The sequence below is a fragment of the Chitinophaga sp. CF418 genome (assembly GCF_900142925.1).
Taxonomy (GTDB): Bacteria; Bacteroidota; Bacteroidia; order Chitinophagales; family Chitinophagaceae; genus Chitinophaga.
Map to the genome: position 1 here is coordinate 57,672 of NZ_FRCN01000010.1, position 57,671 is coordinate 115,342.

A 57,671-nucleotide genomic window follows, 5' to 3' on the forward strand; every position below is an offset into this window, starting at 1 on the left:
CATACCGGTATGCGAACAATGGGTTCATGCTGTATCCTACAAAATAGTCAGCTGCAGCAGCCTTGGCGTCAGCTGTATTGGAGAGGTAAGACAATGCAGTAGTGTAGGAGACGAGTTTATTTTTGTTATAGCTAAAGGTCAGGGAGGTGCTCCATTCCCATCTGCCCGCCCTGACGTTGACAGATTGTACACTTAGTTCAATACCCCTGTTGCGGAGATTACCAATATTGCCGGTGGTAGTTCTGAAGCCTGAAAAAGGATTCAGGGATATCAGGCCGGTAAGATCGGTGGTGCTTCTCCAGTAGACGTCCATGGTGGCAGTAAGCCTGGATTTCAGTACTGTCAGATCAATGCCGATGTTCGTATTTTTGGTACTTTCCCAACTCAATTTCCGGTTGGCCGGGGAATTGATCGATACCCCCGCTCCTGCACTAGACAGATTTCCACTTTCACGGACGAGAATATCATAGAAAGACGCACCACCTGCCGGAGGGGCATTTCCGGTGATACCGTAGGTAGCCCTGATCCCTGCCTTATCTATCCAGGTGAGGTTTTTCATGAACGGCTCTTTGCCAATGTCCCATCTGAAACCAATGCTCCAGGTAGGGCGGTTCTGGGTAGATTTGTCGGAACCGATCGCATTGCTCTGGTCCCGGCGTAAGCTTCCATCAACGCTATATTTATCGTTAAACGTATAATTCAGCAGCATAAACAGGGAACTGAACCTGCTACGCTGTTCCACTTCGAAATAAGGAATCTCACTCAACACACTTCTGCCGGAGGCCACAGTATTAAATAAACCTCTGAAAAGCGTCTGATAATCCACCAGCTCACCGGAGAGCAATTCAGGGTTATAGCCAAAGATCTTAGTAGTATTGGTAGAAGCCAATTCTTCCCTTGCCTCCTGTCCTAGCTGGATGTTGATCCTGTCTGCACCATGTCTCAGCGTACCTGTATAAACGAGCTGGTTACGGGATGTCCAGGCCCGCAGATCGTTATTCTGCAACACATAGGTACCACCTGTAACAGGAAGATAGTATATGGGCGTGGAGCTGGCAGTTGGCGCCACGGTGAAATTCAGTGCCTGCCTACGCACATTGTATACATTAAAGTCCTGATAGCCTTTGCTCATACCCGGAGCTACCTGGTAACCGTATGTTCCCAGGAAGGAGATGCCTTTCCATATCTTCAGGCTTACGTCACCAGTGAGGTTAAATGTGCGGGTGGTCCTGTCATCATAACCAGCCAGGCGTTCTGCAAGAGGATTATAGTCAAGATTGATACGGCTTCTTGTCTGATAATCGGTCCGGATAACATCCGACCAGCCCTGGAGATAGTTCAGGTTCAGTACATTGCCTTGCGCATCTTTGAAGAGCTGGTATGGCAGGAATTGATCCCGAACAGCTGCGTTATTGTATGATCTGCTGACATTTTCTGCGAACGCGCCTTTCATGCTGACCTTCAGATTCCTGTTGATATTGAAATCCTGATTGAGTGTAACGCGGTAGGTCCGGTTTTTATCATCCGGGCGATTTGTCAATATGTTAGCGTAAGACAATGAGCCATAAAAGGAATAGTTAGGAGTACCGGCAGATATAGAGACCGTATGGTTACTGGTCGCAGCATTCCGGTACCATAGATCTTTTATCTGTCCAATATTGTTAATGCCGGACAGACTGTCCAGTTTGCGGTTGGCTTCGTCTGCAGATATGACGCCTCTGTACTGGTCGTACATGATCTGTTCGTGTGGGGCTATGACCCCATAACTGAGTGTCTGGTAGGGAAACTGCACCGGATCAAAGAGTTCACGTGCCTGCTGGATATAGTCCCGGGATGAGAGCCATTTGCCATAGGAGAAATCGGGCTTACCAGTTACATTTATGAAGCCGCTGTACCTAACGGTGACCGGAGCATTCCGGGTTCCTGTCTTTGTATTGATTACGATCACCCCGTTAGCAGCCCGTGCTCCCCATATAGATGCAGCTACTGCATCTTTCAGTACGGTAATATCCGCAATATCATCAGGGTTGAGTGCACTGACATCTTCTACCGGCAATCCGTTCAATACATATAGTGGGTTGGTAGACAGGCCGACGCTTCCCTTTCCTCTTATAGTAGCCATCTGGGTAGTCCCTCTTGCGCCGAAATTACCTGAAGACATAAGACCATTTGGACCGGGCGTAACACTGAGGCCGGCAACCAGTCCTTCGAGCCTGTTCATGACATCCAGGGTACCTGTACGTTTAGTGAATACCTGCATATCCGGTTTGGCAAATGAACCTGCCGCGCGTTCCTTATTTAACTGCTGGTAACCATTTGACACGATAGTAGCTCCCGTCAGGGTCGTATTGGCCAGCTTCATTCCTATCTTAAGTTCAAAATTGGCGGAGGTTTTCATGATTGCCGTAATTTTGATATCGCGGATTTCATACCCTACAAAACTGACGCGGAGTATTTCTCCAACCATCACCGGCAAAGTGAAAGTACCATGGGCACCGCTCCGGGTTGACCGCTGCGTGTCCGGTACGCGTATAGTTGCGCCATCGAGGGGCAATCCCCTGGCATCTATTATCTGACCATTAAGCAGGAACATTGCCTGCTCTTGCTTATCGGGTTCTGATTCAGCAGGAATACCGGTAGCTGTAGTACCGGATAAGATGATGCTTTTATTAACGATGCGGTAAGTGATCTGCTGATCTTTGAGCAACAGGTCTATGAAAGCGGTCAGCGGCATATCGTGCGCATCGACAGTGACAGGTCTGGCACTGGTAATGAGGTTTGCCTGTGCAAACACAGCATAACCCGTTTGTTTTTTAATAGCAGCAAATGCCTCCTTTATGGACATGTTCCTGCCGGAAAAAGAAACAGTTTGCGACATGACGCTGGCATGTAGCTGTAGAAAAAAGACTGTCAAAAGAAAAAAAGTTAGTTTCATTACTAACAACATTTGGTTAAATGTTCCGGCTCTTGCCCTGTTTATAACAGGCATAAGAATGCGCATCCGGAACCGGTTTGCACTTTTTTGCATAAATTGCAAATGGTTTGGTTGTTAAGAAATTGGTTGATTGACCATTTGGACATACTGAACTTCACCGTTACGGCTCGTACCCGTAGCGGTTTTTTTTGTCCCCCTGTATTTAAAGCGGCATAGTCTTTACTTTTTCACAGACAATTTATTCCCTTCTATTTTCAGTTGCAGCCCTGTATAACTCAATGCTTTTATCATATCGTTCAATGTCATGTTCCTTGGTAGTTCACCGTAGAACGCCAGGTTGGCTAAGCTGTTGTCGTATGTTGCTTCTATATCATACCATCGTTCCAGCTGCTTCAGCACTTCTTCCAGTCTGAGGCCATCGAAATTAAAGTATCCGTTCTTCCAGGATATCACCTTATCAGTATCTACTGCGGTGTTCAGCTGAATGCCTGGTTTTTCTGATGAAACAGCGGCCTGTTGTCCGGGTTTCAATGGCTGGCTGCCGGCTCCCTGGCTACTCACTTTTATGGCACCTGTCAGCAAAGTGGTCACAGTATTTTTTTCGTCCTTATATGCCTTTACGTTAAAGCTGGTGCCGAGTACCTGAATGGCCACCTTGTTATCTGCATCCACTACGAACGGGTGTTTATCATCTTTTGTCACTTCAAAATAGACTTCACCAGTAATAGCTACGCTTCTCTTGTCTCCGAAGACGGTGGGAAAGCTGATTGAACTGGCAGCATTGAGCCATGCTTCGGAGCCATCAGGCAATATGAGATGAAACTGCCGTCCGCGCGGAGTAGAAATGGTATTCTGCACGGGCTTTAAAGCAGCGCTCCTATCATATACCAGGCTTCCCTGGCCATTCTTTGTAGCCTTAACGCCGTTCTGGTCGGCGACAAGGCCATTTTTCAGGCTGTCCAGTACAATCTGGCTTCCGTCGGCCAGGGTGAGGATGGCGCCTTCGTGGCCCGGTTGTATCACCATGTCTTTTACTGTGGCAGCCACCGGCTGCTGCCGGCCGGCCAGGTATTGTTGCAGTATCCATCCGCTGCCGGCCAGCAGGCACAGTATGGCCGCAGCCCACCACCAGCGGTAGAAACCAATCCTGCCGGATTTCGGCTGTATCCCGGTACCAGGTACGACGGCCAGCACATTTTGTGTGATGCCTGCCCAGTAGGCGGTATCCCTCGGAGGCAACTGCACCTCTCCACGTGTGATACGGTCAAGTATCTCACTAACCCTGAGGGTAAGCTGCCCTTCCTGGTCCTGTAGCAACATTGCCCGCAATTCTTCAATTTCGGCGGCAGTCGCGGTATTCTGTGCCGCCCTGCTCACCAGGTATTCCAGTCTTTCTGAGACTTCCATCAGATAATATTTGAATAAGCAGAACTGCCTTCTATAGTACATACTACCCGAACAGAGAGTTTAGTACTATCGACAGGAAAAATTTTTTCAGGAAAAGGAAATCAGGAGAATAGCCACAGGTATCACTACATCTTGTTGCTTCAAATGTTCACGAATCTGTTTCAGGGCTTTTGTAAGTGTATTTTTTACAGTTTGCGGGGATACACCGAGTATCGAAGCGATCTCGTCTATCTTCAACTGCTGGTTCCGGCTAAGCTGGAAGATACGTTTTGTCTGAGGGGCGAGGTGTTCGATGGCTTCATCGATCAACCTTTTCGTTTCATTAAATAAAGTCTGTTCTTCCACCTGATTTCCAGCGGACAGTGACTCCGGTGGCAGGTCATCCATTACGACCTCATTTTTCTGCACCTGATTGTTACGCAGCCAGGTATAGCTGCGATAGTAGGCAATCTTGAGTATCCAGGTACGCGGGTCATCCAAACCGGCGAGTTTATCACGTCCAAGCCAGATCTGAAGGAAGACATCCTGCATGATATCCCGCAGGGGGCCCTGGTTACGGATGGCACGAAATACAGCCTGTTCAAGCTGAGGACCATATAATTCGACTAATTTTCCAAAGGCGGACTCGTCACCTTCAGCAACCCGATTAAATATATTCTTTTCTGTATATGATATTGAATGCAGCAATTAACGCTCCGATCTGTTTATTTAAGTAGTGGTGGGTCGAAAATACGAATTATAAATAATGATTTCACTATTTCTGCTAAGGTTAAACCGTAGGCAAAGGTTTGACTAGGCACGAAAAACTGATAATAATTACCTTAGAAAAGGAACTATCTATATTGGTAATCCTTTATCCTTTCTCCATGCCTGTTCTGCAACCTGATTGAATACGGGCATCCCGGCTTTCGCTGCTTCGCGAATAAGATGTAAGTCAACAAAGGGGCCACCTCTGTCGAGTACACCGTGATGAAAAAGTTCTGGTTGGTCGCCATCCAGGAAATCGGGCTTTGTTGGCCAGCCGTTACCGCACATGATCAGGGCATCGATTTGTTTTGACGCTTTTGCCGGCGTATGCGGATCGAGCAATACACCGCGTGCCGTGAGGGTTCCGGTCACATCGAGACTCGCTCCCCCATCGCCCCAGGTGCCTATAACAAAACCCTCCAGTGTGGTATCGTCTTCAATTGCCAGGCGCGCACTGCCTGAGAAGAAAAGATTACCGGCCTTCAATTTCCCCAAAACCACCAGTGTGCTCACGCGCTCTTCAGGCGTTTTACAAATAAGGGTTCCTTTTATTTTCACATCTCCATCGATGATGATCGCCCAGGGATCTTCGTCGAGGATGAAATCACCGTCAATCTGCAATGGCCCTGTTATATGTCTGAGTGAAACCTGCTCATCATTCAGTGATGCAGTTTCTGCAAACCAGTCCCACCAGTATTGTTCACCGTATTGCTTTTTTAATTCATCCATAGATGTTCGTGTACCAAAAGTCTGTTCCTTTTCCATTATTCAAATATTGAGTTTATTCTTTTCCATTGTATACCATCAAATGGGAACCAGTCTCTTACTCCTACCGAGAGCAGGATGCCAGTACCCAGCGCCAGTTTGCTACAGGTATTTTGAAAAACGCATCCCTGCTTACGGCCATTTTTTAATTGGTATTTTTAATGACAGATTCGCTCCTCATTATTTTTCTTAGCGCTTTGTCCAAATCAAGTTCATCTTTTGTTATAACCGCATCTATGAAATCCTCATCTTTCAGATTCGGTTGTAAGGGACCGCGCGGTGCAGCGGCATGTGTGGTATACATGAATCCAGCAGTTACCTTACCCTGAATGTAAAAGCTGTGATGGTATTCAATGATAAGGGTTGCTTTTAGATCTCCGCCTACATGCAGACTATAATCATATGTAGAATCGGCAATGATGGCATTTTGCACAATAAGGTTGCCAGCAATACAGATCTGCGAAAATGTAAACAGGTTTTGTACGGTAACATTACCCAGGGCCAGCATCAACGATATATTCACTTCCAGCGCATCTTCAAGTATGCCGGTAACAGTCAGGTTTCCATTGACTATTACAATATCGTCTTTTATTGCCAGATAGGACAAAGTAACATCGCCTTCGTACAAAATGATCTTTGACGATTCATCTTCTACAAACTCGGCGAATGCATCCAAATGGGTTTGCATGGCCTCTCTCATCTCCGGATCAGGGAGCGCATTAATGAACTGACTGGCTTCTTCCAGTGTAATGTTTCTAAAATCGTTCATATCCGGTAGTTTAAATAAATCCGGGCAGGGTAACCCATTTCGTTTCATCACTCGTCAAAGATACCTGGCTAGTGCCAAAAGACCAAAGCATGCCATCCCCCACATGCAAGTGCCCAAAACTGCTGACGCCATTCATTTTTCCAGCGGACCACCCCATTTGGCGACAGCCGGTTGAATATATGTTTTATCACCGATGGACCTGGATGCCTACATTGCGAAATTAAGTTGAGCTTGTTACATCCAGGCAAAAAATGAAGAGGTCTTTGGGGTGATACAAATAATGGATGTTGTATTCATGTAGAATCCCAATGGAAAAGCAGATCCTGAAAATTGAGCTCTTCAAGGTCTTTTCGCTTAATAAAGAATTGTGCGCTTCCCAGGTCTCCCCAACTCAGGCGTTCATAATCCTGAAACTGCACTAATAAAAGACTATCCTTCCATTCAGGTAATGTCCCCCTGGGATCCTGGCCATTCTGGGAAAAGTGATAGCCACCTATTTTATTTCTTCCATATCCATATCCCATTACTTCTTTCTCCTGCCGGGAAAAACGATAGTCCGTAATGGCTGAGTAATCCTTCCAAAAGCGCTCATCTTTGGATGTATCAGCATACGGCAGTAGCTGGTCGAAACGAAAATCTGAATAAGTCATATATTCCACATCCTTTTGAAAGGAAATGGAATGCTCCTGTACCCTGTATGCATCTAGTGAGTTATTAAAATTGGAGAACAAGAGCTCATCTTTCCGGATCACTTTGGGATGATAAATAGCCAGTAAATGTCTTTCCAGGTAATGCCAGTGACGATCATCTACAAAAAGTTGTAATATTCCGGTACGCGGGAAGGATGGCAAGGGTGGCATCTCCTCAAAGTTGATCTGTATTAGCAACATCAGTTCTCTTCCTGTTTTTGGGTGCTTTGGCCAGGGTGTATAATTCACCGTATCAGGGTAAGGAACATAAAAATAATCCGGTGGATAATCATTGGGGAAATAAGGTTCCCCTCCTATTTTACTTTGATACAGGGTCGTCTTTTCTTCCTTGAATGACATCAGTACAGCAGGGATAGCTGTTGATTCAATTATCTTCTGATATGGTTGAAGTGATTCTGGGAACATGCTGAAATTGTTTGGTTTAGGAATATCAAATAGCTTTGTATTGTTTCATTTTTATCCCCAAAAATATATCCAACCAGCCAAACATTTGAACACGAGGAGATTACAAATGATCTACATACCTGTTAAATACTATATACCAATACTTTACATGTATATAAAGCCGCTATACTACCGGCCACCTACATATAATGGGCGCTTCATAACAGATTAAATTATCAATCGCTATAAACCAGCCGGACCACGACTATTATAATCATTTAGTTTAGCCGGTTTTGTATTATTAGGTAAGACTACTGCCTGTGAGATGTTTGTCACCTTAAATCAGTTATATTTACGACATTAATTAGCCTCATACATTGTATCTATGAAATATGCATTTATTGCAGCATTGCTGTTTACCCATATCTGCACTTCTGCGCAAACGCCTGCGGAAGGCGAGGCAGCCGGTAATGAGAAAGTGAAGGTCATACGGTTGGATGCTAAGCGTTACCGTGCCAAAGGGGAACTGTTACTCCGTTTATCGGGCATCAAGGTGATCCCATTATGTGCCGATACCAGTCAGCTGGGATTTGTTCAGGTAGGCATAACGAACAGGAAGATACGTGCAGTACCTGACAAGCCTTATACCCCCTATCTCCAGGATTTTGTAAACACGATATTGGGCGGGGTGTATGTACCATCCGGCAGGCAGATGTTGTGGGTAATAAAAGACCTGCGCATTAATGAAACCACGGAAACGATGAGCGAACATGCTTTTGTGCGGTTAAAAGCGGACGCATATGTACCCGCAGACAACAGCGAACAACCCACCTACCGCCTGCTGAAGGCTTTTGACACTGTGCTGATAAAGGGCGGTATGGATGTTACCGGTAAACACGACAAGAACATCGCACAGGCTATACAACTGTTCTATCTTGCCTGTGAAGACGCGGCAGGCGCTTATTCTTCCGGAACGTCCATGACGGAGGCTGCTATTATAGACAATATCCTGCAGCCATTTAAGGCGCCTATTTACCAGGATACGGCTTATAAGAAAGGCATATATTTTACTTACCAGGAGTTCCTCGCAAATGCACCTGCTATCTCTGATTTTGAGATAGAGGCCAAAACACGGAAGAAAATATTGGTGTATACTACCGGGTCTGATAATATTCGTAAAGAAGTGCGCCACATGTGGGGAGTATCCTATAAGGGGGAGCTGTATAAGTATGATGCTGGGGAACTGATACCAATAGAACGGAAAGGTAATGCGTTTGTGCTGTCCAAATACATGGATGATATTAACAGGAGGAATAAGTCCATTTTCTGGGGGTCGGTTGCATTCGGAATAGTAGGCGGTGGAATTGCGTATACGTCTACCGGTGTACATACAGCGACGGCAATACCGGAAATTATGGGTTTTGGGCCGGAGGCAACGGCGGTGGATGTGGAGAGCGGGGATTTGGTGTTTTAATGGAAGAGATAAAAATTGAGGGGCAATCCTTTGAAAATGACATATCTTTCAACATGCACCAAGAATTTGAACCTCCTGAGGAGCTACGGGATGCCATAAAATGCTTTTGGTACGACAGTAGAGACTTCGGAGAACTACAGTCGAGTTTTGAGGTATTACCTGATGGTTACGCCGAAATTATTTTTCACTTCGGAAGCGGCTGTAGTATTTCTTACAATGAAGGCCTGCAGCCATTGCCATCACCGTTTATGGTCGGGCTACTCAATCAGCCTGTTATCTTTTACACGAAAAACCGTTTAGAGATCATTGGTATCAGGTGTTTCCCCTGGACTGTGTTCGATTTACTCGGACTGCCATCAGGTAAAGACCGCGTGCACATATTTGAGCATCCTATAGCCCAGCTTCATTCCACCTTGAATAAGTGGATTGAGGCTGGTAAGATAGATGAAGCGCTGGCCGGGGTAAAACAGTATTTCCTGCATGCACGGTCGCAGATTGCTGTAGACAGTATGCTATTCAAAGCGGGAGTTGCTATGACAAAGGCGAATGGCAGCATGCCGGTAAGCCTGGTGGCGGCGGCGGCTCATGCAACGGTTCGCACACTGGAAAGGAACTTCAAGCAATCTTCCGGCTATACTGTCAAAGACGTATCAGGCCTGATGCGCTTTGAGAAGGTACGAAATCAATTATGGCTTCATCCGGATTCCAACATTGCCGGCTTGGCCCATGAACTGGGCTATACGGACCAATCCCACCTAAGCAGGGAATTCAAACGCTACAGCGGCACTACCCCAGCGGCATTCGCGCGAAAAGCAAAGAAAGCACAACAGGCTGTAAGCAACGATTTTGTCGCATTTATACAAGACTAAGGCAGAAGCATTCCGGAATTTTGTGCTTCAATTAGTCTATATGAATGCTACACTTGAAAGCAAGAAATCCGCAGAAAATCATTCTATTTATGATGTAATCATTTCCGGAGCAGGGCCTGTAGGCCTATTCCTCGCCTGTGAACTGGCCCTGGCCCAATGTTCAGTCCTAATACTGGAAAAGGCAGAAAATCCTCACTCGCCATTGAAGCAACTTCCTTTTGGGATACGGGGCCTCTCGGCGCCTACTATTGAAGCCCTTTACCGCCGTGGGTTACTCAGTGAACTTGAAGTACCGAAGCGTCTTAAAAATCCCCACACTACTACCGTAAAAGGACCTCACCGGCAGGTAGGCCACTTCGCCGGTATTCCCTTTCATGACAGCGATATTGATACCTCACAGTGGAAGTATCGCCTGTCAGGTTCGACCGATACCAGTTTGATAGCTGAAATGGAGGAGCTTGAAACAGTACTGACCCGACGTGCAACAGCCCTGGGCGTAACAATCAAGCGCGGGCTTTCCATTACAGACTTCCATCAAACCACCGACGGAGTGACCGTGCTGTCAGGTGACCAATCTTTTAAAAGTCAATGGCTCGTGGGGTGCGATGGAAGCCGTAGCGTTGTCCGCAAGTTGGGCGGTTTTGAATTTGCTGGTACGGAGCCGGAATTTACCGGCTACTCTACTAAGCTTGACATTGCTGATCCGGAGAAACTTAGTCCAGGCCGCAACCTGACACCAACAGGTATGTACCTCCAATCCCAGCCAGGTTATGTGATAATCCAGGATTTTGATGGCGGGGCGTTTCATAGTGCAGAAAAGCCGATCACGCTTGAACACGTGCAGGAGGTTTTACGCCGCATCTCGAACACCGACGTTACTATCAGCGCCCTGCATATCGCAACCACATGGGCTGACCGTGCACGGCAAGCCACCACCTATCGTAAGGGACGGATACTTTTAGCTGGCGATGCTGCGCATATTCATTCGCCGCTGGGAGGCCAGGGGCTTAATCTTGGACTGGGCGATGCCATGAACCTGGGTTGGAAGCTCGCTGCCACTATCCAAGGCAAAGCGCCGGAAGGCTTGTTGGACAGTTATCATACTGAACGACATCCCATTGGTGCACAGGTGCTGGATTGGTCAAGGGCTCAGGTTACAATCATGAAGCCAGATCCACATGCCCGCGCGCTGAATGCAATTGTCCGCGACCTTATGAATACCCAGGATGGCGCTACCTATATTGCAGGAAGGGTGTGGGGCATTTTCACACATTATGATCTCGGTGGCGACCACCATCTGGTAGGCTATAGCGTTCCTAACTTTGAGTTCGAAGACGGTGCAAGCATTGGCGAGTTAATGCAGGATGGCCAGGGAATACTACTTGATTTTGATATGAATTCCTCACTTAAAACACTGGCGAGTGAATATGGCGACCGAATCAAGTATGTTTCAGGCAGCGAAAAAGACCGATTAGGTATAAGCGCCGCACTGATACGCCCCGATGGGATCATCGCCTGGGCTTCCGACAAGGCCCCGGATTACAGCGAACTTCAAAAGGCTGCTGATCGCTGGTTTGTTTGACCATACACAGGCGGCTTCCCCACTCAATTATGAGTAGAGGAAGCCGTTATTGTGCGATTTGATTCAGGATGCATGCCGTGAAAGATGCATTAGCTATTTAGCCGCAATGACACTGATCTCGATATCGCGCCTCTTATTGACCTATTCCACTTGTTGTATAATTTATCGGAAACCAGCCATATCCTTTCTCCCGCTTACGTATGTGACCTATACCAGGAAAGGATACATGGTCTGCAGCTATCCAGTATTTTCCTTTTGCTGCATCCTCATATGCCTTCTTCCGCGCCTGCGCTGCCGCTGCCGGATCAACGTCATACACAATCGTCACATCAGGGTCTGCAAACTGTACAGCGGCTGAATGCATGATGTCGCCCCAGAACAGTATTTTCTCCCTTTTGCTGTTTACCTGGTAAAAGCTGTGCCCAGGCGTATGGCCGGCGCTGGCAACAGGAAGAATACCCGGGAACAGTTCTTTTCCATATTCATAAGTTTTCACCTTTCCTGCTTTAACATATGGCAGCATCTTGAGTCGTGCCTGATCGAAATACGGTTTCAACCTGGCTGGGGCCTTTGCGTAGCTCTCATCACTCAGCCAATAATCTGCCTCCTTCTTGCTAACATAAATATCTGCATTCGGAAACACCATTTTATCGCCATCCATTAAGCCACCGGTATGGTCGGTATGAATATGGGTTACCAGTACTGCATCAATCTGTTCAGGTTTATACCCTGCACGGATCATATTCCTGGGAAGGTGGCCAAGTGTAGGACCGTATAACGCTGAGGTACCCGCATCCACCAGTATAAGCTTACCATTAGTCTTGATCAGATAAGCATTCACAGAAGCCTCTGCAATTGGCGTTTGAAAGTTTAGTTCGGTTAGCTTTTTTATTTCTCCCGGTTGGGTATTGGTCAACAATTTATTCAGATCCTGAGGGATGCTTCCGTCAGAGAATGCAATTATCCCGACGTCACCCAGCATCATATGATAGCTGCCCGGTTGAGGTAATACCTTTGCTGTATCCTGTGCAAAAGTAACCGGCACATAGTACAGTGCCACTCCCATCATAATACAAAACGAAAGAATTAACTTCGGAAGAAAACGATTAAAAAGAAAGTTTGTGTTTGTCATTTTTGAATATTTTTGGATATATTTTGATTAGATCATTGTCTTCCTGACAGGCCTCACTTAGGAAGACTTCTTAAAGCGGATACAAAGCTATGCCGATGGTGCATTTTAGACAAGTACGTACTTCATTATAGCATAGGGTTAAAATTAGCCCTATACCCTATCCCAGTATTATTGGTTAATTTTGTAATCTCAACAGTGTTTGCAATGTTCGAAAGAAAAATTCCTAAGGATTTAGATTGCGGGATGGGAATGATTATGGAAATCATCGGGGGGAAATGGAAGCCCTGCCTGATCCATAATATCTGGCAAGGTCACAGGCGACCGAGCGAATTGCAGCGGTTAAATCCTAAAGCGAGCCGAAGAGTACTTTACCAACAACTCCAGGAACTGGAGGAACATGGTATTATTGAACGTATCGTATATCCGGTTCTCCCTCCGAAAGTGGAATATTTTTTAACTGAGTTAGGCAACTCACTATTGCCGGTAATCAGCGTTATGGATGAATGGGGAACACAGTATCTTGAGAATCCGAGCAAGAAACCTCTTTTAAAAATAGGAGCGTGAACCCGACAGATGTGCAATTTATTCTGAATAGTATTCCGCGTCTTATATTGTTTGCATTAATATAGAACGAAATATCGTGCGCATGGCACGTAATACGTTAAATGCAAAGAGCCTGTCCGCCAAAGGTAGACAGGCTCTTTGCATCCGGGTGCCTGACAAGAGAGACAGGCGTTTAAGCAATTTTCAGGAGCTCACTTTTGAGTTCCTATTGTTGTTATCATCTCGGATCTGATTTACTTACCAGTTGATATTCCTTTGGAGGCTCTTTATGCTGCAGATGGCGGACAAAATAATCCCACCGGCGGCGCATCATATAGGGACTGTCTGCCGCAAAACCATGCCTGGCCTGAGGGAATATGATCAGATCATAATCCTTGTTCGCTTTTGTTAAAGCATCTACCACTAACAAAGTATTATAAGGTGGTACATTATCATCCATCATACCATGAGCCAACAGCAGTTTTCCCTTCAGGTTGCCGGCGTAAAGCGCATTCGCTTGTTTGGCATAGTCAGATTCGGAAGTAAGGCCGTTGTAACGCTCGCCCCAGTCATCTTCATAACTACGATTCTCGTGATTGCCTGATTCTGCAATACCTACTTTGAAGAAGTCGGGATAACGGAACATAGCGGCAGCAGTTGCAAAGCCACCTCCGGAGTGTCCCCAGATACCAATACGGCTGGTGTCGATATACGCATAATGTGCCGCCAGCTGACGGATACCGGTGATCTGGTCGGGCAATGTGTTTTCTGCCATGTTACCGTAGTTCATATCATGGTAACTTTTGCTCCGCAAGGGATTACTGGTACCTTCAAGTACCATGACTACGAATCCCAGCTCAGCAAGTGCCTGGTGATCTAACCGGGCTGACAGGAATGACCAGTCACGCACACCGCCTCCCTGTGGGCCTGGATATATATAATCTATGATAGGGTATTTCTTTTTGCTATCCAGGTTTGTGGGGGTAAACAGCAAGCCATAGATATCTGTTTTGCCATCATGTGCCTTTACTGAAAAAGGCATTGGCGCTTTCCATCCGGTAGCTTTGAGGCGCGTTATATCGGTTTTCTCCAGGCTGACAAGCAGCTTACCCAGGCGGTTGCGCAAAACCGTCGTAGCAGGGATATCTGGCTGTGAATAGCTGTCGATAAAATATTGACCATCTGGTGAGAAAGTCAGCTTATGATTACCTGGCTCCGGGGTAAGATCAGCGAAACCACTACCGTCGAAATTTATTCTACAGAAATGACTAAAATAGGGATTACGTGTGTCCAGGCCACAGGCATTGAAAAAGATTACCCTACTCTGTTCATCGACCTGCTCTACACTGGTAACCAACCATTGTCCTTTAGTAATTTGGTTCTTTAAAGACCCGGTGGCGGCGTCATACAGGTACAGATGTCCCCAGTCATCACGTTCACTATACCAGATAATTTCATTTGACTTTTTCATATAACGCCAGTTAATGGCATCCTGTCCGGATTCAAATTGCGTGGCTACGTTTTCTCCGAAGACTTCGCGAACTGTACCGGTAGTGGCATTAGCGATACGCAATTTTTCCTGTTTGTGATTGCGGGAAGTGGATACGAATGCCAGTTCTGTATTATCGTCGCTCCAATCGACATCGTCGAAGGTGCCGCTGGAAGATATATCATCACTTAGTGTACCGCGGTGCGGATCGGCAGGCACCTGTAAGGGGATAACCTTTGCCTGGTTAACGTCAATGATCACCCGGTGGATCATAGCAATGGCAGAATCACCAGCTAATGGATACTTCCAGGTTTTCAACGTCGGCTTACCAATATTGGTAGTAACAAGGTACATGTCGCTTACGTGGCGCTGATCCTGTTTGAAGGTTGCTATTTTACGGGAATCGTGCGACCAGCGTAATACAGGTTTGTCGCTGGCGCGCCAGCCGGCATTATCCGTAGCATAACCGAAATCTTTAACACCATCGGTAGTAAGTGCGCGTTCAGGTCCATTGGGTAGTTCGCGTACCCATAAGTTATTGTCTTTTATAAAAGCGGCAAGCCGGCTATCAGGAGAGATCACTTCACTCCGGCTATTGCCAGCCTCCGATGACTGTTGCCCGGTTTTCCGACTTTGGTAAGACTGTAAATCACAGATCCACCCCTCCCCTCCTATATTAAACGCAATGCTTTTGTTGTCGTTCATAAACCGGAAAAAGTGAAATGGCAAAGCATAGGGCTTATAGTTTGCGCCCGTCGCTTTGGACAAGGACGTCGCCAGTTTTTCCTGATCAAAGGCGACGGTGCGTGTGCCTTTTACCGGATTGACCAGCATAAATTCGCTACCACGGGCTGTAAGCACCCGGTACCAGAAGCGACCGTCTTCCAGCCATTCGGGAGAGAACGTGCCGTTATCCACTAGTGGAGCGGTATTATAAATAAGCCGGCTTTCTGCGAAGCGGTAGTCGTTAACGGGAACAGCCTGCTGAGCGCTAAGCTTGCAGACTGCAATAACACAGGAGACAGTTAAAAGTATTTTGTTCATAGTCAAATCCAGATGCATGAGCATGTTAAATTCTGGCTTAAAGGTAAAGATTGTGCGTCTGTACATTCAGGCCGTTATTACAGAAAATCTCAATTTAACGAACAAAGTGTATATCTCAGGAAGATTTTTTCTAACGGTAAAGTGGTTGCCACCACCTGCACCGGTTAGCCGTGCCGCATAGTCGTAGTGCCAGGGAATAAACAACATGCTTGGGGCAAATAATTATCCTAATTTTGCCTGTAGTGAAAATATACAGCTGGTGACGGTCATACCCACTTTCTTCGATGGATTTAAGCACAAACCGGAGACCACCTATGGCAATATCAATGTTGATATTTGTGCGTTCATGATACCTAATTTCCAAAGAAAGAACTTCTGTGACGCCATTCTCGAGTCGCCCTGGAATGAGTGATCAGCAGAAGGCAAAGCAGTGCTGAATTGTGGTCGAAATAACAGACCGATTACTGATTGACTATACACCCGGATAGAAATATGCAGTTCAATTTATTGTAGCAAGACTGTCCCTAAGTTTACTTGTCCATGCTATTATCTGTTGCTTCTCTCCATCTGTAAGCCGGGCATCTTTATGCAATAAGGTATAAGATGATAAGGGCATAGTACCTTCATTAATACTGTTTTCAATTGCCCGAAGTTTACTTATCCGCCTTTTGGATGAGTAAGACCCGAAATCACTAAAATTAAGCTCCTCTCTCCCCTCGCTGATATGATGTGCCAACCACCAGCCACCGGGTTGTATATGGGAATACCAGGGATACCGGGTATTATTGCTATGACAGTCGTAACAGGCAGATTCGAAAATCGTCTGTACATTGGCAGGAACCAGGTACACTTTTGTAATATCTGTCTGTAATACCTGCCCGCTTTCATTGCGGGCAGGTTGTATAAACTGAATAGCAACGAAAGCAATTAATAGCACCAACAACCATTTCTTTGTCCGCTGCATGTTCTTCTATTTTAGTTCTTCTTTAACCGTACCACAGGTAGGCATTTCCTTACCCAAATAGGGATTGGAGATCTCCTTTGTTTCACTGATCCAATCTGCCCCCTTACCATTGTTATACATGGGGCAATGATCGTAATAGAGCTGTCGCCCGGCGCCAAACGTCTTCACAAGTTCATATATGTCTTTACTCAGCATATCAAAATGTTCACGCTGATGTTTGATATTACCGGCATTCTTTCCAATATGCTCCGCATGTTCCCTCGCATCACTCTCCACATCTTCATAAGTCTTTTTCTGTTCCGCCGTCAATGATGATTTGTCAAATTTCTGAAATGCCGTAACCATGGCATCACCGGCGGCAGCTGTCCCTTTGTCATTGTCACTTGCCAATGTGTTCTTCATTTCCAGGTAGCTGCTAACAATCTCTTTAACAGGAGATGCTGATTGCTGGTTATCTGTTGCCGCGGCTGCGTTGCTGGTAGTGACTTCTGTGGATTGTACAGTGTCACCGCCCGTTTTTGATTGGTTATTATTGCTATCACAGGCTGCAAAAAAAACTATACTGGCGGCTGCCATAAAAATAATGTGTTTCATCTTCTGATTTTTACTCTACAGTTATTAATTTGTAAAAGGCGTGAGCACCCCAACAGGGGAAGGGTATGCCACCGCAAATGTTTAAAAAACAAGTATTCTCCAGAGCAATAACACCCTGAATGCACCGTAAAAAAACATTAAATCAAATCTGAAAACTCTGTATAGCTATGCGTATGTCGGGTATCGGAGGATGATAACTTCGGACAAAATACCTGCTATTTACTTTTGCCCGGGAGGAGGCCCAAAGATCAACATTGTAGAAAGTGGAAACGAATACAATAAAGAATGCAGGGTTAATGCTAAAATCCAGGGCCGGAGACCTGGATTTATCAGTCTGGATAACTTTGATCACATTATCATTGCAACAGTTATCCTTTTCTTTCTTTTGAGGATGGTGATGATGATGATGATTTACATCAGCCTGGTGGTGTGATCCTTTTGTTTGCGCGCCCCCCGTTTCGTTATGTTCATGATGATGTGTGGGATTGAAGCCCATATCCAGCCCTACAGCACATGCAAAACCGACAACCGTATTCAGTAAAAATACGGTTAGCAATAGTGCCGCTTTGAAGCGTTGTATGGATGTATTCCTTTTCATCAGAGTAGCTTGGCGCCTCTACCAGTTTACCTTAATTGAAAATAAAAGGTAGCGACGGCATCCGAGCAAAAATAATGGTAATTCTGAACTAATTGTTATACAATTTTTTGCTTATTTTATATTATTGTGAGTTTAATTACACCTTCTTATCCATTCTCATCAACGAAAGATATATCCTCAAATACACCTGCAAGGCCATATTTACCTATTTTAGCCAAAAAGATTCAACCTGTTTAACCATCACCATGAATATCCAACTGCTGCTAACTCATATGAGGCAATTCATTGAACCTACACCGGAAGAAATCACCTTCCTGGAGTCTGGTTTAATTGCAAGACCTTTTAAACAGGGAGAGGCCATCGTTAAAAGTGGTGATCCAGCCCGCTATCCGGCATTTGTAAATATTTAAAAGCCAGTTTAAGCTATCAAGAGATCCATACAGATATGTTTCGCTGCCACGTTAACAAGTACATCTCAGTCCTATGATCAATTTCATCATTCCAGGTGACAATGGTCATTTTCCTTTTACGCTTGGCAAAGGAACTTTATATATGCTTTGGACAATCATTGCAATACTACCATTGCTGGCTTTGGGCTGGTTCTTATTGTCGCAAATAGAACTTCAGATTGACAGCAGGATTCCCCAGGTATCGATGCGATGGGCAGGCGTCGGGCAGGCATTAGTTATATATCAGGAAGAAACATGGTGGTTGAGCGTACGGGTATTACTCTTCAAAAAGAAATGGCCTCTTGCAGCGATAATCAACCGGGATGCGAAAAAAAAGAAGCCAGTAAAAAAAATTAAAGATCGCAGACATGCAAAGAAACGGATAGGCATAAGGAGAATACTGACACTGATCAAAACCTTCAGGGTGGTTCATTGGGAAGCTGCGATCGACAGTAACGATGCAATATGTAATGCATGGATGTATGCTCTAAACTTCTTGCCGTATACACAGCAACACTTGCTCATCAACTTTCAGGACATAAATTATTTCACGATAACAATCAGGAATAAGGCATGGCGATTACTATATGCGTGGATAAAGTAAGCGAATCTTTCACTTTGTAAAACCTAATTTTATGGCAGTCAATCTTGAAGAGGCAGTAAAGCAGCTCATAGATTTTCTCAAAACAGAAACAAAGACTGAGACGGTTGTTGGACAACAGTTCCAATTAGGCGAATTTAGTTGTGTACCGGTTATACGGCTTGGAATGGGGCTCGGTTATGGTGGCGGAGAAGGTCACGGAGATATGTCCGGAAAGGGCAAAGGAGAAGGAACAGGAACCGGTGGCGGCGCAACCGGAGGCATGGGCATATCACCTATCGGATTCCTGGTTACACGCGGGGATCAAATATCTTTTATTTCCACGCATACAAGCAAGGGATTAGGCGCAGCCTTTGAAAAAGTACCAGATTTACTTGAAAAAATGCTGGAGAAGAAAAATGATAAAGCTCCTGTATCACAATAATGATAGAAAGCAGCTGAGTACTATTACATTATTCCCCCACAAAGGTAAAACCGGGTAAGCAGAGGAAACACTGTCTTATCCGTTTTTTTCATGCATTGCGGGGACAAGAACAGCCAAACCGGTACCGCCACGGCTTTGCTGTATAAGTGCGGTTTGTTCAAGCGTAGTAAATTTACTGAATTATATGCTTATTCCAATAGCTTTCCCCCGCCTTACTCCCCCACCTGGCCAGTGTACAATACTTGCCGGCGATGTTGGGGGAACCAAAACCGATCTGGCCATCTTTCGACGCGATGATGCCACCCTGACTTCCGTAAAACAAGCGCAGTTTAAAACAAGAGAATTTCCAGGTCTTATTCAAATGATTGCTTATTTCCTGGAAGGCGAAAATATGCCCGATGTGATTTCATTAGGCGTTGCCGGACCTGTTCAGGATGGGAAAGTTTGCATCACGAATATTCCTATGGCTGTAGACAGCTTTGACATATCTAAGCATTTTAGTCATGTTCCGGTTCTGCTTGTGAATGATCTCGAAGCAACAGCGTATGGTTTGTTTGCACTGACTCCCCGGGATACTTTTGTTATACATGAAGGGAAGAAAGCTATACGAGGAAATGTTGCTGTAATTGCACCAGGTACCGGCCTTGGCGAGGCGGGCCTTTATTCAGATGGAAATGCATCGCATCCGTTTGCAACAGAGGGCGGGCATTGTGATTTCGCACCACGTAATGAGCTGGATACCGACCTTTACATGTATCTGCATAAAAAGTTTGGTCATGTGAGCTGGGAAAGAGTAGTCAGCGGCCCCGGCATCTGTAATATATACGACTTTCTGGTCAACGAAAAACAGCGGAAACCCTCTTTGCTGATCACAGAAAAGATGCAGGGCCATGACCGCGCAGCTATGATCACAAAGAATACGGACACTTGTCCGGTTTGTAAAGAGACTATTGAATTATTCATGAGATATCTGGCGGAAGAGTCGGCCAATCTTGTTCTAAAATTTAAAGCAACAGGTGGTGTGTTCATCGCAGGGGGTATTTTACCCCAAATTCTTCAGCTTGTGCAAAAGGATATTTTCATGACATGTTTTTGTGACAGCGGACGACTGAAGACATTATTGCAGGATGTTCCGGTAAAGATTATTTTAAACAGAGAAGCCGCTCTGCTTGGGGCAGCATGGTATGGGTTCTACTCCAGGTAGTTGCTTTATGGAATATAGTGATGAATATTTTGATGGCTATATCTGTTGCTGCTTTCTGTACTGTGCCGGGCTGATGCCATTATACTTTTTAAACAATCTGTTCAGGTGACTTTTATCTGTAAATCCCAGGCTGTCTGCAATTTCATTGAGCCGCATACTACTATGCAATAACCGGCTTTCTACCATACGTAGTTTATAGTGCATAATGTATTCCTGTAACGTTTCGTTGGTATGCTTCTTAAAATAACGCCCGAGGTAATTTTCGGATATACCAAATTGCTGACTGATGACTTTAGCCCTTATCTTTTCGGGTGCTGCGATATTCGCCTGAACATATTGCAGGATTTCCAGTGCTTTTTCCTCTGTGTTTTCATTTACCATCTCTGGCAAACGGGTCGTAATGTTGCGAACAATCAGCATGAGAATAGTATCGATAAACTGCAGCAATAGCTCCTGATGATAAAAATCCCGTTCATGGTGCTCTCTGATGATTGCTTCCATGATCGACTTGGCCACTATCTGATCACCCTTATTTTTTAAGAGACTCCCTGATTCCTGGTTCGCATTCTTTAATATGTAGGCTATACTTTGCCGGGAACGTTCCTGAAGCTTGGATGAACCAATATAGGATTCGTTAAAACGAACAAACAGCAATATTGTCTGTTTTTGTATGTCAAAGTGATGCGTATCGCCAGGTGTAATAAGAAATAAATGACCGGGCAAGTAATTAAGGCTGGATTCATTCACAATGTGCCCGCCCTTTCCTGAAACAATATATATCAACTCAAAAAAACTATGGGAATGGATTGGTCTCGGACATTCATCCATCGGTTCCGAAAGCGCTATCTCGAAGGGTTCGTATAAATGTGCTTTTATCATGGTACGAAATTACACCTTTATGGAAAATTAGTACACCAAATAACTCCCCATAATTGTACAATTTTGCTACATCAATTTTCGCCCAGGCTGTCCCATCAAGACTTCCGGCATCATAAAACTAAATTTTCAGCAATGAGTACAGTACAAACTAACAATAGCATGAAAGCAATGGTACTTGAAAACTTTGGAGATGCTTTCAAACTGAAGGAATTACCTGTTCCCACTCTGGCGAAAGGGCAAGTACTTGTCAAAATCATTGCCAGTGGTATCAATCCGCTGGATACAAAAATCAAACGTGGTGAGGGAAAACATGCCAAACAGCAGGTACCTGCCATACTGGGACTGGACCTTGCCGGTATTGTGGTAAGTACCGGTGAAGGAGTGACCTCCTTTCAACCAGGAGATGAAGTATATGGTATGGCTGGAGGCATTGGCGGCCGTCAGGGCACATTAGCGGAATATGCTGCGGTGGACGCCGATCTGCTGGCCCTCAAACCGGCTAATCTCAGTATGCAGGAAGCCGCTGCTTTGCCACTGGTGTTTATTACCGCCTGGGAAGGGCTTGTAGACCGGGCGAATGTAAAGACTGGCCAGCGTGTACTGATTCACGGCGGCGCAGGTGGCATTGGGCATGTTGCTATACAGCTGGCACGTTCATTTGGCGCGTCAGTATTTGCAACCGGCAGCAGCAGATCATTGCCGCTAATAGAAAGCCTGGGCGCAACGCCTATTGATTATAACAGTCTTTCAGTAAAAGATTATGTTGAGAAATATACTGGTGGAGAAGGGTTTGACATCGTTTTTGACACCGTTGGCGGAGAAACACTGGACAAATCATTCGAAGCTGTACGTAATTATACCGGCCATGTTGTAAGTGCATTGGGCTGGGGAAGTCATAGCCTCGCCCCGCTCTCTTTCAAAGGAGCTACGTATTCCGGCATATTCACACTCCTGCCTATGCTGACAGGAAAAGGAATGAAACATCATGGAGATATCTTACGGGAGGCAGCGGCACTTGCAGAAAAGGGGCAATTGAAACCCCTGCTGGACAAGAGGATACTTTCACTGGAAGAAGCAGAGATTGGCTTTAAGGCAATTGAAAGCGGTGCGGTTACGGGCAAATTGGTAGTGAATATTTGACCCGTTCATTCTTACGGGAAATACTCAATTTGCAGTACTACATTTATACGATTCAGATAACTAGCTTGAAATCAAATTCTATTACCCTATTCATGTCTGGTTTCATCGCGAATTTCAGCTCAACCGGCAAACCGGCTTTGATGTTTTACGTAGCTAAGAAACCCTACTTTTCGTGAACAATGCCCAGCATATCTAACTGCTGTGAAATAATCTCGTCGACTTTACTTCTGTCCAGTGTGATCTCTGTATCAGCATTTAGTCGGCTCTCAATATAACCGAAAAACACGTCGTTGGCAGCAAGACTTTCTTCAATCTGTCCTCTTGAAAGCCCATCTAACACCAATGTCGTTGCTATGTTAGCAACCATTTGCTGGATCACAGCGATCAGCCTCATTGTTCTTACCGGAGCAGGCAGTAACTTGACCTTCTTTGAAGTCTCCGTCGTGGCGATATGTTCTGCTTCTTCACTCTTTTCTTCCAGCTTCTCAACCTTACGCTTCTCCCCCTTTTTCTTGTCATTTCTTGACAAAGACGACCTGGTAGCATCCCGAATCACTCTATTATGCTCAATTTGCTGCCTGAGTAGTTCAATACTATCAGGCAATCCGCCATATATACCTTCGGCATCTTCCTTCCGTCTGGCTCTCTCTTCAGTTACAAACGAATTCACATCTGAAGTCAATTCCGGATATTCCTGCGTAGGAGAACCTGGAGCAACGGGATGCCTGTGAAAATTATCCGAGAGCGAGGAAAAAGCACCTACCTGGGCCCCGAAAAAAGACCTCGTAAAGCCGGTCTCCTCCTTATCATTCCTCTCTGCCGCAAAATCAAAAACGGATACGCTTAAATCACCTCCCGCAGACAACAACTCCGGACTGGTAAACTTGCCACCGGATGTCGAAGGCCCGATAATATTATTTATCCCCCAAAGCACTTTATTTCCCCCTCCTCTAATTTCCCGGTTTGTTGTAGACGTGGCAGTGATCTCCGCTCCTATTTCAAAATAATTTAAAATACGCTGGATCAATTTCTCAATGACATCTTCGCGATCTTCGACTTTTTCATCGAAAGAGAGCATGTCGCTGTGAGCCGTGAGAAATACCTTTAACATCCCACTATATCGTTCCAGAATAGTATTCCAGTAATACTTTTCCTTAGTTTCTCTCTCCTTCCTCTCCCCGGTATCTTTAAGCCTTAAATCTTCACTTTCCGCTGCAGTTTCAATTTTGTTTAATGGCAACTTACTTCCTTTGAAGGCAGGCGCATATAAACCACCCTTATCCGGAGCGTCTTTGTACTTATTGGACACTTCCGTTTCGTCCCTTGCCGCCAGTTCTGCATCTTTGCTCGTGTCAATCTCCTTACCTTCCTTCCCTCCCCTTCCGCCACGTCCTCTGCCACGGCCCCCTCTGCCCCTGCCACGGCCCCTTTCAGTGCTTCCGGATGATCCTGCTTCGTCACCAGCATGACGCTCCTTTGCCTCCTTCTCCCGCCTTGCCCGCTCTATCCTGGTCTTCGCCGCCTTTATTTTCGAATTTTCCGCTCTTATTGCGTCTCTACCCTTGACTTCTTCTAAATCATCGTCCGATGCCAAAAAAGCATTCCTGGAGTTAGCTTGCCCTGTCATAATGTTGTCAAGCATGATAAGCCCAAGCGGAAATGTTCCCACACTTCTTACGGATTCCGGCACTGTCATTAACGTTGCCAGATATCCGAAATTCTGACGCTGACCTGTATCCACAATCAATTTGGGAACCACTCCATTCTTATAGAACTCCAGAATGTTTTGGGCTATTTCCGAATCCTCCCAGCCTGTGGCCTCTCGTATCTCTGCAAATTTTGTGATAGCCAGCGTATAGGACACCCCCTTATCTGACGCAGTTTTCTCATCATCTTCCTCTTCTACTTCCTCCCCTTTTTCAGGATGCTTATAAACCATCACATCTGTATTTCCGGTACCGGCGTGCGTTTTACCATACTGATTGTAAATGGCGGAGGCAAAGCCCTGATTGTCTGAAGATTTTATATTTATCGCACCTAGGTCCCTTGCTTTCTTATAGTCCATTGCAATCTGCCAGAAATCATTCAACGGCTTATTGCTCAGCGTGCGAATCGCTCCTAAAGACTGCTCATCGTCCCAGTTCGTCCGCGTTGCGTTGGATGTTCCCTCAATACGCGGTGCTGATGGATAATCCTGTTTTGAAAATGCCAGGAACTTTTTATAAAGTGCGCTTATGATATCAAGTTCCGGTATTGAATGATTATTGGTGCCATCCGCCGCTTCGCTTGTACCGGTCATAATTTCCGCCCGCTGAATAACACCCCTGTTGTTATCGGGTACGCAGTCACGCATCATGCGCCGTTGAAATGGATGAACCGCAGGATGACTTCTCAAAGTCGAAAAACTACTGATGGCTGCAACAGCTCTTCTGGTATTGTCTTTAACAGGTGTTTTATCGCTATATGTCATGTCACAGTAATTGTATTGGGATATTCTGCCAGATAAATATACTCATTCTCAGGAAGGATCCTTCTAACTTTCCCAATGAACTGATTTACACAACCCTTCCTTCGGGAACGATTGCGTAACTTTTTCCACCAAAATGACAATTAATTCCTCCGAACGGTCTCTTATCTTAAAATCACCTCCCTCCTTCCGGTAAATGCGTGAATATAAACAAGCTATTATCGTTGAAGTATTTCTTCGCTATTTCACGGATGCGCGCAGGTGTCACCTCATTCAGCTGATCATTATAATGCAGTAAACCGCTGATATCTTCATTGTCCCTGCTGGCATATACCAGTCTGTCCAGCCAGAAACCGTTATCTTTCAGACTGAGCTCCATCGTACGTTGCTGCTCTGCAATAAATTTGCCTATATTCTCTTCTGAAGGGCCGTTTTCCCTGATCTTCCTCACCTCATCTCTTACAGAAGCTATCAGTTTCTCCGTTTGACCGGGCGCGGTAACAAAACTAATATTCAGTGAGAACCGGCTTTGCGGATACTTATAGGTAGCCGGAGATACCTTTACGGTATAAATACCCTCCTCCTCTTCCCGCAGTCGTTGTACCAACCTTATCTGCAGACATTCAGACAATGCTTCCAGCAGCAGGTTGTCCTGTTGGGAATAAGCATATTTCCCGGCATAGGCCATTACTACAGTCGCCTTATCTGCCTTGCCAAGTCTTATTGTTTCGGCGACTCCTTTTTCAGGTGGATAAAGCCCCAGATCGGGCGCAGTCTCCTTCCTTCCACTTGCCGGCAGACTGGCTATATATTTCATCAACAGTGGTTCAATTTCTTCTACAGTAAAGCTACCCACGAATGTAAACACAAAGTCACCTGCATCTGCAAACCTCTCCTTATAAATACTGAGCGCCCTGTCTGCATTGATCTTATCAATCCGTGGCAGGGTGATAGCTGTTTTCCTGATATTATCTTTGTAAAGGATCTTATTAACAGTATCAGCGAAAACAGCCTCAGGACTATTCCTGTTGTTCAGTACATTGGTACGGGCCTGGGCAATACTTGCTGTAAAGAAATCTTTATCTATACGCGGGCTGGTAAAGTAAGCATGGACCAGTTCAAGGGCAGCAGGAAGATCATCCTTTCCACTGACACCACTGATACCTTCGTACCTGTCTGAAATATAAGGGATGACCTGTACATTCTTTCCCGATAGATAATTACGTAGCTGTGTAGGATTATAATTCCCCAATCCGCCAGAGCGAATAAAAGCGGCAGCATTACTGGCTGATTCAAAGTCGACATCAGGATAAAGCGAGGTTCCTCCTGGGCTATAAGCATACATCCTGATCTGGTTGTTGCTGAATGTTGTAGGTTTCAGCACAACGGTGACGCCATTGCTTAAACCAAGTGTCGTTGTACCCAAGACCTGATCATTAGTCTTCTTAATGATGCTACCGGCTGGAGGAATTGCTGCCAGCAGGCTATTCTGATTCGTTTCTTCCACATATGCACTAAGTTCACTGTTCCTCACTGCTGTTATCCAGGATAACAAAGTAGCTTCAGCTGGAACTTGCTCCTTCCATGAAGCCGGAGCAATAAGGAATATGTCGCGGTTCACATCTTTCATGTATTGCTGCACAATACCATTTACATCCTTCAATTGAATGCCCGGCACTATTTCCTGTGCAGTCTTATAGTAATAGTCTGTTCCGGGCGCCGGGTCTTTCCCCAGGAAATAATCCAGGTACTCGTCTGCGTAAGCCAGGGATTTCTGTTTATCTTTCTCCAGGTAACGCGCCTTCATTCCTTTCAGATAAGCATCTTTTACCCTGTTAAGCTCTCTCTCAGTAAAGCCAAAGCGTTTCACCCTTTCAATCTCTGAATATGCGGCATGCACACCATTTTCAATTTTACCCGGTTTGAGGACTATATTGATGCTAAAAGCGTCCAGCTTATCGTACAGGTTTTCAAAGCCATTATCCGCCTTCACAAACTGTGGATCAGCTTTTCTTGCAACCTCTGTAAGCCTGGTATTGATCATGCGTTCATAAAACATGCGCACCAGCTCTGAACGGTAATCCTGTACGGTGCGTACTGTCCGAACAGGTATCTTGTGCAGGACGCGCAGGTATGCCCCGGTCATTTCCGGGTCAGTGACTATCAGGAAATGGTTCTCACCGGTCAGCCGTATTGTATACTGCTCTCTTTTACGGCTTTTGGCAGGCTTCTTAAGATCAGCAAAGAGTTGTTTGATCTCACGCTCCGTTTTATCCACATCAATATCCCCTACGATGATAATTCCCTGCAAGTCCGGTCGATACCAATCTTCATAGAAGGAACGGATCTCTTTGTAGCTGAAATGGTTTAATACCTCATCAGTTCCGATAGGCATACGTTCAGCGTAACGGGAATGATTGAATATCAACGGCAGTGTCTGATCCTGAATGCGGGCGTCAAGTCCGCTCCTCAGACGTTTTTCTTCCAGGATAACACCTCTTTCCTTATCAATTTCACTGTGCTCCAGCAGGGCTCCTTTGGCCCAGTCACGCATGATCTGAAACCCCTTCTTTAGTAAGAGACTGTCGTCGGAAGGGATGGGAAGCTTGTATACTGTTTCATCGAAAGCTGTATAGGCATTCAGATCTGCGCCGAATCGTACGCCTGATTTCTGCAGATAGTTCACCAGTTCATTCTTCGGAAAATGGGTGGTACCGTTGAAATTCATGTGTTCCAGGAAGTGTGCGAGCCCGCGCTGGCTGTCCGTCTCTAGGATTGATCCTGCTTTATTGGCAAGATACATGATGACCCGTCCGGAGGGTTCTGTATTTCTCCTGATAAAGTATTGAATACCGTTAGACAATTTGCCTGTTTTAACTGCCGGGTCCAACGGGATAGCCAATGCAGGCATATTAGACCCGACTCCTTTTTTCTGACTGAAGCCAGGCAATGATAACAATAAGAATGTTACAGGCAGACTAAATCTCAAAATCTTCATATCAACACTGATGCATTTAAAAAATGAAGGCAGCATCAATGGATAACTGCCTTCGGATATATAATGGTTGGTTATTATCTTCTTTTTCTTCTGACGAGCATGATCGCTACACCTATCACTATCACAGCCGGCAATATTACAATCAGGAACCATTTCATGCTGGCTACACCACCTGCATTGACGAGTATACCGTCATCTATAGATGGTTCTTTATACACGTCAACAGGGAAGTTGTTGAAAGAAAACCATCTGAACAGCTCCATCAGGAAAGTGAAATTGCCTGTCTGGATATTGCTTCTGAGCAGTTCCGCATTGCTCATAAAATCAGCATCTCCGGCTACCAGAATACGCTGCTCCCTGTTGTTGATCTTCCTTGTCAGTGCTGCCACTACAGGGAAGCGGCCTTTTTCATCTTTCAGATTGTTATCGAATTTCACAACGCGCAAGCTGTCATCCACCGGTGCTTTTCTCACTATAGTACTAACAGTATCAGTGACAATGAGCGGCACTATATTGAAGGTCTGTGATGCATCCGTATGACTCCATGAAACAGTTGCTGCTCCTGGGAATACCATTCCCGACATGAGACGTGGTGAAGACCTGGTATCAAGGATCTTCATCCCTTCTGCAGTAAGCGGAGCTTTGAACAGTGAGGGCGCGAAGTCTTCACTCTGCTGCAATACGATACCTGTATCAAATTGCACTCCCAGGATGTCGAGCACTGGTTTCAGTATATCCTTTCTTTTAGGCTCACCGGCTATGAGCAGATTTCCACCGGCATCGATATAAGATTTTATCCTGGACAGTTCAAGATCTGTATAAGGTGTACCGGGATCTGCGATCACCAGTACGGCAGCACCGGCAGGTATATCGAACTCTTGCAGCGATAACTCCTCTACATCAAAACCCTGATTGATCAATGAACTCCTGAAGGTGATCTCAGTAGTAGGCAATTTCACATCATTATCTCCCATTCTGCGGACGCTTCTTTCATTATGGCCAGTCAGAAAGACCGCTTTGGCAGGAGTTACAGACAGGCGTTTAAACGCAGCAGCAAACTCTTTTTCGCCTGGCTGACGCATGATATCGTTATACATCCTCAGATAGGATGTTTTATTGCCATACTGTAGTATGCGCACCATCCTGTTCTGTTCTGCACGCAGATCAATTTTCTTCCTGATCTCCCGGGGAGAGAGAAAATCTTTAAAATCCATATCCATGGAAGCGGCCATTTTACGGGCTACTTCTTTTGCAGACAAGCCTTTGTTACGGGTGAAGAGATCAATGTTATTGGTCGTATCGTAGTAGTAAACGTATTGAACCTCTATATCATGCTTAAAGCGGAAATAAGGTGCATACCTTGCCAGATCCGAGTTCCGGGCCGCAGGCAATCCACTATAGTAGTTTTCATCCAGGATGTTGACATAGGTTGTCACCTTTACCGGCCCCTTCAATCCTGCCAGTATATGTTGTGTATTTTCTGCCAGCGTACGCCTTTTGTTGGCAGTCATATCTTTGTATAACGCGAGCTGTGGACGGGCAGTAATGTAACCGGTCAGTAATGCTCCCATGATAAGCAAAGCATATCTCGCTGATTTCAAGGGCAAGGATCGTGACTCCCTGTCACCTTTCAGTTTGAGTATGGTCAATCCTACAAACAGACCGATCACGATGAGGAAGTAACATATGTCTTTACTGGTGATAAGACCATCAATAAACTCATCCACACGTCCGGAGATCGACAGGAAGTAGGTCAGGTCGCGTACGAAATCAATATCCTGCCACAGATGTCCGACGTAACTGAGGGCGGCCAGTAATGCCAATGTACTGATAGCAGCAACTACCTGGTATGTTGTAAGAGAGGACATAAACAGTCCGATGGCTGAATACGCGCAGATCTGGAGGAAGAGTCCTATGATACCCGAACCGATCAGGGAGAGGTCAGCGTTTTTAATAGTGAATGCGGCACATACCTGCAGTAATATCAGACAGAGCATGAGCAGTATACAATAGGCTACCATTGCCAGGTATTTACCCCATACAACAGCATTCACTTTAACAGGTGAAGAATATACAAGCTTGATGGAACCACTTCCTGTTTCGCGGCTGATAAGTCCCATGGTCAGCAAGGGAATATACAGGTACAGGTATTCTTTTATTTTGATAAACGTCCCGGCATAACCGGAAAACACAACATCAGTCATCCCCGGGGAAGCCATTCCCATTTGCTGGGCACGTTCCATTCTTTCTATCAGGTTGCTGAACTCCAGGCCTGACTGTATCATGAATATGACCAATACCACCCAGGCAACAGGAGAAAAGAACAGATTACTCAATTCCAGCCGTGCTATTCTGAAAGCAATTTTCATCTTAATTATTTTGTCTTATTTGATAAACGTGCAAATATTTCCTCGAGCGAACTTCTTTCCAGCTGGATCTCCTGCATGGCCCATCCCCGTTCCACACTAAGCCTGATCATTTCTCCGCTGATATCAGGAGCCGTATTGAAGCTGATCCTGATCTTATTTGATGAAAGCTGCTGTACCTGTGTAACTCCTTCAATGGCTAGTAATTCTGCTTCTGAGGGAGGGTTCTTAAGATGCAGTATCATAGAATCAGGGGAGATATAGTTATTAAAATCATCCACCGTTCCACTGAAAACAACCACCCCCTGCTCTATCATCTTGATCGTATTGCAGGTAGCCTGTACCTCTGAAAGTATATGCGATGAAAATATCACGGAGCGATCCTCTCCTATTTCCCTGATAAGGCCTCTTACTTCCGCAATCTGGTTAGGGTCCAGACCATTGGTAGGTTCGTCCAGTACAACGAGCTTAGGCTTGTGGATAATGGCCTGTGCAATACCAACACGTTGCTTATAACCACCGGACAGGTTCTTTATCAGCCGGTTACTGAAGTGCGCAATGCCGCATCTTTCTTTGGCCTCATCCATCGATGAGCGGATCTTATTGGCGGGAATAAGGCGCATATAAGCACAATGACGAAGGTATTCATCGACGGTCAGGTCAAGGTACAATGGTGCATTCTGTGGCAGGAATCCAATCAGTTTCTTGGCTTCCAGCGGCCGTTCCCTGAGATCGATACCATCTATCAGTACTCTTCCTTCGGTTTGATTCAACACGCCACAGAGGATATTCATAGTAGTGGATTTTCCGGCACCATTGGAACCGAGAAAACCGGTCACTCCTTTCTGCCTTATTTCAAGGTTGATATCCTTTATAGCCCAGGCTTTGCTGTACCTGTGCGACAGGTTTTCGATTTTAATGATACTTGTATTCATAGACTGATTTCCTTGGTAAACTCAAATAGTTGCCCGGGCACCAGGTACTGATGCGTCAGGATTTGATAGCAGTATTTGAATGAAATACCCGGAACACAGTGTGTGTTCCGGGCACAGGACTATTCGTAGTCCGGGTTTTGTCTCAGGTTAGGATTGGCGTTTATAGCAACCTGCGGCAGCGGGAAATAGGCGGCACGCGGTTGCCATGTTGATTTCAGTGCTCCCAGTACGGTATTGATACGTCCTGTTCTGCGCAGGTCGAACCAGCGATGGCCGTTTTCGCAGAAGAATTCATGACGGTTCTCTTCTTCAATCTGCAGTGCAATAGTGGCAGCATCGGTAGCAGCGCTTGCTTCAAGGCCTGCGCGTACGCGAACTACATTCATATCATCGCGGCCTTCAACAGCGCGCTCCTGTTGCAATTTTGCTTCTGCACGTATCAGGTATTGCTCTGCCAACCTCAGAGGTGTAGGCGCTTCCATGCGGCCCGCGCCATTAGCATTGGTAATGACCTTGAATTTATATGGCTGATGGTTCACTACACCCAGGTAAGTGGTATCCCTGATCCAGTCTGTACGTCTGAGATCACCATCTTCAAAACTGCTCATAAATTCAGGCCTCAATGAATACTGTGTATAGGTGCTGGCGAAAGACATCCCTTCATAGGTATAACCTGTGGTTGGAGAAATGTAAGAGCCGAACTGCAGGATAGCTTCCCTGCTGTTTCTCAGGAAGACATCGCTGAGTGTTTCAGAAGTATTCATCGCGAACAGTGCACCACCACCATCTATCACCTTACTGGCTTCTGCTTCCGCGAGTGCCCATTGTTCCGTATAGAGATATACTCTTGCCAGCAATGCACTGGCAGCCCATTTTGTGATGACTGTCCTTGCACCGGGTACAGAGGAAAAGTCTGCAGGCAATACATCCCGTGCCTGCACAAGGTCTGTGATGATCTGTTCGTAAATAGCAGCCTGCGTTACTTTAGGCGCCAGGGCTGTCTGGTTGACATCTGTAATCAGGATGAGCGGTACATCTTTATACAGGTTTGCCAGGTAGAAGTAACACAGTCCCCGCATGAACTTTGCATTCCCCGCGATTTGTGTTTTCAGCGAATCGCTGAGGGCTGTTGATCTTTCCACACCTTCCAGCAAAGCATTAAAGCGGTATATATTTGCATACAGATCCGCCCACAGGGAGTTGAGGGTTGACACAGCAGAAGTACTGGACAGTGGCGTATAGGTATTGTTCTCTGTTTCCTCGTAATTGGTATTGGCAAGGAATCTGAGTTCATCGGCTGCCATAGATGTGCTGGCAGTCATATAAACAGCCATAGTCAGTGAGTTGGTGGTACTGCTCATAGCGCCGGACAATGCAGACAAGGCCGTCTGTTTTGAACTGAACACCAATTCACTGGACATCTCTGTAACAGGTGCAGGAATTTCGATTAGTTTTTCGCAGCCGGACAAGCCTGTCGCAATCAATATGCCGGCTAATATTTTTTTACTATTGATAAGTGTTGTCAGTCTCATTAGAAAGAAAATTTTAAACCAGCAGTTATAGTACGTAATGGCGGAAGTGAGAGGCCCTGTGATTCCGGATCGAATCCTTCATAGGAAGTGATCGTAAACAGGTTTTGTCCCTGTATATAGAACTTGGCAGCATTCATTTTCAGTCTTGCTGCTACTCTTACAGGAAGGTCGTAAGCGAACGATACATTCTTCAGGCGTACGAAGGAAGCATCTACTATCATGGCATCGGATGAGAGATAATTACCTACTGCAGCATTGTATCCTCCCAGTATATGACGCTGATCGGGCGCTCCGTCTGCAAGGTAGTTCTCCAGTGAAGCTTTTGACACATTATAAATATAACCCGGCGGATAGGATCCGGTTGTCAACAGATCACGTCCTTTCTGTTTCACGAACTGGAACATAATATCCAGTGAGAAATGTTTATAGGTAAATGAGTTGTTAAACCCTCCGAAGTATTTTGGAAAGTTAGCGCCGTAATAGTACCTGTCTCCACGTCCGCGATCTAAGAGGCCGAATGATATTGTACCGTTCTTATCGAGATCAGCCACCCTGGGCAGTCCGGTAGTGGTATCGTAGCCATCATACTTGTATACGTAGATGCCGGAAATAGGATTGCCCACGATATAACTGGTATAGTAAGAGCTCTTCTCAATATTCGGAAATGACTTCAGTTTGTTACGGTTCAGGGAAACGTTGAAATTGCTGGTCCAGGTGAAGTTCTTCTTCAAAACATTGATGGTGCTCAGGGAGAATTCCAGTCCGCTGTTCTGCACTTTTGCAGGTAAGTTGGCCTGATAGCTGGAGAAACCTGCCTGAGAACTGATGGTATAGCTGATCAGCTGATTGCCCGTATTATTGTTATAGTAGGATGGTGTGAATTTCACCCTCCCGTTGAGGAATTCCAGTTCGAGCGCCAGTTCAAGCTTTTTGGTCTGTTCCCAGCGGTAGTTGCTGTTAGCAATACGTGAAGGCACCAGGCCGTTATAGCCGTTGTAGTTGTAGGTGGTAGATGAATAGGTATCGAGATAGCCGTAGTTGCCAATATTGTCGCTACCTGTAATACCATAGCTGGCGCGGAGCTTACCCGTAGTCAGCCATTTATGCGGTATTGCCATAAATGGTTCATCAGAGAATATCCAGGCAGCACCGACAGAGCCGAAGTTACCAAACCGGTTACTAGGTCCGAAGCGGGAGGAGCCATCTCTTCTGAAGATCCCGTTCAGTACATAACGGTCTTTGTACGTATAGTTCAGCCTTCCAAGGATGGAGGCGAATTTATAATCGACAGAACTGGACCTGGTAGTTACAGTGGCTGCGGATCCCAGATTCTCGAGAAATTCGTCTGAAATAAAGTCCGAAGCCAGTGTATAATATGGCTGTCTTGATTTTCTATATTGCCATGAACCTCCGACAAGAGCAGACAAACGTCCTTGCCCTATTTGCCTTACATAGCTCACCTGTGGCTCCACGATGTAGTTGTTGGTATAGCTATAGGCGAAAGTAGCGCGCGAGGTATTGGTAGCTACTGACTGATCTTGCGAGGCGCGGGGAATGAGTTGCGCCTGGTCCATATCAGCACGTCCGAATCCTCCCAGTACTTTAAACTCCAGTCCTGCCAGCGGCCGGTACCTGATATTCACATTTGTGTTGAGATTGGAGCTTTTGTTCCGGTTGGTACGCATCATCACCGCTATCGGATTCTGTGTAAGGAATCCGTTCCAGTAAAGGCTACCATCCGGGTTATACAGCGGGAAGTTAGGTGAGATCTGGAATGCCCTGGCTGTCAGGTCTTCTACAGAAAGCCTGTTGTTATCAGCAGCGTACATTGCAGAAACACTGATACCAAGCTTCTGATCGGCTGTAGTATGATTGATACTCAGGTTGGCAGATCCTCTTTTATAGGACTTATCAAGGTAATAGACAGTTGTTTCATAATGGTATGTTCCGCTGAGCAGGAAGTTCGTTCTGAGATCGCCACCAGACACACTTGCATTTACATCAGTATTATTAGCTGTATTCCCGATCAGCAGTTTCTGGAAGTCTGTATATGCCTGCTGGTCCCAGAGTACGAGATCTGGTGCGTTGCTGGCATTGGGCGTCATACCTGAATTTTTTAAGCCCTGTTTACGCAGCGCCAGGTATTCCTGTGTATTGAGCTCGGGGACTGTTTTAGGGATATGGGACAATCCTGTACTTACGTTAAGATCAAATCTTGTAAGACCAGGCCTACCCTTCTTCGTGGTGATCAGGATTACACCATTCGCACCACGGGAGCCATATATAGCGGTAGCATCACCATCTTTCAGCACTTCTATGCGTTCAATATCTGCGGGACTGATACTGTTGAGCGGACTGGTAGAACCGTTCGCGCCCCATATCTCAGTACCTGTCTGCGCATTGATCGCTTCTGACAGAAAAGGCACTCCATCCACGATATAAAGCGGTTGCGAAGTTCTCAGCAGGGAATTGATACCCCTTACCTGTACATTGAATGCAGCGCCGGGAAATCCGTTGTTCTGCACCACACTCAACCCCGGAACCCTTCCCTGCAATGCCTGCAGGACGTTGGTAACCGGCTGTTTCTCTATAGTTCTTGCATCAACGCTGGCTACGCTACCGGTGGAGAGGCGCTGTATTTCGGTATAATATCCTTTGTTCACCACCACTTCTGTAAGATTGCTTATAACAGGTAGCAACGTGATGATCACATTAAATTCTTCTTCCCTTACCATCCTCACAGAAATAGCGGCATTCCTGTTCAGCACAGTTGCAACAAAGCCCTGCTCTGTGCTACGCAGCTGTATTTCCGCCGTAGTATACCCTACCATAGAAACCTGGAGCACATCACCATCAACAATATCATCCAGGTTGAAGGTGCCTTTATGTGAGGTAGTGGTGCCTGTACTGGTACGTTTAATTTTAATGGAGGCGCCGGCAAGTGATTCACCGGATGCGCTTCTTACCTTACCCCGTATTACGCCGGGTGGAGGCAAAGGAGCCAGAGACGGGATACCGGGAGCAGACGCCTTTTTCTTTGCGAGATAGATGGTTTTGCCTTCTATTGTGTATGACACGGGCATATCTGCCAGCACCACATCCAGAAAGGAAGTCAGCGACATATTCCTGACTGACAGGGACACCGGTCTGGCGCTTGTAAGCACCTCCTGACTATAGAAAACGGTAAACCCTGTCTGTTCTTCAATTGCATTGAACACTTTCTTCAGCGGAAGATCTTTTCCGCTAAGCGTCACATTTTGAGAAAAGCCTGTAGCCTGAACATTCAGAAAAGCCACGGTCAGTAAGATCACTGTTAATTTCATTGCCCGGAATAAGTTTAAATAGGGACCTGTTCTGTCCTTGGGCCTCTGAGATATGCACATGAGGGTCCCGGACCAATTAGCAGTTTTTTGCATAAATTGCATCGTTTGGTTGTTGAAATGAGTGTTGCAGCGAATTTTGATAACCATCATCCACCGGAGGTGTTCCACCACTTCCGGTTTTGTTTTTATGGTTGTTTTTCTGATCGTTGGTTTACCTGATGAGTGTCATTGACATCTGCGATTTTGATTGATAACTGTTATTTATATACCACTAATTTTCGTCCCTGTTCAATTCTGAATTGTATCCCGGTGGCCTGAAGGCCTCTCAACAAACCGGCTAGATTTACGTCCCTGTTAATTTTCCCTCCAAAGTGTGTTTCGGGTAGTCCCGGTTCAAATATTACTTCTATATCATACCATCTGGATAGTTCACGCATGACTTCCTGCAGTGTGGCATTATCAAAATAGAATACCCCGTTTTTCCATGCCAGTACCTGATCAAGATCTGCAGGAGTGGTCCGTATATTCTCCGGTCTGTCTGCAGGTATTTGTGCCGAATACCCCGGTTTCAGCGTCACTGACTGCGCAATACCGGTGGGGCTGACCTTTACTGCCCCGCTAACCAATGTGGTATTTAAAAACGGTTCGTCGGCATATGCTTTTACATTGAATGCAGTTCCCAGCACCGCTATTGCTGCTTTACCCGGTATATTTACATAGAAAGGCTTTGCTACATCTTTTTTTATCTCCAGGTATACTTCACCGGATATATCAACTCTTCTCTCCTTTTCTGCAAAGCTGGTCGGATAGCGGATAGAACTTTGTGCATTTAGCCAGGCCTCAGAACCATCGGGCAATGTGAGGTGGAACTGCCGTCCCCTGGGCGTGGTCAGAGCATTATATATAACTGAGTTGGCATTCACGTTCCCTTTTCTGCTATAAGTGAGGCTTCCCCCGGACATCACCGCCTCAGCCCCCTGCTGTTCTGCAACAATGCCATTTCCCAGGCTATCCAGCTGTACCTGTGAGCCATCTGCCAGCGTGAGTATGGCACCCTGTTTAGCCGGTGTAATATCGGCCAGCTGCATCTGTTTTTCCTGTTGTGACACAGCAGGACGATACTGCCAGGTCCATGTCCACCAGCCGGCCAGGATCAATATGACAACAGAAGCAGCAGCAGCCCACCAAATACGAAGCGACCGGACAGGTACTTCACCTGTAGGTGTGTCGGCTGCTACTATTTTCTGTTGTACTTTTTCCCATTGTTCATCATATGAAATGCTGTTATAATACTTCAGATCAGCTACCGGCCATGTTCCGGAAAGGATCTCATTATAAGCAGCCTTATTCAGGTCTGAGGCGGCTAACCAGCCATCCAGCACCTGTTGCTCATCAGGAGATAATTCAGTTCCTGACCAGCATTTATATAGAATTAGGACCAGTAAAGGCGATTCTTCAGCTTTTGGTTGCATACATATACTAAAACGACCGGGAGGGGAAAGCGCAACAAAGATTTGAAATTATTTTTTCAAGACAGCCCAGATAAGCAGGACCAGCTCCAACAACTGCTTACTTTTCAACAAATTACGAAGCTGAAATAATGCCCGGGATTTTTCCATACGGACATGCGCTTCTGATAAGGACAGGAGAATTGCTATTTCGGAGGTCTTCCTTTCTTCCAGAAAACTCCATTCGAGGATCTTACGGGAGCGCTCAGGAAGGTTTTTCAGTTCACCTTCAATAATGCGTAATAATTCAGTTTGCAGGAAACGGGCATCCATTGCCAGGCTTTCCGGTTCTTCTGCATTTCTCAGATCATCTTCGGCTTTATTCACCACCGTCCGGTGCTTGAGCAGGTCATAGCAACTATTACGGACCATCACATAAAGAAAAGATTTGACGGCATTAAGGTCAGTCTGTTGGCTGCGACGTTCCCATAAACGGGCAAATGCAGTGCTGACAATGTCTTCAGCCTCTTCTTTCTGACCAATTAGTTTATGTGCGAAGTAACAAAGGGGGCGCAGATGTTCGTTAAATATAATGCGGAATGCCGCTTCATCTCCCTGTGAAAAGCGTGTTATGATATTCTGATCACTGTCTGGCTGACTTGTATTTAAAATGCCGTTATTGGCCACCCACTCTCGTTTGAGCCAAATTTAATTAAAAACCTTTATAAGTAAAAGGAATCGGCTGTGTTTCATACGACGGTTGACGTGCTTCAATATTTAGATAACCAAGGTTGCCGCATGTCGACCTCCAAAGGATTAGAAATGAGTGTACAGCGAGAGATCACCATTTAAACCAGGCCGGATGTAGACCTGGTCCATTACTGTTATGTTTATGCAACCTTTTTATCCGTAATTGGATCATCTTTTCGATCTCCTGATTCTAAAATTTAATACTGCTCCTAATTAACACAGACACCCCAGCAGACCTGAAATCACAATCCAGCATCTCAATAGAATTTCCCTCATTGAAAAAAATTCCCTAAATTAGGTGAACATCTAATTCTCTAACCCTCAAATGTTTAACCCTATGTAGATAATAAACCCATTTGTAGTTTACCCTGGTACCATTTCCTTCGACCTTGTACATCACCTGTAATTAAAATAGCACAAGCCTCATCGAAGACATTCGTCGAACTTTTATATGTGCTGAACAACCACTCCATGGCATTGCCCCCTGGCTAAAGACAGGAGAGGACCCACTTAAATACAACTCACTATGAAAAAAGTCGCAAAACAAAAAAAACTGCAACTGGTGAAGATCAAGATTGCCAATCTCAGTAAGTTAAAGGAAGACGCATTGAAAGGAGACCGTATTTGTCTAACATCCCTTGCTGAGACCTCCTGCCCTACCTGCTCTCGCGGAGAGACTCTTTGTGATTGTTGACATGTATAAGATAAACAGTTTCAAAGACTCTAATAATGGTCTTTGACACTGTTTATCTTACAATCTTGACTGTCTTCCGGGGTCTTGATACGACACCGTAAGCGCAGCTTCATTATTTAGACTGCTATGTCCAAGCACCCTTTGTTATCGACAATTGGCATGCATCTTTCTACTCCTCCTGCTTCTGAACTTTTAATGTTTGCTCCGGCGATTGCACGAATAATTAATTTCTTCATATTTTTTTCAAATTGCTGTCTGAAGATGGATCGCTTTATCAGCGATCGATGACAGACATGTTCATTTCGTCGTGGCGCTCACCTGCTGCAGATGTAAGGTTATTTAGCCGTTCCAGTTGCACGGTACTCAGTTGGATACTGTCGGCTGCAGTGTTTTCCTCAACGCGCGCAACCCGCTTGGTACCAGGAATCGGAGCAATGTCGTCTCCCTGTGCCAGCAACCAGGCTAAAGCTATCTGCGCGGGAGTGGCATTCAGCTGTGAGGCCACAGCCTTAACCTCTTCAACAATACGAAGATTGTACTTGAAGTTGTCACCAGTGAAACGTGGGTTAGTCTTGCGCCAGTCATCATCGGAGAGTTGGTCGGGCGATGTAATCTCACCTGTAAGGAACCCATGGCCGAGTGGCGAATAAGGAACGAAGCCAATGCCCAGTTCCCGTAGCAACGGTAATAACTCCGCCTCCGGGTCGCGGCTCCATAGAGAATACTCTGTTTGAAGGGCTGCGACCGGATGTACGCCATGTGCCCGGCGGATCGTCCCGGTACCGGCTTCTGACAGACCGATGTAGCGGATCTTGCCTTCAGCAACCAGATCGGCCAGCACGCCAATGGTTTCCTCAATTGGCGTATTAGGGTCTACCCTGTGTTGATAGTACAGGTCTATATAGTCGGTGCCCAGCCGCTTCAGGGAACCTTCAACTGCCATACGGACGTTTGCTGCGCTGCTGTCTATTACTCCAGGGCCTCCACCAGCGTGAGAAACGAGACCGAATTTCGTAGCGACCACTACCTGGTCACGACGCCCCTTGATGGCTTTTCCCACCAATTCTTCATTTGAAAAGGGGCCGTAAATCTCGGCTGTATCGATGTGGGTCACACCCAACTCGAGCGCCCGGTGGATAGTACGGATGGATTCTGCCTCACTGCCTGCTCCGATATTGTAATAACCGGACATCGACATAGCGCCAAGCCCTATTCGGGAAACCTCGAGTCCCCCGAGTGAGACACGTTTCATAATATTGTTACTCATGGTTGTGATATTTAGTGTATTTTAAAAAATTGAATATTTATTGAACCTGTGTGTATGTAAGAAAGTCGTTTACATCGATCTCTTGCTTTTTGAGTTTGTTTAATCCTTCCAATAGGATTTAACGGAATATACCATGCCCGGCCGGATCCCCCCTCACCATGCGAGATAAGCTCCTTCAGGTAGAATAACATACAGAGATGACAGGCATTGTCCCATCTTCAATTTGATACGGAACAAGCCTTTCAGGAGTATTCAAGCTGTAAGTTGCAGCGGCAATCCTGCAAATTGGTTATGATCTGTTATCCCCGATCAGGATACAAAGGTCACCAGATGCTTAGTGAAGAAATAAAGGAAAACAAAGGAAAAAGTATAAATATCAAAGGTGGGCGGATCTGACTGATTTCGGGATATGCCCTGTTTTCTTTTTGAAGAAGTTGTTAAAGTAGGTGGGATATTCAAATCCAAGCGCATACGCGATCTCAGCAATATTCCAATCCGTGTGCTGCAACAGGGCTTTGGCTTCGGTGATAATTCTTTCGCCGATATGCGTAGTGGTCGACTTCCCGGTTATTTCCTTTACGGAACTATTTAGATAATTAACGTGTACCGACAGTTCCTTGGCAAAATCCTGCGCTGATTTTAATTCCAGCGGGTTCTGGGTACTTTCTATCGGGAACTGCCTCTCCAGCAGCTCAAGAAATACGGCTGTAATACGCGCAGATGCATTCTTTTGTTTTGGATAGCTTTCAGAAGGCTGCATTTTTAGTGCCTCATGAATGATCAAATTGAGATAGTTGCGAATAATCTCATCCTTGTATGGGTAATCAGTGTCCTGCTCCGCAATCATCTTTCGAAAAATGGCAGCGAGATCTTTCTTTTTTGTCTTGTTAATTGTCAAAATAGGCGTGCCGCCAATTTTAAACAAAGGCGACTGCAAAAGGCCCTCTGAGCGTTCGCTTAACTTTAGAAAATCTTCTGTAAAGAGAGCCGCATATCCCACGTTTATCGGGGAAATAACCTCGCAGGAATAAGGTATATGGGGGTTACCAAAAAACAGGATCGTCTCATCCGTTTCAAAACTTCGATCAGCATAATGAAAGATATATTTACCGGTATTCAAGCTGATCTTATAAAAGTCTTTACGGCTATAACCGTGAACTTTCCCCGTCTTGCTGTCTATCTCATATGCTTTAAATCCTTTCAGCTTTATTTCATTATTGAAATCAGAAGTGGGGGTGATTCTTTGCTTATTCATGTTTACAAAGTTAAGAAAATCAAAGGACCAAACTTATTTGTATGTTCTTCATCTATACACGTTTATGGTTAAAAAAACTTCCTTGAAGTATATACACGCTTTTACAGGCGGCAAAGCAGTACCGCATTAAAATGACATGACATACCTGTAGTGATATTGACAGGAATATCAATCGGGTGTCAGGATAATTAATGTAAGAGGATAATACTTAATGAAAACAGTGAGATTTTCTCTTGTGAAATATAGGTTTTCGCATGGTCTAAACAGTTAAATGGTTATTCAATTGAGGGTGTAAATATAGGTTGCTCAAACATCATTAAAAGCTCAGTACAGATAACTAAAAATAACAAATAAATATTATACGAAGGCGAAAATATATTGACTTGATAAGATAAATACAACCACAAAAAAGTGCTACACCCATACCTTATTTGGCGGCATTCTTCATGGCTTGCTCCTGCTCATAAGTCGGACCATACAAGCTTGGCACAATATTTCCCGTCGAGCGTAGATAAACCATCATTTCACCGCGATGGTGATAGATATGATTAAAGAGAAAACCACGTAAAACCATCCCACGCGGAAGTGGCCCCAGAACAGTACGCTCACCTATTTTCATTGTCCATTGTATCTGCAGCTTTTCTTCTGTAACTGTTTTTAGCGCTGCTCTCGCCTTTTCAACATTTGCTTCAAACAAAGCAAGCGTTGCCTGGATATCGGCAGGATCGCCACGCTCCAGACGATCAGTTGCCATATCGTAAACATCCTGGGTAAGCGTGCCCACATACCAGTAATAAATAGTTGCAATGTGCTGGGCCAGTTGACCCATTGTCCAGGAAATAGGCGAAGGTTTAAAGTCAATGTCCCTTGCAGGCACTGCCTGCAGTAATTTCCTGGTGCTGGTCACCTCATGCTCGAACTCCTGTAACAGGACTTGTACGATCATAATGTAAAATTTTTATGAAGGTACGATGTACCCGCATATAATCAATCATCACTGATGCATTTCATTAGTTCCGCCAGCCTCTGTACTAACAAATGGATGAATCAACTATGACGGGGCTTCAAATTTTTACCATCCCCATTGTAAGCGTGCGCTGACACTACTTCATGGCACTGATTTCATATAGTGCCTTTTTTTTTCAAGTTAACAACTAATTAACAGATTGTTTGTTGTTTTTTGTTAGTATGTGGTGAAATATGATCTAATCTAACCCCGCAGATCCCTACTAAATATTAAATGATAATACATGCGAATATTTAACTCCAAAGTGGATAATTTTCTAGCCAGTCTGTTTATTAGTATCTGTATACCATTGTTTCCGCTGGCAGTTTCATATATCTTTCATAAATCACAACCAGTAGATTGGGTGTTAACTGCTGCTTTATATCCTGCTTCATTATTTATTCAATCCAAGTCGAGGTTTCTTTTTACAACAGGCATTGCGGCATTAACATTTTTTGCCATTTCTCTTTCAATGAGGGAAAACCTGCCGTTAGTTTTACCATATGCACAATATGCTATTTTGGGCGTTTCGTTAATACATGTGGTAGAACGTATTCAGCTTCATATTATACAGGGTGATCCCTTTTTTAATTTTAGCTAAATTTTTTTCGATGAAAAACATTGAATTATTTGCGCTCCTGGCTACGGTGTCTATAGGTTGTGGTTTGTTATCTTCATTAGTACGTCTAAAAAAAGGTATTCATAGAAAGAAGAGAGAAAATTTACCAGCTATATGGGTAATTGAGCGCAGTACAGGCATCCGGTACATTTTAAATAATTTGCTTAGCAGGTTTGCACAAATTTATACATTTGACAGATATGAGAAGGCGATATCGTACATCAGAAAAGGGATAGTCCCTGATATTATCATAGTTACCGGTGATAGTACAGCATCGGTGTTCAGCGATTTGCAGAATGTGAAGGATAATTCCATTATTCTTTTATTGCCAGACAGATTAGAGCGACCATTGCCTGATGAATATTCAAGAAAATTGGCAAGGTGTTTCTTAATACCATTTGACCCAATTGAACTACGCAATGTAGTGAGTTATCTTTTAATGCAATCAGCAAATGAATACCGGGTAGACAGGAATAAATACAAGTTGGTGATCCAATCCCCGCTACCTGGCGAAAGTTTCTTCTGGAGGAGAACATTTGATATCCTCTTTAGTACGCTTTTAATATTCTTAGTCGCCCCGGTTTTTGTACTTATTGCAATTATTATAAAACTGGAATCAAAAGGCCCTGTGTTTTATGTTGCTAATAGAGCAGGACAAGGATATAATATTTTCAAATTTTTTAAATTTCGGACAATGGTGCAGCAGGCCGATAAAATGATGGAGCAATTAAAATACATGAATCAATATAGCAATGAAGGTTCTGGTCCTGTATTTTTCAAAATTTCAAATGATCCGAGAGTTACAAAATTTGGTGCATTTTTAAGAAATACTGGTTTGGATGAGCTACCTCAACTTTTTAATATATTAAAAGGTGACATGTCTTTTATTGGTAACAGACCCTTACCGCTTTATGAAGCAAGCTCGCTTACATCTGAATGGGGAGCGGATCGCTTTATGGCACCGGCAGGTATGACAGGTATTTGGGGAGTGCTGAAAAAAGGCGAAAAAGAGGAATTAAGCACGAAACAACGTATAACTATTGAAACAAATTATGCCAGGAAGAGGAGCTGGTCATATAATTGGTCAATTATCAGAGGAGCAATTTTCGCATCTGTAAGAAGAAAATTAGTTGAACGTGTATCGATGGGCTTCTTCCCCACTGATGCAGAGCATTGAGTCCTGCATACAGCTATACTATACAACAATGACAACTTCCTCCGTGACAAACCTTGTGCGGTATTATTTTGAAAATTCCTCTTAGCTACTTTTCAGGATCACAGTTGCTTGGGTTCGAGATATAGTTTTATGAACCGGCAGCCATTGTCTCCACCATTGCTTCCCTGTTTTTAGGGTAACTATCGAAATCTCCAGTTTGCTCCTGGCGCTTCAAAAGAGCGGGGTCCCGGAACAGCCTCGTCCTTATTCCGTTTGGCACCGAAAGACAGTCGTGTTCTGGTAAAATAGTAATATTCTTCATTGCCCGATAGAACGAGCTGCCTTCTCATAAAGATGAGCATGCAAAGCACTTGAGCTGATGATCATATACGTCACATTTAAAAGAGATGTAAAGCTCGTACCCACCAAACAAAAAGAATGTTATTAGTGTTATTTTGCTAAGCAACAATATAGGTTAATGAAGGGGCCACTATAGATATTACAGCCCACGTTTTCAATAAGCTCATAATCCACGATGCAAAACAACATACGGGAATGCAGGAATGTCACGCGGTAAATGCAATCGGATTGTATACCATTTTAATTTACTTCTTATGAGTACCCCATTAATAAAACCAAACTGTTTGGGCAATCCTGTCCATTAAAGGATACACATCTGTTCCCAGATACAACAGACGAACCTGGTTTTATAATAAATATCTAACGACAACTATTTTCAGACTTAGGTCTGAAGCTAAATTGCATAAAATAAAACAATTCTATTCGTGCGGTCTTCATACTGGCTCCAGGGGAGCTTACACATTTACCGAACCACTGAGATTAAAATAATATATTATGCTACAGAATTTATCGAATATCGGCAATATTAATTCAAAAGAATATTGGGATGATAGATTTAGTTCAAATACCAGGAAGTCCTGGAGAGCAAATGCCGGAGAAAATCAAACTAAACTTTTTGCTTATGAAATAGTAAAAAGATTAAAAATGAATGCTGATTTCGATGGAACTATTCTTGACTTTGGTTGTGCACTAGGGGATGCAATACCCATTTATAAAGAATACTATCCTAAAGCCAAATTTATCGGAACTGATTTTTCAACTGCAGCAATAGAGATTTGTATCCAAAAGTTCGGGGATATCGCAACTTTTCTGGCTAAAGATGCTGCCAGTATTCCCGCAGTAGATGTGATTATTATGTCAAATGTATTGGAACATTTGCCTAACCATAAAGAGGTTGTAGAAAAACTGCTAAGTAAATGTAAAGACTTATATATTGCTGTTCCTTATGACGAGCAGGAACCTTTACATGAAGAGCATGTCAATTCATATAAACGCCACACTTTTGATTACCTGAACGCTGATAACGAAGTTTATCTATGCAGGGGATATAAATTTAGCCAGATAGTGAAATCGTATATCTATATTGAATTGAAAAACATATTACGCCCTCTTTTCAAAATTCCTCTATATAAAGGAGGTCTTAATAAGCAAATCTTATTTCACATAAAGAATCAAAAATAGTTCATATTAAGAACTGGGCCACTTGTTTTTAGCACACTTCCTGGAGCCATTAAAGTGGCTGCATTAATGGTCCATGGTGTTTGCACCCATTCTTCAGTAACTGCTGCTCCCTCTGTACTAACTAATGGACGAGTCAGTCACGAAGAAGTCTCAATCAGAACGTAAAGACTTTATTGGGTTCATCAGCGCAGCTTTCACCGACTGAAAACTAACAGTAAGCAGCGCCACTACTGTAGCGAGCAGGCCGGGTAAAACGAACATCCACCAATGGAGCTCTATCCTGTAAGCGAAATCCTGCAGCCATCGGGGATGAACAGGAGGCAATCATCTACGGCCCAATAAGCCCAGACCCGGCATAATATCCTGCCTGAATTCAAGTTGCGTAGGATCTATACTCCAATGCCCGGCTATCTGCATTACCAAATCTTCGTCTGGCCATATAAGATCTTTATCATCAAAGTATTTTGGATCTTTTGCCTCATCAGAAAGAGTATTTGCAAGTTTTAATGTCTGCTCAAATTCCGTTGGCTTACCTTCGACCCTGGTATTTCCTCCAGCTTCACCTAAAAAATTATAAATTCTCACTATATCTCCATTTGCGGCTTTCATCCAACAATGATATTCTGAGACACGATGCGTGCAGAAAAATTGCGCTTCACCAAACTCCTTGCTTAAGGTCTGCAAAGCATCTTTTACTTTTTCAATACCATTTTCACCGTCATCATACGGAAGTCCCCAGCCAACAGCTAATGTCCAGTTATCAATTGTTGGTGTAATAAACACGGCGTCATTATATGCTCTGTCTATTCCTATTTTCCAGTTACAATCAAAGATGTCTTTAAGGGCAAAAACTTCAGCCAGTCTGTTCTTATTATCAGTCCTGACAGCGAACCAAACACATTTATATCCAAAACTAACCGCTGAATCAGGTTCAATATCAGTAATCTTTGGCCAATCAGCCGGAACATGATTGGTTTGTCCGATTACTATCCTTTTTCTATATACTACTACTATTATGAGCACAATTGCCATAAGGCCAATTATTATTCCCGTTGTCATTTTAACATTTTTATTTTGTTTAGGATCTGTCTTAACTAAGCCACCTGCACTTTCATTTACAGCTCTCGATTACATTTTTTTTACTGGTAATGGCACTCCGCACTAACTTTTTTGGGCTATCGATTTGCCAACAATAATTGCTTACTGGTTTGTGAAAATGACACGAACGATATGAGAATGAGGGTTGAACTAAAAAAAAACATCCCCCCACCCGCCATTAAAGAAAACTCCTACACAATTGTGGTTTTATATACGTAGCTTACAGGCATATGACATATAATAATGATGAAACGATCGTTGCATTTGAGAAATGTATTAGCTTTCTAAACAGTATTGGTATCAAAACAATATTCCGGAAAATCGAAGCTGACAGCTTTTTGCCAGGCTTACTGATTGAAAATGGAGTGATCATTATTGACAGAGACGCTCTCGAGCATGCCGGTGATATACTACATGAGGCGGGCCATATTGCAGTAGTACAACCCGCACACCGTAACCGTCTGACCGCCAAAAACATCATCAAAAGAAGCAACAGGGAAGGTGAAGAAATGATGGCCATTGCCTGGTCCTACGCAGCTTGTGTGCATTTGGAGATAGATCCGTTTTTTGTTTTTCATGATCAGGGCTATAGAGGCGGCAGTAAGGATATAACAGATAGCTGCAGTAAAAACGATTACCTGGGACTGTTCATGTTACAGGCACTTGGTATGACAACAGACGGCAAACAGGTACTGTCTGAGGCAATCCCGTCCTACCCTCATATGATAAAATGGTTGCGTGAATAAAAGCCCCGGGTACGCCACATGAGCGACCAGCCACTGCCGGGTTTCATTTTTTACTTTTCACCTTTAAGCAATCCGTTAGCCGCCATCCAGTTCATGCACCTGTCAAACCATTCATCTTTGGTTGATTGGTTATGCAGGTCAAACCCATGCCCGCCATTCTGGTAAATATGCATTTCTGCTTTTACACCGGCCTTTACCAATGCCTCATAGAACAACAGGCTGTTCTGCACAGGCACCGTCCTATCATCCTGCGCATGCACAATAAAAGTCACAGGTGTATTAGCAGTTACCTGCATTTCATTGCTGTACAACTGTATATGCGCACTATCAGCATTCTCACCCAGCAACCGCTGCCTGGAGCCGGCATGTGCATACTCACCGAAGCTGATCACCGGATATAATAACATCATGAAGTCTGGCCGGAGGTTGATATGTTTGGGATTATCAATAACGGCCTGCTCAAAGTGAGTACCTGCAGTAGAAGCCAGATGCCCGCCGGCAGAAAAACCGATAATACCAATCTTGTCCGCCTGTAATCCCCACTCGGCCGCATGTTCCCGTACAATTTGCATTGCCCGCTGTGCGTCCTGCAGGGGGCCGGTAGATTTATCTTTCATGATACGGTCATCCGGTAAGCGGTATTTCAATACAAAAGCCGTAATACCAGCTTCGTTAAACTTCTCCGCAATCCTATAGCCCTCACGGCCTACTACCACGTTACTATATCCTCCCCCCGGAATAACAATCACTGCCACTCCGGTGGCTTTCTCCTTTGGCGCAAAGAAGGGCGTAAGCGTTGGTTTGGTAACCATTTTAGCAGCTTGCCTGTCAGACTGCTCCACATAGTCAGTTGGTGCAGGTTTGGAACCGGGAATGTTCCCCGTATAAAGCGGAATAGGCGCTGTCTCCTGCGCATGTGCGGCGTATAATAAGCCTGTTAGCAAAAAGGTAATGATGACCGGTTGCTTCATAGTCTGTTTTTTACTGTTCGTTTTAGTATCTGTTTATCTATTCGCTGTAAGATGATCACTTCATAAGGCTGCTGCTCGCCTGCTTACAAATTTGTTAAAATACTATTAAAAAAGCACTATTCCTATGCCGCCACTTCTATACCGCGTCTTCTCCGCTTCTTCGTTGCTTGTTCTACCCTAGTTCTCTGCTCATCCCTCAAAAACAGCTAAACCCTTACCAGCAAAGGATCTCGCCATAAAACATATCACGTCACTCCCTCTAAAAATGATACTATTTTAACACACATATACCCCCAATACACAATCCCTGGGTTGTTACCCCCGGCATACAAACACATGCTTCGCTTCAGCCCCCCCCTAACACACTGGTATACAAACATATAGCCCAGGGACAATTCCCTGGGCTATAAATACATACCCCCGGTCAGACGATCCGATCAAGTCCACCCCAAAGGCATGCTAAAGGCATAGTAAAGGCATGTATACTAAACAGGACTCCCTGCATCAGAGATACCCGCTCTCATCAGTACTTTATAACCTTATTGCTATACGTCTTCTTCCCCGCGGTCGTATTAATAATATAAACCCCTGCAGGAAGATGTGAAAGATTAAGCGCAGTCCCGTTCTGTACTCTCTTAGCTGGAAGCACCAACCCTCCGTTGCTGTTAAAGACTTTTACAATAACATACGGCTCTTTTATGCCATCAGCCTTTACAGTAACATCAGACGTAAATGGATTAGGGGCTACCATCAGACTGCTGCTACTTGCCAGCGCAGAAAGGGTACATCCCGCCACAAATGTCCATGCACCGGAAGACACCCTGAATTTTACATATTGCGCATCCTCTCCATAGAATGTCACGCCCGGCACAGTTGTTACGGTTGAACCGTTTCTCCAGATAACGGTACCATTGACCTTGATCTCCTGCAGTCCACAGGTGATGGCGCTCTTTGGAATGCCTACGATACCTGTTGTGCCGGATGGAGCTGTAATGGTCTGTGTAAGGCCGGAACTACTGCGGGCAAGACTCACGCTGATATTGCCTTTAATGGTCGGGATCACGCCTGATATGTTAGTAAGACCTCCCGGCTGCGGCAGGAAGGAATACTCTTCATATGCAGGCGTTGAAGGACGTACCCCAAGTACGAAAGCACTCATGACATACAGTGGTCCTGCCGACCAGGCATGATTATTACTATTGGTAGCCGGAAACTCTTCCCATAAGGTGGGAGACCAGCTATTGATCATGCTTGCATAGCGGTCTTTCATTCTTTTAATGCCCGCAGTTGGGTCAAGTTGCACCATAGCCTGTTCTATGTACATTTCCTGGTAGGGACTAGCATTATACTTTGTTTTAAGTACATTCAGTATCCCCGCTTTCTGCGCGTCATTAGCCACACCAGCAAGGAGGGCCCAGGCATTGCTTCTGTCATCTATTATCTGCGATTGTGCACCGTCGGCCGTACGATGATAAACATAGGCATTAGCATTGCTGTTCCAGAAGTAATTATTAAAGTTACCTCTGACCTTGTTCAGCAATTGCTCGTAATAAAGCTTATCTGTCACGTATCCCAGTGAATTTGCGATATTGGCAGCCGATTCAAGGAACACTATATAAATACCATTATAAACGGTATTGGCGGCTCCTGCAGGAGTTGCATCCTTATTGTCGCCCCAGTCAATCCAGTTCCATGGGCCATTCTGCCATACAAGCATGCCATCACTATTCGAAGAGTTTACACAGTAGGCAGCGAATTTCTTTATGGCAGGATACAGCTCCTGTAATAAAGCCTTGTCTCCTGTATAGGTATAATATTTCCATAGCAACGCAACTGCTGCCAGGTTCTGGTCAGGCAAATGGAATTCGGTGCCGGGAGCCGTAGTATATAATGATCCGTCGCTTTTCTGTGAGCGCAACAATTCCCTGTAACCTTTGCGGGCAAGAAGATTGGAAGTGGTATCATAGATATAAAAGGAATAGAGGATCTGCTGGGATACGTCGCCCCACCATTGTCCTCTTTCGCGGTTGGGACAGTCGTAAAAAATGTCTCTCATACACACCTCGGAGGTTGCTCTTGATTTCCCCCACAGCGTATTCAAGTCCTGGTCATTTGACGAGAAAGTACCAGGTTTTGTAGTATTATAGCTCGTTTCACGATACCTTAATATCATTACCTGTACAGGGCCCGTAACGTTCGAGAATTGATAACTCACCGTATCACCACTGGAGTTCTGCCAGGCAAAGCATTCGAACTCCTGCTCTCCTGCTTTGGTAGTGTATTCCTGCCAGTAATACCGGTTCACTTCTATTCTTATCTTAACACCAGCTGGTGCATTCACTTTCAGATATGGCCTCAGTTGTTTATTGGCACCGACTTTTGCTGTAACGATGCTATTGGAGCTGATAACAGCGGGGAATGTGGCTGCATTGGTATAAGCCCCAAGGTCATATTCTTTCCACATCGGTATGGTTCTGGGCACCAGCTGATTCCATGGCGCTACACCAGCTACCCCTTTTTGAACAGCAGATGCCCAGCCACTATCATCATAGCTGGCAGACGTCCAGGCGCCAGGTTCCGCCTGCGCATTGTAATAAATAGGCCATGCAAGCCATTTGTAGCCGTTATTGTCTATAATAAGCTGAGTAGACGGACCAAAAGATGGATGCACTTTCGCCTTCCAGGAAGCATCTGAAACAATAGATGACGGACTGCTACCTGACAGGGATGATTCAAAAAGGAATCCGCCATTATTCGTTACACGCTGTGAATATGAATTACTCCCTCCTTTATGCCAGACAAGTACTGCGATCGTGTTTTCCCCTGCCGTGAGATAAGGGGCAAGATCTACTTCGTCGTAATAAGTATTTAACAGATCAGGACGTATGTCAAGTCCGCCGTCTTTTACTACCAGCTGATTATTAACATACAGCCAGTATTTGTTTTCCGCAGCAATCTTAGTGAGAGCACGTGCTGGTTTAGCGGAAAGCGTTACCTTCTTTCTCAGCGCGAGCCATGTATTAGCTGGTCCCGCAGCAGATGTCCATATCCAGTTAGCCTGCCATGATGAAGGATTGATCTTTGCAATGATCAGGGAGGTAACCTTGTCATTCCAGTCAGGACCGATCCAGGGTTCGGATACGGTTCTTGTAAGACTGGTGCCTGAAAAATTGTCATCCCCGTATACCGTTACCTGATAGCCAGCTGGTACGGTGAATGAAGAAACAGCATCATCGGGCAAACCATAGGCTATCATTTGCGCCCGTGTATAATTCCCTGGGGAAAGTGCGATCGCCTTTCCCAGGTAGGATGCATCTGTATAGAAAACTGCCTGCTCCGCCGGCGCTACTTTTGTAACAATGAGCGATGTGACCTTGTCATTCCATTCAGTGCCGATCCAGGCTTCTGATGCCGATTTCGTAATACTGGCGCCAGTGAAATTGTCATCCCAGAAAAAGGTGACCTGATAACCAGCTGGAAGCGTAAAAGAAGTGATGGCATCGTCAGGAAGCCCGTTGCCAATCATCTGCGCCCGGGTATAGGTACCGGCAGATAACGCAACAGCTGTTCCTGCATAGTTTATATCCGTGTAGAAAACGGCCTGCTCTCCCGGCGATACTCTTGAAACAATAAGGGATGTTACCTTGTCATTCCAATCAAGACCAATAAAGGACTCTGACGCTGTCCTGGTGATACTGGCGCCGGTGAAATTGTCATCCCAGTAAAATGTGACCTGATAACCCACTGGAATGGTAAAAGAGGAAATTGCGTCATCCGGAAGCCCGTTGCCAATCATCTGCGCCCGGGTATAAGTACCGGCAGATAATGCGACAGCTGTTCCGCCGTTGTTGATATCCGTATAGAAAACTGCCTGGTCTGAGGGATCGTTACCGGCAGCACGTACGGATGTGTGACAGATCAAAAAGAGGGACTGGGCCAGAAAGACAAGCATATGCCTTCTGAGCCACTTCATAGGTAGCTTTAATGGTCTCATTGTGTGTGGATTAAATAGGTTTTGGCTTAATAAATTCTACAGCTGTAATGGAATGGGTAAGTTAACTCGTCGTTATATAAATATAAGGCAATCCTGCGTGTTTTGTGACACTGCTAATAAATATAATATGAAATGATTCCAGGGCTGTCAGCGTATAGCCCTCACCATCTCTCTCTTATGGGAAGGCCCCGGCACCTTCTCAACAATAAAGCCCACCGCTTTCATCGCACGCCTGACACTTCCTTTGCTACAATACGTCACCAATATCCCTCCCGGAACGAGACAATTGTACAGCTTTCCAAAAACATCTTCCGTCCAGAGTTCCGGCTGGACAGCCGGATCAAAGGCGTCATAGTAGATGATATCAAAAGACCTGCTGAAAGAGACATCCTGCAATGCAACATGCGTTTTATGCAGGCAGAAATAAGGATTGACCTGTATATCTTCATCCCAGGGTACGCTGTGCAAGGTCATCAGACAAGATTGTAAGACCGGCTCATCGAGCTGCTCAGCGTAGTTCAGTCGGTCTGTCTCCGTACAGGTTAAGGGATATTGTTCAATGGCCTGATAATAGATGTTCTTCCGTTCCCGGATACACTCCCTGAGGGTTAGTAAAGCATTCAGTCCGGTTCCGAATCCCATCTCTAATATCGACAAAACATCACTCTTTTTTGACAGCTTATACTTTAACCCCTCTTCGATATACACATGAAGGCTTTCCTGGATAGCACCATGAATGCTATGATAGGTTACGTTCCATTCGGGAATGGATATCGTATGAGATCCGTCTCCAGTTACTTGTATCCTTCTTTCCATCGGTACAAAGGTCGGTATTCTCTATATTAACAGCAACGGGGACTATGCGACTTGTTCCCTGGCCATTAATACCAGAGTCGGGAAGAGGTGTTGTTCACGCAGGCATATTCTCGCTTTTTGTCTGCTGACTGCATCTTAATATTTATCCCAGAAGTACATCATCAATCTATTAAAGGAAAACAATGCCGCTGCCGATACTAATCCGATAGCTATAATGCCGGTCCTCTCACTAATTGGTTCACCCAGCACATTTGCAAACGTCCATAACAGTAACAGAAAATTGGCAATCAGCAGAATAATCAGTTGTGTCTTCTTGGGTATCTTCATTGCCGGTATAGGTTTAGGTTATTAAACAAGTATTTTTCACAGGGCGAATATAATAATATAACCTGCAAATGCCTTGTCAATATAGATCTTATTTCATTTATACCGATATAACTTCACCCGCTGAATACACCATTCTCCCATTGGAATACGTATATGTCTCCCCTGGTGCGTCTGATCGCCATTCAGCCTTCTTCCGGGCACCCACTTACCATCATGGCACACTCCTTCCTCAGCGGCTAAAATACCTACAAATGGAGCTGTTACATCTGTTGTAGCGGCCGTAATTACAATACCTGTCCCTGCTATAATAAATTCATCCTCACCTGTACGGATAATAATCCCACCTGCTTCCGGCCATTTCTCACGGGGTATACCCGACCATCCAAGCAAGCCATCATGCGAAACAGAAAGGATATAGTTGCCGGAAGTGATTTCCGTACGTGAAAACGCCGTATCAAGCAATACTCCCTCCATGCTGCCTGTTCCCTGATTTGCAAGGATCATGTGCGACAATTGCCTTAAGAGGTCATAACTTTTCGCCACTGTTTCTTCCTCCGGCTTTTGTGTAGATTCTATTGAAAACGGAGAAAAGCCAATAGCCTGATAATGCCCTACCGCATACAGGGCTTTTGCACCATCTGATGGCTCAAAGCGGATCTCAGGAATGAAAAGCGGATTATTCCTGCGTGTGTAGAGATCGTTGTAATACTTAAACCGGGGATTGTAAAAATCAGGGGAAAGGATATCTATTGCGGGAGCGCCTGCCTGCCAGATATCCAGCAGATGAGGCAATGGGCCTCCACTGGGATATAAGCCCGGATCTACGTTCCTGTGATTGAGCGCGGCATTGACAAACATAGGAAGTGCATACTCCGCCTTTCCCTCACGGGCAACTATATTGGCATACTGTGCATAATGCCATGCCTGGAAAAGTTCCTCGGTGGCAATACTCTTACCAAACACCTGCTCCCACGTACCGCTGGACCGGTACCCACTATACGACCAATGCACCTTTAATTCATGCACAATGGAATCTTTATGTTTCACCAGATAATCCATCAGGGCCGGAGGTACCTGACCACGATAAGCCGCATCAGCAGCCGGGGTATGTTCACGGGGCTCCGGCAGCATACCTATCTCATTCTCCACCTGTACCATGATAACAGTACTATACCTGGCATCAATTTCATGAATATGGCGCATCAATGTCCTGAACGCTTTCACATCAGCAGCCAGGTTATTACTGCTGAAAGCAGAAAGGATCTCCTGACCGCTTCCATCACTACGCAATGCACGCGGGAACCGCTGCACGTCCTTTTTCACCCAGCCCGGCGCATAACAGCTCATGCTGTTCTTCCAGGTACCAAACCACAGCAGCACAAGATGCATATCGTTGCTGCGGGCCTGGTAAATAATACTATCTATCACAGAGAAATCAAACTTATTCTCCACAGGCTCTATCAGCTCCCAGTAAACCGGCGTCAACACAGTATTCAGCTGCATCTTCTTCACTGTTCCCCAGATGTCTTTCATATAAGCAACGCTGGATGCACTTGAATTTCCCAGCTCACCTCCCAGCACCAGAAAAGGCGCGCCTTTGACCATCAGCTGAACAGCTGTACCCTGTTTCTTTAACTGCGGAAGTCCGGAAGACTGCTGCTGCGCACGGCATGGCAGGAAAGGTAACAGCAAGATCAGTAAAGCAAAAACACCAGCACGCAACATAGCATTGCCGGGACCAAACCAAGATGTTGTTTGTTCCATCTGTAGGATAATTTATGTTTTGATCGGTGGCAGCGACACATCAATATCCGGAGGAATCATTTTTCAAAACGGGAACACTTTCATCACACTGCCATGACTAAAATAAAGACTATTTCTAAAATTGCAACCGATTGTGTTATTTATTTTCTAAAAAAGTTTACTTTAGCTGTACAGTTCAATTCACAAACGATTGTGCTTTATGTCCACGATATGAGTGCCCGGAATTGCTCTCTCATTTTACATTTTATTCGATACTGACATTTATGGCGAACGAAAGAGAGGTCACTATATATGATATTGCCAGGGAGTTGAATATATCCGCAACTACGGTCAGCCGTGGCCTGCAGGATCATCCTACCATCAGCAAAAAGACGAAAAAAAAGATATTTGATCTCGCTGAAAGGCTGGGCTATCGCAGCAATCATTTTGCCCGCAGCCTGCGCAACCAGAAGACAAATACCTTCGGCATCATCGTGCCCCGGCTGAACAGCCACTTCATGTCATCGGTGATTGCCGGTATTGAAAACGCCGCCAACGAACAGGGGTTTTCCCTGCTCATCGCACAGTCTTCGGAATCTTCCGAAAAAGAGGCATCCAGCGTCAGGACGATGTTTGACAGCCGGGTAGACGGACTGCTTGTTTCGCTGGCAGTCGATACTACCGATCTCAGTCACTTCGAACATTTCTTCAAAAAGAACATCCCGGTCATCTTTTTTGACCGTGTGATGCAGCATGAAAACTCCGTCAATATCCTCATAGACAACCGCCAGGCGGCCTACAATGCCACCAGGCACCTGATAGAACAGGGTTGTCGCAGGATCATGCATATCACAGCCCCTACCCTGCAGAATGTGTATAAAGACAGGCTTAAAGGCTATAAAGAAGCCCTTGGAGAGCATAAGATCAAGTTCAGGGAGGATTATGTCGTCATTACGAATTTAAGCCAGGAAGCGGGCGCAGAAGTAGCAAACACAATATTGAAGATGAAAACGCTTCCGGACGGCATCTTTGTTTCCAACGACAGCTGCGCCGTAGGCTGTATGCTGGCCCTGAAGGAACAGGGCATCCGCATCCCGGAAGATATTGCCTTCGTCGGGTTTAACAACGACCCCGTGACAAAGGTCATAGAACCTCACCTTACCACCATCAACTATTCAGGTTATGAAATGGGACAGGTGGCAGCCAGACACCTGATCAATCATGTCAGGGACGTCTCTTTCGTAAGCAGCACCAATACCATCATTCTGCGTTCAGAACTGATGGTAAGGGCTTCTTCCCTCAAACAAGGCCGTAAGTAGCACTTTAACACACTTAAAATATGCGCCCTTTACAATTACCCGTTTTAACCATCCACGCCGCCCTGGCATGCATGATCTGCAGTTGCGGGCAGTCTGGTTCCACGAAGACAACAGATAGCACACAGGTAACCGCTACGGCCGACAGCAGTGCAAAGAAGTATCTTTCCCAACCGCTTGTCAGCCACATCTACACTGCCGATCCTTCCGCTCATGTGTTCAACGGCAGGTTCTATATCTACCCTTCACATGATACAGCAACCGGTATACCTGAAGATGACCTGGGAAGCCATTTTGATATGAAAGACTATCATATTCTTTCCATGGACTCCATCGGTGGTAAAGTGACCGACCATGGTGTTGCCCTCAGCATCAAAGACATTCCCTGGGCGCATCGCCAGCTGTGGGCGCCCGATGCTGCATTCGCCAACGGCACCTATTACCTTTACTTCCCGGTAAAGGACAGCCTGGATATATTCCACATCGGCGTGGCTACCAGCAGTAAACCGGAAGGCCCTTTCAAAGCAGAGAAAGCGCCTATCCCGGGCAGTTACAGCATTGACCCATCTGTCTTCACGGATGATGACGGTAAATCATAT

The 57,671-nt window shown here is 45.1% G+C and carries 45 protein-coding genes (2 of these 45 cut by a window edge); 16 read left to right on the forward strand and 29 right to left on the reverse strand.

Annotated features, from left to right (window positions below):
* The 6 genes from F3I09_RS21355 to F3I09_RS21380 form a co-directional block, all read right to left on the reverse strand.
* Positions 1-2,878, reverse strand: the 5' portion of a protein-coding gene (locus tag F3I09_RS21355; protein WP_188133905.1) for a SusC/RagA family TonB-linked outer membrane protein. Its footprint begins 641 nt before the window's first position; only the first 2,878 of its 3,519 coding nucleotides appear in the window; its start codon is at positions 2,876-2,878; the stop codon falls past the left edge of the window.
* Positions 2,879-3,154: 276 nt separating this feature from the next.
* Entirely contained in the window at positions 3,155-4,342 is a 1,188-nt protein-coding gene (locus F3I09_RS21360) for a FecR family protein (RefSeq protein ID WP_188133906.1), read from the reverse strand.
* 87 nt (positions 4,343-4,429) lie between these two features.
* The gene (locus F3I09_RS21365; protein ID WP_149697086.1) at positions 4,430-5,029 is read right to left on the reverse strand and encodes an RNA polymerase sigma factor; all 600 of its coding nucleotides are present in this window, start codon (positions 5,027-5,029) and stop codon (positions 4,430-4,432) included.
* A gap of 150 nt (positions 5,030-5,179) precedes the next feature.
* Positions 5,180-5,854 carry a hypothetical protein gene (locus F3I09_RS21370; protein ID WP_149697087.1) on the reverse strand — a complete coding sequence of 225 codons (675 nt, stop codon included), beginning with the start codon at positions 5,852-5,854 and terminating at the stop codon, positions 5,180-5,182.
* Between the two features lie 145 nt (positions 5,855-5,999).
* Positions 6,000-6,623 (reverse strand): hypothetical protein, encoded by a 624-nt coding sequence (locus F3I09_RS21375; protein ID WP_149697088.1) that lies wholly within the window; start codon positions 6,621-6,623, stop codon positions 6,000-6,002.
* A 293-nt stretch (positions 6,624-6,916) separates the two neighbouring features.
* The gene (locus tag F3I09_RS21380; protein WP_149697089.1) at positions 6,917-7,738 is read right to left on the reverse strand and encodes a YwqG family protein; all 822 of its coding nucleotides are present in this window, start codon (positions 7,736-7,738) and stop codon (positions 6,917-6,919) included.
* A gap of 364 nt (positions 7,739-8,102) precedes the next feature.
* On the opposite strand from F3I09_RS21380, the gene F3I09_RS21385 reads away from it, so the two are divergent.
* From F3I09_RS21385 to F3I09_RS21395, 3 genes are read left to right on the forward strand one after another with little or no spacing between them, the layout of a single operon-like run.
* Positions 8,103-9,191 carry a hypothetical protein gene (locus tag F3I09_RS21385; RefSeq protein WP_149697090.1) on the forward strand — a complete coding sequence of 363 codons (1,089 nt, stop codon included), beginning with the start codon at positions 8,103-8,105 and terminating at the stop codon, positions 9,189-9,191.
* Between the two features lie 53 nt (positions 9,192-9,244).
* Positions 9,245-10,060 carry a helix-turn-helix domain-containing protein gene (locus tag F3I09_RS21390; protein ID WP_149697091.1) on the forward strand — a complete coding sequence of 272 codons (816 nt, stop codon included), beginning with the start codon at positions 9,245-9,247 and terminating at the stop codon, positions 10,058-10,060.
* 40 nt (positions 10,061-10,100) lie between these two features.
* Positions 10,101-11,642: an FAD-dependent monooxygenase gene (locus tag F3I09_RS21395; RefSeq protein ID WP_149697092.1), complete on the forward strand. Its 1,542-nt coding sequence runs from the start codon at positions 10,101-10,103 to the stop codon at positions 11,640-11,642.
* A gap of 133 nt (positions 11,643-11,775) precedes the next feature.
* Here F3I09_RS21395 and F3I09_RS21400 read toward each other — a convergent pair whose 3' ends face one another.
* Positions 11,776-12,774 carry an MBL fold metallo-hydrolase gene (locus tag F3I09_RS21400; protein ID WP_223233328.1) on the reverse strand — a complete coding sequence of 333 codons (999 nt, stop codon included), beginning with the start codon at positions 12,772-12,774 and terminating at the stop codon, positions 11,776-11,778.
* Positions 12,775-12,978: 204 nt separating this feature from the next.
* Between F3I09_RS21400 and F3I09_RS21405 the strand changes: the two genes are divergently transcribed.
* Positions 12,979-13,338 carry a helix-turn-helix domain-containing protein gene (locus tag F3I09_RS21405; RefSeq protein WP_149697093.1) on the forward strand — a complete coding sequence of 120 codons (360 nt, stop codon included), beginning with the start codon at positions 12,979-12,981 and terminating at the stop codon, positions 13,336-13,338.
* Between the two features lie 217 nt (positions 13,339-13,555).
* Here F3I09_RS21405 and F3I09_RS21410 read toward each other — a convergent pair whose 3' ends face one another.
* The gene (locus F3I09_RS21410; RefSeq protein WP_223233329.1) at positions 13,556-15,850 is read right to left on the reverse strand and encodes a S9 family peptidase; all 2,295 of its coding nucleotides are present in this window, start codon (positions 15,848-15,850) and stop codon (positions 13,556-13,558) included.
* A 205-nt stretch (positions 15,851-16,055) separates the two neighbouring features.
* Between F3I09_RS21410 and F3I09_RS21415 the strand changes: the two genes are divergently transcribed.
* Positions 16,056-16,262 (forward strand): hypothetical protein, encoded by a 207-nt coding sequence (locus F3I09_RS21415; protein ID WP_223233330.1) that lies wholly within the window; start codon positions 16,056-16,058, stop codon positions 16,260-16,262.
* A gap of 87 nt (positions 16,263-16,349) precedes the next feature.
* Here the strand turns inward: F3I09_RS21415 and F3I09_RS21420 are convergent, their stop codons facing one another.
* The 3 genes from F3I09_RS21420 to F3I09_RS21430 all read right to left on the reverse strand — a co-directional run bounded on the left by F3I09_RS21420 (position 16,350) and on the right by F3I09_RS21430 (position 18,006).
* Positions 16,350-16,814 (reverse strand): heme-binding domain-containing protein, encoded by a 465-nt coding sequence (locus F3I09_RS21420; protein WP_149697095.1) that lies wholly within the window; start codon positions 16,812-16,814, stop codon positions 16,350-16,352.
* A 6-nt stretch (positions 16,815-16,820) separates the two neighbouring features.
* On the reverse strand, positions 16,821-17,408 hold the full coding sequence (locus F3I09_RS21425) for a DUF3347 domain-containing protein (RefSeq protein WP_149697096.1): 588 nt from the start codon (positions 17,406-17,408) through the stop codon (positions 16,821-16,823).
* 142 nt (positions 17,409-17,550) lie between these two features.
* On the reverse strand, positions 17,551-18,006 hold the full coding sequence (locus tag F3I09_RS21430) for a hypothetical protein (RefSeq protein WP_149697097.1): 456 nt from the start codon (positions 18,004-18,006) through the stop codon (positions 17,551-17,553).
* Positions 18,007-18,251: 245 nt separating this feature from the next.
* Here F3I09_RS21430 and F3I09_RS34150 point away from each other — a divergent pair, with 245 nt between their 5' ends.
* From F3I09_RS34150 to glk, 4 genes are all read left to right on the forward strand, one after another.
* Positions 18,252-18,416, forward strand: a complete 165-nt coding sequence (locus tag F3I09_RS34150) for a hypothetical protein (protein WP_188133907.1) — start codon at positions 18,252-18,254, stop codon at positions 18,414-18,416.
* 73 nt (positions 18,417-18,489) lie between these two features.
* Positions 18,490-19,059, forward strand: a complete 570-nt coding sequence (locus F3I09_RS21435; RefSeq protein WP_149697098.1) for a hypothetical protein — start codon at positions 18,490-18,492, stop codon at positions 19,057-19,059.
* Between the two features lie 31 nt (positions 19,060-19,090).
* Positions 19,091-19,480, forward strand: a complete 390-nt coding sequence (locus F3I09_RS21440; protein ID WP_149697099.1) for a GerW family sporulation protein — start codon at positions 19,091-19,093, stop codon at positions 19,478-19,480.
* Between the two features lie 184 nt (positions 19,481-19,664).
* Positions 19,665-20,684, forward strand: coding sequence for a glucokinase (gene glk / locus F3I09_RS21445; protein ID WP_149697100.1), 1,020 nt, complete (start codon positions 19,665-19,667; stop codon positions 20,682-20,684).
* 36 nt (positions 20,685-20,720) lie between these two features.
* Here glk and F3I09_RS21450 read toward each other — a convergent pair whose 3' ends face one another.
* A complete protein-coding gene (locus F3I09_RS21450) occupies positions 20,721-21,563 on the reverse strand; it encodes an AraC family transcriptional regulator (RefSeq protein ID WP_149697101.1) in 843 nt (280 codons plus the stop codon).
* Positions 21,564-21,695: 132 nt separating this feature from the next.
* On the opposite strand from F3I09_RS21450, the gene F3I09_RS21455 reads away from it, so the two are divergent.
* On the forward strand, positions 21,696-22,703 hold the full coding sequence (locus F3I09_RS21455) for a zinc-dependent alcohol dehydrogenase family protein (protein ID WP_149697102.1): 1,008 nt from the start codon (positions 21,696-21,698) through the stop codon (positions 22,701-22,703).
* Between the two features lie 163 nt (positions 22,704-22,866).
* On the opposite strand, the gene F3I09_RS21460 is transcribed toward F3I09_RS21455, so the two are convergent.
* The 11 genes from F3I09_RS21460 to F3I09_RS21510 all read right to left on the reverse strand — a co-directional run bounded on the left by F3I09_RS21460 (position 22,867) and on the right by F3I09_RS21510 (position 42,684).
* Complete coding sequence (locus tag F3I09_RS21460; RefSeq protein WP_149697103.1) at positions 22,867-25,173, reverse strand: hypothetical protein; 2,307 nt, start codon at positions 25,171-25,173, stop codon at positions 22,867-22,869.
* 172 nt (positions 25,174-25,345) lie between these two features.
* Positions 25,346-28,168 (reverse strand): pitrilysin family protein, encoded by a 2,823-nt coding sequence (locus tag F3I09_RS21465; protein WP_188133908.1) that lies wholly within the window; start codon positions 28,166-28,168, stop codon positions 25,346-25,348.
* 74 nt (positions 28,169-28,242) lie between these two features.
* Positions 28,243-30,537: a DUF4350 domain-containing protein gene (locus F3I09_RS21470; RefSeq protein WP_149697105.1), complete on the reverse strand. Its 2,295-nt coding sequence runs from the start codon at positions 30,535-30,537 to the stop codon at positions 28,243-28,245.
* 5 nt (positions 30,538-30,542) lie between these two features.
* Positions 30,543-31,469, reverse strand: coding sequence for an ABC transporter ATP-binding protein (locus tag F3I09_RS21475; protein WP_149697106.1), 927 nt, complete (start codon positions 31,467-31,469; stop codon positions 30,543-30,545).
* 119 nt (positions 31,470-31,588) lie between these two features.
* Positions 31,589-33,001, reverse strand: a complete 1,413-nt coding sequence (locus F3I09_RS21480) for a RagB/SusD family nutrient uptake outer membrane protein (RefSeq protein WP_149697107.1) — start codon at positions 32,999-33,001, stop codon at positions 31,589-31,591.
* Positions 33,001-36,324, reverse strand: coding sequence for a SusC/RagA family TonB-linked outer membrane protein (locus F3I09_RS21485; RefSeq protein WP_188133909.1), 3,324 nt, complete (start codon positions 36,322-36,324; stop codon positions 33,001-33,003). Before F3I09_RS21485 ends, F3I09_RS21480 begins: the two co-directional genes overlap by 1 nt.
* 257 nt (positions 36,325-36,581) lie before the next feature.
* The gene (locus tag F3I09_RS21490) at positions 36,582-37,796 is read right to left on the reverse strand and encodes a FecR family protein (protein ID WP_149697109.1); all 1,215 of its coding nucleotides are present in this window, start codon (positions 37,794-37,796) and stop codon (positions 36,582-36,584) included.
* A 48-nt stretch (positions 37,797-37,844) separates the two neighbouring features.
* On the reverse strand, positions 37,845-38,459 hold the full coding sequence (locus F3I09_RS21495; protein WP_188133910.1) for an RNA polymerase sigma factor: 615 nt from the start codon (positions 38,457-38,459) through the stop codon (positions 37,845-37,847).
* A gap of 1,031 nt (positions 38,460-39,490) precedes the next feature.
* Positions 39,491-40,483, reverse strand: a complete 993-nt coding sequence (locus F3I09_RS21500) for an aldo/keto reductase (RefSeq protein WP_223233331.1) — start codon at positions 40,481-40,483, stop codon at positions 39,491-39,493.
* A 376-nt stretch (positions 40,484-40,859) separates the two neighbouring features.
* On the reverse strand, positions 40,860-41,738 hold the full coding sequence (locus F3I09_RS21505; protein ID WP_149697111.1) for an AraC family transcriptional regulator: 879 nt from the start codon (positions 41,736-41,738) through the stop codon (positions 40,860-40,862).
* 427 nt (positions 41,739-42,165) lie between these two features.
* The gene (locus F3I09_RS21510) at positions 42,166-42,684 is read right to left on the reverse strand and encodes a DinB family protein (protein WP_149697112.1); all 519 of its coding nucleotides are present in this window, start codon (positions 42,682-42,684) and stop codon (positions 42,166-42,168) included.
* 304 nt (positions 42,685-42,988) lie between these two features.
* Between F3I09_RS21510 and F3I09_RS21515 the strand changes: the two genes are divergently transcribed.
* From F3I09_RS21515 to F3I09_RS21525, 3 genes are all read left to right on the forward strand, one after another.
* Positions 42,989-43,345, forward strand: a complete 357-nt coding sequence (locus F3I09_RS21515; protein WP_149697113.1) for a hypothetical protein — start codon at positions 42,989-42,991, stop codon at positions 43,343-43,345.
* Between the two features lie 10 nt (positions 43,346-43,355).
* On the forward strand, positions 43,356-44,540 hold the full coding sequence (locus F3I09_RS21520; RefSeq protein WP_149697114.1) for a sugar transferase: 1,185 nt from the start codon (positions 43,356-43,358) through the stop codon (positions 44,538-44,540).
* A gap of 834 nt (positions 44,541-45,374) precedes the next feature.
* Positions 45,375-46,061 carry a trans-aconitate 2-methyltransferase gene (locus F3I09_RS21525; protein WP_149697115.1) on the forward strand — a complete coding sequence of 229 codons (687 nt, stop codon included), beginning with the start codon at positions 45,375-45,377 and terminating at the stop codon, positions 46,059-46,061.
* A gap of 324 nt (positions 46,062-46,385) precedes the next feature.
* Here F3I09_RS21525 and F3I09_RS21530 read toward each other — a convergent pair whose 3' ends face one another.
* A complete protein-coding gene (locus tag F3I09_RS21530) occupies positions 46,386-47,120 on the reverse strand; it encodes a hypothetical protein (protein ID WP_149697116.1) in 735 nt (244 codons plus the stop codon).
* A gap of 269 nt (positions 47,121-47,389) precedes the next feature.
* Between F3I09_RS21530 and F3I09_RS21535 the strand changes: the two genes are divergently transcribed.
* The gene (locus F3I09_RS21535; protein WP_149697117.1) at positions 47,390-47,905 is read left to right on the forward strand and encodes a hypothetical protein; all 516 of its coding nucleotides are present in this window, start codon (positions 47,390-47,392) and stop codon (positions 47,903-47,905) included.
* 50 nt (positions 47,906-47,955) lie between these two features.
* On the opposite strand, the gene F3I09_RS21540 is transcribed toward F3I09_RS21535, so the two are convergent.
* The 5 genes from F3I09_RS21540 to F3I09_RS21560 all read right to left on the reverse strand — a co-directional run bounded on the left by F3I09_RS21540 (position 47,956) and on the right by F3I09_RS21560 (position 55,777).
* Positions 47,956-48,876 (reverse strand): alpha/beta hydrolase, encoded by a 921-nt coding sequence (locus tag F3I09_RS21540; RefSeq protein WP_149697118.1) that lies wholly within the window; start codon positions 48,874-48,876, stop codon positions 47,956-47,958.
* Between the two features lie 523 nt (positions 48,877-49,399).
* Positions 49,400-52,870 carry a peptidase inhibitor family I36 protein gene (locus F3I09_RS21545; RefSeq protein ID WP_149697119.1) on the reverse strand — a complete coding sequence of 1,157 codons (3,471 nt, stop codon included), beginning with the start codon at positions 52,868-52,870 and terminating at the stop codon, positions 49,400-49,402.
* 147 nt (positions 52,871-53,017) lie between these two features.
* Positions 53,018-53,686 (reverse strand): tRNA (5-methylaminomethyl-2-thiouridine)(34)-methyltransferase MnmD, encoded by a 669-nt coding sequence (gene mnmD / locus F3I09_RS21550; RefSeq protein ID WP_149697120.1) that lies wholly within the window; start codon positions 53,684-53,686, stop codon positions 53,018-53,020.
* A gap of 135 nt (positions 53,687-53,821) precedes the next feature.
* The gene (locus F3I09_RS21555) at positions 53,822-54,013 is read right to left on the reverse strand and encodes a hypothetical protein (RefSeq protein WP_149697121.1); all 192 of its coding nucleotides are present in this window, start codon (positions 54,011-54,013) and stop codon (positions 53,822-53,824) included.
* A gap of 93 nt (positions 54,014-54,106) precedes the next feature.
* Entirely contained in the window at positions 54,107-55,777 is a 1,671-nt protein-coding gene (locus F3I09_RS21560; RefSeq protein WP_223233332.1) for a DUF5597 domain-containing protein, read from the reverse strand.
* Positions 55,778-56,040: 263 nt separating this feature from the next.
* Between F3I09_RS21560 and F3I09_RS21565 the strand changes: the two genes are divergently transcribed.
* Together F3I09_RS21565 and F3I09_RS21570 are read left to right on the forward strand one after the other, a co-directional pair.
* Positions 56,041-57,075, forward strand: coding sequence for a LacI family DNA-binding transcriptional regulator (locus F3I09_RS21565; RefSeq protein ID WP_149697122.1), 1,035 nt, complete (start codon positions 56,041-56,043; stop codon positions 57,073-57,075).
* Positions 57,076-57,095: 20 nt separating this feature from the next.
* A protein-coding gene (locus F3I09_RS21570; RefSeq protein ID WP_149697123.1) for a glycoside hydrolase family 43 protein crosses the window boundary here: on the forward strand, positions 57,096-57,671 show its 5' portion. Its footprint extends 525 nt past the window's final position; 576 of the gene's 1,101 nt are visible here — the first part of the coding sequence; its start codon is at positions 57,096-57,098; its stop codon lies beyond the right edge, outside the window.

What these genes read in the sequence shown, in the direction of transcription:
- F3I09_RS21450 (WP_149697101.1), bottom strand. Translation starts at nt 21,563, where the DNA reads ATGATAAAAGCACATTTATACGAACCCTTCGAGATAGCGCTTTCGGAA.
- F3I09_RS21565 (WP_149697122.1), top strand. Translation starts at nt 56,041, where the DNA reads ATGGCGAACGAAAGAGAGGTCACTATATATGATATTGCCAGGGAGTTG.
- F3I09_RS21460 (WP_149697103.1), bottom strand. Translation starts at nt 25,173, where the DNA reads ATGACATATAGCGATAAAACACCTGTTAAAGACAATACCAGAAGAGCT.
- F3I09_RS21435 (WP_149697098.1), top strand. Translation starts at nt 18,490, where the DNA reads ATGATCAATTTCATCATTCCAGGTGACAATGGTCATTTTCCTTTTACG.
- F3I09_RS21470 (WP_149697105.1), bottom strand. Translation starts at nt 30,537, where the DNA reads ATGAAAATTGCTTTCAGAATAGCACGGCTGGAATTGAGTAATCTGTTC.
- F3I09_RS21525 (WP_149697115.1), top strand. Translation starts at nt 45,375, where the DNA reads ATGCTACAGAATTTATCGAATATCGGCAATATTAATTCAAAAGAATAT.
- F3I09_RS21520 (WP_149697114.1), top strand. Translation starts at nt 43,356, where the DNA reads ATGAAAAACATTGAATTATTTGCGCTCCTGGCTACGGTGTCTATAGGT.
- F3I09_RS21510 (WP_149697112.1), bottom strand. Translation starts at nt 42,684, where the DNA reads ATGATCGTACAAGTCCTGTTACAGGAGTTCGAGCATGAGGTGACCAGC.
- F3I09_RS21370 (WP_149697087.1), bottom strand. Translation starts at nt 5,854, where the DNA reads ATGGAAAAGGAACAGACTTTTGGTACACGAACATCTATGGATGAATTA.
- F3I09_RS21455 (WP_149697102.1), top strand. Translation starts at nt 21,696, where the DNA reads ATGAGTACAGTACAAACTAACAATAGCATGAAAGCAATGGTACTTGAA.
- F3I09_RS21485 (WP_188133909.1), bottom strand. Translation starts at nt 36,324, where the DNA reads ATGAAATTAACAGTGATCTTACTGACCGTGGCTTTTCTGAATGTTCAG.
- F3I09_RS21490 (WP_149697109.1), bottom strand. Translation starts at nt 37,796, where the DNA reads ATGCAACCAAAAGCTGAAGAATCGCCTTTACTGGTCCTAATTCTATAT.
- F3I09_RS21540 (WP_149697118.1), bottom strand. Translation starts at nt 48,876, where the DNA reads ATGAAGCAACCGGTCATCATTACCTTTTTGCTAACAGGCTTATTATAC.
- F3I09_RS21480 (WP_149697107.1), bottom strand. Translation starts at nt 33,001, where the DNA reads ATGAGACTGACAACACTTATCAATAGTAAAAAAATATTAGCCGGCATA.
- F3I09_RS21405 (WP_149697093.1), top strand. Translation starts at nt 12,979, where the DNA reads ATGTTCGAAAGAAAAATTCCTAAGGATTTAGATTGCGGGATGGGAATG.
- F3I09_RS21380 (WP_149697089.1), bottom strand. Translation starts at nt 7,738, where the DNA reads ATGTTCCCAGAATCACTTCAACCATATCAGAAGATAATTGAATCAACA.
- F3I09_RS21535 (WP_149697117.1), top strand. Translation starts at nt 47,390, where the DNA reads ATGACATATAATAATGATGAAACGATCGTTGCATTTGAGAAATGTATT.
- glk (WP_149697100.1), top strand. Translation starts at nt 19,665, where the DNA reads ATGCTTATTCCAATAGCTTTCCCCCGCCTTACTCCCCCACCTGGCCAG.
- F3I09_RS21430 (WP_149697097.1), bottom strand. Translation starts at nt 18,006, where the DNA reads ATGAAAAGGAATACATCCATACAACGCTTCAAAGCGGCACTATTGCTA.
- F3I09_RS21545 (WP_149697119.1), bottom strand. Translation starts at nt 52,870, where the DNA reads ATGAGACCATTAAAGCTACCTATGAAGTGGCTCAGAAGGCATATGCTT.
- F3I09_RS21385 (WP_149697090.1), top strand. Translation starts at nt 8,103, where the DNA reads ATGAAATATGCATTTATTGCAGCATTGCTGTTTACCCATATCTGCACT.
- F3I09_RS21415 (WP_223233330.1), top strand. Translation starts at nt 16,056, where the DNA reads ATGCTTGGGGCAAATAATTATCCTAATTTTGCCTGTAGTGAAAATATA.
- F3I09_RS21400 (WP_223233328.1), bottom strand. Translation starts at nt 12,774, where the DNA reads ATGACAAACACAAACTTTCTTTTTAATCGTTTTCTTCCGAAGTTAATT.
- F3I09_RS21425 (WP_149697096.1), bottom strand. Translation starts at nt 17,408, where the DNA reads ATGAAACACATTATTTTTATGGCAGCCGCCAGTATAGTTTTTTTTGCA.
- F3I09_RS21530 (WP_149697116.1), bottom strand. Translation starts at nt 47,120, where the DNA reads ATGACAACGGGAATAATAATTGGCCTTATGGCAATTGTGCTCATAATA.
- F3I09_RS21410 (WP_223233329.1), bottom strand. Translation starts at nt 15,850, where the DNA reads ATGAACAAAATACTTTTAACTGTCTCCTGTGTTATTGCAGTCTGCAAG.
- F3I09_RS21420 (WP_149697095.1), bottom strand. Translation starts at nt 16,814, where the DNA reads ATGCAGCGGACAAAGAAATGGTTGTTGGTGCTATTAATTGCTTTCGTT.
- F3I09_RS21475 (WP_149697106.1), bottom strand. Translation starts at nt 31,469, where the DNA reads ATGAATACAAGTATCATTAAAATCGAAAACCTGTCGCACAGGTACAGC.
- F3I09_RS21505 (WP_149697111.1), bottom strand. Translation starts at nt 41,738, where the DNA reads ATGAATAAGCAAAGAATCACCCCCACTTCTGATTTCAATAATGAAATA.
- F3I09_RS21515 (WP_149697113.1), top strand. Translation starts at nt 42,989, where the DNA reads ATGCGAATATTTAACTCCAAAGTGGATAATTTTCTAGCCAGTCTGTTT.
- F3I09_RS21555 (WP_149697121.1), bottom strand. Translation starts at nt 54,013, where the DNA reads ATGAAGATACCCAAGAAGACACAACTGATTATTCTGCTGATTGCCAAT.
- F3I09_RS21395 (WP_149697092.1), top strand. Translation starts at nt 10,101, where the DNA reads ATGAATGCTACACTTGAAAGCAAGAAATCCGCAGAAAATCATTCTATT.
- F3I09_RS21390 (WP_149697091.1), top strand. Translation starts at nt 9,245, where the DNA reads ATGCACCAAGAATTTGAACCTCCTGAGGAGCTACGGGATGCCATAAAA.
- mnmD (WP_149697120.1), bottom strand. Translation starts at nt 53,686, where the DNA reads ATGGAAAGAAGGATACAAGTAACTGGAGACGGATCTCATACGATATCC.
- F3I09_RS21500 (WP_223233331.1), bottom strand. Translation starts at nt 40,483, where the DNA reads ATGAGTAACAATATTATGAAACGTGTCTCACTCGGGGGACTCGAGGTT.
- F3I09_RS34150 (WP_188133907.1), top strand. Translation starts at nt 18,252, where the DNA reads ATGAATATCCAACTGCTGCTAACTCATATGAGGCAATTCATTGAACCT.
- F3I09_RS21360 (WP_188133906.1), bottom strand. Translation starts at nt 4,342, where the DNA reads ATGGAAGTCTCAGAAAGACTGGAATACCTGGTGAGCAGGGCGGCACAG.
- F3I09_RS21375 (WP_149697088.1), bottom strand. Translation starts at nt 6,623, where the DNA reads ATGAACGATTTTAGAAACATTACACTGGAAGAAGCCAGTCAGTTCATT.
- F3I09_RS21440 (WP_149697099.1), top strand. Translation starts at nt 19,091, where the DNA reads ATGGCAGTCAATCTTGAAGAGGCAGTAAAGCAGCTCATAGATTTTCTC.
- F3I09_RS21560 (WP_223233332.1), bottom strand. Translation starts at nt 55,777, where the DNA reads ATGGAACAAACAACATCTTGGTTTGGTCCCGGCAATGCTATGTTGCGT.
- F3I09_RS21465 (WP_188133908.1), bottom strand. Translation starts at nt 28,168, where the DNA reads ATGAAGATTTTGAGATTTAGTCTGCCTGTAACATTCTTATTGTTATCA.